This window comes from Pseudomonas sp. AG1028, from assembly GCF_007993955.1.
Classification (GTDB): Bacteria; Pseudomonadota; Gammaproteobacteria; order Pseudomonadales; family Pseudomonadaceae; genus Aquipseudomonas; species Aquipseudomonas straminea.
Window position 1 is genome coordinate 170,813 of sequence record NZ_VIVP01000007.1, and the last position, 55,970, is coordinate 226,782.

56 protein-coding genes (2 of these 56 running past the window's edge) are annotated in these 55,970 nt (G+C 62.4%); 28 read left to right on the top strand and 28 right to left on the bottom strand.

Features of this window, described 5'->3' with window-relative positions:
* A protein-coding gene (locus FB481_RS13415; RefSeq protein WP_027905963.1) for a PhoH family protein crosses the window boundary here: on the bottom strand, positions 1-41 show its 5' portion. Its footprint begins 1,351 nt before the window's first position; 41 of the gene's 1,392 nt are visible here — the first part of the coding sequence; its start codon is at positions 39-41; its stop codon lies beyond the left edge, outside the window.
* 386 nt (positions 42-427) lie between these two features.
* Between FB481_RS13415 and yaaA the strand changes: the two genes are divergently transcribed.
* The 7 genes from yaaA (at position 428) to FB481_RS13450 (ending at position 7,657) form a co-directional block, all read left to right on the top strand.
* Positions 428-1,207: a peroxide stress protein YaaA gene (yaaA, locus tag FB481_RS13420; RefSeq protein ID WP_093505836.1), complete on the top strand. Its 780-nt coding sequence runs from the start codon at positions 428-430 to the stop codon at positions 1,205-1,207.
* Positions 1,208-1,343: 136 nt separating this feature from the next.
* Positions 1,344-1,808 carry a multidrug transporter gene (locus FB481_RS13425; protein WP_093505834.1) on the top strand — a complete coding sequence of 155 codons (465 nt, stop codon included), beginning with the start codon at positions 1,344-1,346 and terminating at the stop codon, positions 1,806-1,808.
* 44 nt (positions 1,809-1,852) lie between these two features.
* Positions 1,853-2,683, top strand: a complete 831-nt coding sequence (locus FB481_RS13430) for an SDR family oxidoreductase (RefSeq protein ID WP_093505832.1) — start codon at positions 1,853-1,855, stop codon at positions 2,681-2,683.
* A gap of 57 nt (positions 2,684-2,740) precedes the next feature.
* Positions 2,741-3,127 carry an ABZJ_00895 family protein gene (locus tag FB481_RS13435; RefSeq protein WP_093505830.1) on the top strand — a complete coding sequence of 129 codons (387 nt, stop codon included), beginning with the start codon at positions 2,741-2,743 and terminating at the stop codon, positions 3,125-3,127.
* Between the two features lie 66 nt (positions 3,128-3,193).
* Positions 3,194-4,606, top strand: coding sequence for a diguanylate cyclase (locus FB481_RS13440; protein WP_093505828.1), 1,413 nt, complete (start codon positions 3,194-3,196; stop codon positions 4,604-4,606).
* Positions 4,607-4,669: 63 nt separating this feature from the next.
* Complete coding sequence (locus FB481_RS13445) at positions 4,670-4,915, top strand: hypothetical protein (RefSeq protein WP_147176728.1); 246 nt, start codon at positions 4,670-4,672, stop codon at positions 4,913-4,915.
* 108 nt (positions 4,916-5,023) lie between these two features.
* Complete coding sequence (locus FB481_RS13450; RefSeq protein ID WP_147176729.1) at positions 5,024-7,657, top strand: DEAD/DEAH box helicase; 2,634 nt, start codon at positions 5,024-5,026, stop codon at positions 7,655-7,657.
* 6 nt (positions 7,658-7,663) lie between these two features.
* Here FB481_RS13450 and FB481_RS13455 read toward each other — a convergent pair whose 3' ends face one another.
* Positions 7,664-8,137, bottom strand: a complete 474-nt coding sequence (locus FB481_RS13455) for a phosphate-starvation-inducible protein PsiE (RefSeq protein ID WP_093505822.1) — start codon at positions 8,135-8,137, stop codon at positions 7,664-7,666.
* Between the two features lie 252 nt (positions 8,138-8,389).
* Here FB481_RS13455 and FB481_RS13460 point away from each other — a divergent pair, with 252 nt between their 5' ends.
* From FB481_RS13460 to gcvT, 5 genes are all read left to right on the top strand, one after another.
* On the top strand, positions 8,390-8,653 hold the full coding sequence (locus FB481_RS13460) for a YebG family protein (RefSeq protein ID WP_093505820.1): 264 nt from the start codon (positions 8,390-8,392) through the stop codon (positions 8,651-8,653).
* A 94-nt stretch (positions 8,654-8,747) separates the two neighbouring features.
* Entirely contained in the window at positions 8,748-9,551 is an 804-nt protein-coding gene (locus FB481_RS13465; protein WP_093505818.1) for a SirB1 family protein, read from the top strand.
* 292 nt (positions 9,552-9,843) lie between these two features.
* Entirely contained in the window at positions 9,844-10,227 is a 384-nt protein-coding gene (gene gcvH, locus FB481_RS13470) for a glycine cleavage system protein GcvH (RefSeq protein WP_013790132.1), read from the top strand.
* Positions 10,228-10,236: 9 nt separating this feature from the next.
* Entirely contained in the window at positions 10,237-13,089 is a 2,853-nt protein-coding gene (gene gcvP / locus FB481_RS13475) for an aminomethyl-transferring glycine dehydrogenase (RefSeq protein WP_093505816.1), read from the top strand.
* 97 nt (positions 13,090-13,186) lie between these two features.
* Positions 13,187-14,308, top strand: a complete 1,122-nt coding sequence (gene gcvT / locus FB481_RS13480) for a glycine cleavage system aminomethyltransferase GcvT (RefSeq protein WP_147176730.1) — start codon at positions 13,187-13,189, stop codon at positions 14,306-14,308.
* A 32-nt stretch (positions 14,309-14,340) separates the two neighbouring features.
* Here gcvT and FB481_RS13485 read toward each other — a convergent pair whose 3' ends face one another.
* Positions 14,341-14,697 carry a 5-carboxymethyl-2-hydroxymuconate Delta-isomerase gene (locus FB481_RS13485; protein WP_093505812.1) on the bottom strand — a complete coding sequence of 119 codons (357 nt, stop codon included), beginning with the start codon at positions 14,695-14,697 and terminating at the stop codon, positions 14,341-14,343.
* Between the two features lie 533 nt (positions 14,698-15,230).
* Between FB481_RS13485 and FB481_RS13490 the strand changes: the two genes are divergently transcribed.
* Together FB481_RS13490 and FB481_RS13495 are read left to right on the top strand one after the other, a co-directional pair.
* Positions 15,231-16,499 carry an OprD family porin gene (locus tag FB481_RS13490; RefSeq protein ID WP_147176731.1) on the top strand — a complete coding sequence of 423 codons (1,269 nt, stop codon included), beginning with the start codon at positions 15,231-15,233 and terminating at the stop codon, positions 16,497-16,499.
* Positions 16,500-16,647: 148 nt separating this feature from the next.
* Complete coding sequence (locus FB481_RS13495) at positions 16,648-17,586, top strand: class I SAM-dependent methyltransferase (RefSeq protein ID WP_147176732.1); 939 nt, start codon at positions 16,648-16,650, stop codon at positions 17,584-17,586.
* Here FB481_RS13495 and FB481_RS13500 read toward each other — a convergent pair.
* From FB481_RS13500 to FB481_RS13535, 8 genes are all read right to left on the bottom strand, one after another.
* Positions 17,573-17,965, bottom strand: a complete 393-nt coding sequence (locus FB481_RS13500; protein WP_093505806.1) for a 3-phosphoshikimate 1-carboxyvinyltransferase — start codon at positions 17,963-17,965, stop codon at positions 17,573-17,575. The genes FB481_RS13495 and FB481_RS13500 overlap by 14 nt on opposite strands.
* A gap of 103 nt (positions 17,966-18,068) precedes the next feature.
* Entirely contained in the window at positions 18,069-19,013 is a 945-nt protein-coding gene (cyoE, locus tag FB481_RS13505) for a heme o synthase (protein ID WP_208604546.1), read from the bottom strand.
* 11 nt (positions 19,014-19,024) lie between these two features.
* A complete protein-coding gene (locus FB481_RS13510) occupies positions 19,025-19,357 on the bottom strand; it encodes a cytochrome o ubiquinol oxidase subunit IV (RefSeq protein ID WP_013790124.1) in 333 nt (110 codons plus the stop codon).
* Positions 19,357-19,980 (bottom strand): cytochrome o ubiquinol oxidase subunit III, encoded by a 624-nt coding sequence (cyoC, locus tag FB481_RS13515; protein ID WP_093505804.1) that lies wholly within the window; start codon positions 19,978-19,980, stop codon positions 19,357-19,359. The genes FB481_RS13510 and cyoC overlap by 1 nt, the downstream gene beginning before the upstream one ends.
* Positions 19,981-19,983: 3 nt before the next feature.
* Complete coding sequence (gene cyoB / locus FB481_RS13520) at positions 19,984-21,957, bottom strand: cytochrome o ubiquinol oxidase subunit I (RefSeq protein WP_093505802.1); 1,974 nt, start codon at positions 21,955-21,957, stop codon at positions 19,984-19,986.
* 3 nt (positions 21,958-21,960) lie between these two features.
* Complete coding sequence (cyoA, locus tag FB481_RS13525; protein ID WP_093505800.1) at positions 21,961-22,857, bottom strand: ubiquinol oxidase subunit II; 897 nt, start codon at positions 22,855-22,857, stop codon at positions 21,961-21,963.
* Between the two features lie 455 nt (positions 22,858-23,312).
* The gene (locus tag FB481_RS13530; RefSeq protein ID WP_093505798.1) at positions 23,313-23,924 is read right to left on the bottom strand and encodes a DUF6436 domain-containing protein; all 612 of its coding nucleotides are present in this window, start codon (positions 23,922-23,924) and stop codon (positions 23,313-23,315) included.
* Positions 23,921-24,226: a hypothetical protein gene (locus tag FB481_RS13535; RefSeq protein WP_147176733.1), complete on the bottom strand. Its 306-nt coding sequence runs from the start codon at positions 24,224-24,226 to the stop codon at positions 23,921-23,923. The genes FB481_RS13530 and FB481_RS13535 overlap by 4 nt, the downstream gene beginning before the upstream one ends.
* 431 nt (positions 24,227-24,657) lie before the next feature.
* Between FB481_RS13535 and FB481_RS13540 the strand changes: the two genes are divergently transcribed.
* A complete protein-coding gene (locus tag FB481_RS13540) occupies positions 24,658-25,269 on the top strand; it encodes a Yip1 family protein (RefSeq protein WP_178109882.1) in 612 nt (203 codons plus the stop codon).
* A gap of 57 nt (positions 25,270-25,326) precedes the next feature.
* Here the strand turns inward: FB481_RS13540 and FB481_RS13545 are convergent, their stop codons facing one another.
* Genes FB481_RS13545 through FB481_RS13555 form a run of 3 tightly spaced genes read right to left on the bottom strand, consistent with a single transcriptional unit; the run spans position 25,327 to position 28,549 of the window.
* Positions 25,327-26,667 (bottom strand): glutamine synthetase family protein, encoded by a 1,341-nt coding sequence (locus tag FB481_RS13545; RefSeq protein ID WP_093505794.1) that lies wholly within the window; start codon positions 26,665-26,667, stop codon positions 25,327-25,329.
* A gap of 20 nt (positions 26,668-26,687) precedes the next feature.
* Entirely contained in the window at positions 26,688-27,245 is a 558-nt protein-coding gene (locus tag FB481_RS13550) for a helix-turn-helix domain-containing protein (RefSeq protein ID WP_093505912.1), read from the bottom strand.
* A 14-nt stretch (positions 27,246-27,259) separates the two neighbouring features.
* Positions 27,260-28,549 (bottom strand): FAD-binding oxidoreductase, encoded by a 1,290-nt coding sequence (locus tag FB481_RS13555; RefSeq protein ID WP_093505792.1) that lies wholly within the window; start codon positions 28,547-28,549, stop codon positions 27,260-27,262.
* A gap of 179 nt (positions 28,550-28,728) precedes the next feature.
* Here FB481_RS13555 and FB481_RS13560 point away from each other — a divergent pair, with 179 nt between their 5' ends.
* Both FB481_RS13560 and FB481_RS13565 read left to right on the top strand, forming a co-directional pair.
* On the top strand, positions 28,729-29,286 hold the full coding sequence (locus FB481_RS13560) for a tetratricopeptide repeat protein (RefSeq protein ID WP_147176734.1): 558 nt from the start codon (positions 28,729-28,731) through the stop codon (positions 29,284-29,286).
* Between the two features lie 32 nt (positions 29,287-29,318).
* Positions 29,319-29,858 (top strand): RNA 2'-phosphotransferase, encoded by a 540-nt coding sequence (locus FB481_RS13565; protein ID WP_147176735.1) that lies wholly within the window; start codon positions 29,319-29,321, stop codon positions 29,856-29,858.
* A gap of 5 nt (positions 29,859-29,863) precedes the next feature.
* Here FB481_RS13565 and FB481_RS13570 read toward each other — a convergent pair whose 3' ends face one another.
* The 3 genes from FB481_RS13570 to FB481_RS13580 form a co-directional block, all read right to left on the bottom strand.
* The gene (locus FB481_RS13570) at positions 29,864-31,171 is read right to left on the bottom strand and encodes an aspartate aminotransferase family protein (protein ID WP_147176736.1); all 1,308 of its coding nucleotides are present in this window, start codon (positions 31,169-31,171) and stop codon (positions 29,864-29,866) included.
* The gene (locus FB481_RS13575) at positions 31,168-32,235 is read right to left on the bottom strand and encodes a phosphotransferase (protein ID WP_147176737.1); all 1,068 of its coding nucleotides are present in this window, start codon (positions 32,233-32,235) and stop codon (positions 31,168-31,170) included. Before FB481_RS13575 ends, FB481_RS13570 begins: the two co-directional genes overlap by 4 nt.
* 141 nt (positions 32,236-32,376) lie before the next feature.
* Positions 32,377-33,408, bottom strand: coding sequence for an ABC transporter substrate-binding protein (locus tag FB481_RS13580; protein WP_147176738.1), 1,032 nt, complete (start codon positions 33,406-33,408; stop codon positions 32,377-32,379).
* A 261-nt stretch (positions 33,409-33,669) separates the two neighbouring features.
* Here FB481_RS13580 and FB481_RS13585 point away from each other — a divergent pair, with 261 nt between their 5' ends.
* Both FB481_RS13585 and FB481_RS13590 read left to right on the top strand, forming a co-directional pair.
* Positions 33,670-34,404, top strand: a complete 735-nt coding sequence (locus FB481_RS13585) for an SDR family NAD(P)-dependent oxidoreductase (RefSeq protein WP_147176739.1) — start codon at positions 33,670-33,672, stop codon at positions 34,402-34,404.
* 48 nt (positions 34,405-34,452) lie between these two features.
* Positions 34,453-35,130: a GntR family transcriptional regulator gene (locus FB481_RS13590; protein ID WP_093505778.1), complete on the top strand. Its 678-nt coding sequence runs from the start codon at positions 34,453-34,455 to the stop codon at positions 35,128-35,130.
* Positions 35,131-35,241: 111 nt separating this feature from the next.
* Here FB481_RS13590 and FB481_RS13595 read toward each other — a convergent pair whose 3' ends face one another.
* The 6 genes from FB481_RS13595 to kdgD (FB481_RS13620) all read right to left on the bottom strand — a co-directional run bounded on the left by FB481_RS13595 (position 35,242) and on the right by kdgD (FB481_RS13620) (position 43,317).
* Positions 35,242-36,171 carry a 2-hydroxyacid dehydrogenase gene (locus tag FB481_RS13595; RefSeq protein ID WP_147176740.1) on the bottom strand — a complete coding sequence of 310 codons (930 nt, stop codon included), beginning with the start codon at positions 36,169-36,171 and terminating at the stop codon, positions 35,242-35,244.
* Between the two features lie 227 nt (positions 36,172-36,398).
* On the bottom strand, positions 36,399-37,955 hold the full coding sequence (garD, locus tag FB481_RS13600) for a galactarate dehydratase (RefSeq protein WP_147176741.1): 1,557 nt from the start codon (positions 37,953-37,955) through the stop codon (positions 36,399-36,401).
* A gap of 71 nt (positions 37,956-38,026) precedes the next feature.
* Positions 38,027-39,379: an MFS transporter gene (locus FB481_RS13605; RefSeq protein ID WP_147176742.1), complete on the bottom strand. Its 1,353-nt coding sequence runs from the start codon at positions 39,377-39,379 to the stop codon at positions 38,027-38,029.
* Positions 39,380-39,777: 398 nt separating this feature from the next.
* On the bottom strand, positions 39,778-40,818 hold the full coding sequence (locus tag FB481_RS13610) for a LacI family DNA-binding transcriptional regulator (protein ID WP_093505770.1): 1,041 nt from the start codon (positions 40,816-40,818) through the stop codon (positions 39,778-39,780).
* Positions 40,819-41,050: 232 nt separating this feature from the next.
* The gene (kdgD, locus tag FB481_RS13615; protein WP_093505768.1) at positions 41,051-41,962 is read right to left on the bottom strand and encodes a 5-dehydro-4-deoxyglucarate dehydratase; all 912 of its coding nucleotides are present in this window, start codon (positions 41,960-41,962) and stop codon (positions 41,051-41,053) included.
* Positions 41,963-42,405: 443 nt separating this feature from the next.
* Positions 42,406-43,317 carry a 5-dehydro-4-deoxyglucarate dehydratase gene (gene kdgD, locus FB481_RS13620; protein ID WP_093505766.1) on the bottom strand — a complete coding sequence of 304 codons (912 nt, stop codon included), beginning with the start codon at positions 43,315-43,317 and terminating at the stop codon, positions 42,406-42,408.
* Positions 43,318-43,687: 370 nt separating this feature from the next.
* On the opposite strand from kdgD (FB481_RS13620), the gene FB481_RS13625 reads away from it, so the two are divergent.
* The 6 genes from FB481_RS13625 (at position 43,688) to FB481_RS13650 (ending at position 49,404) form a co-directional block, all read left to right on the top strand.
* The gene (locus FB481_RS13625) at positions 43,688-44,515 is read left to right on the top strand and encodes an NAD(P)-dependent oxidoreductase (protein ID WP_027909119.1); all 828 of its coding nucleotides are present in this window, start codon (positions 43,688-43,690) and stop codon (positions 44,513-44,515) included.
* A gap of 47 nt (positions 44,516-44,562) precedes the next feature.
* Positions 44,563-45,450: an SMP-30/gluconolactonase/LRE family protein gene (locus tag FB481_RS13630; protein ID WP_147176809.1), complete on the top strand. Its 888-nt coding sequence runs from the start codon at positions 44,563-44,565 to the stop codon at positions 45,448-45,450.
* Between the two features lie 80 nt (positions 45,451-45,530).
* Complete coding sequence (locus FB481_RS13635; RefSeq protein ID WP_093505762.1) at positions 45,531-46,505, top strand: TRAP transporter substrate-binding protein; 975 nt, start codon at positions 45,531-45,533, stop codon at positions 46,503-46,505.
* Positions 46,506-46,566: 61 nt separating this feature from the next.
* Positions 46,567-47,094, top strand: a complete 528-nt coding sequence (locus FB481_RS13640) for a TRAP transporter small permease (protein ID WP_093505760.1) — start codon at positions 46,567-46,569, stop codon at positions 47,092-47,094.
* Positions 47,094-48,374 carry a TRAP transporter large permease gene (locus FB481_RS13645; protein ID WP_093505757.1) on the top strand — a complete coding sequence of 427 codons (1,281 nt, stop codon included), beginning with the start codon at positions 47,094-47,096 and terminating at the stop codon, positions 48,372-48,374. Before FB481_RS13640 ends, FB481_RS13645 begins: the two co-directional genes overlap by 1 nt.
* A 118-nt stretch (positions 48,375-48,492) precedes the next feature.
* Entirely contained in the window at positions 48,493-49,404 is a 912-nt protein-coding gene (locus FB481_RS13650; RefSeq protein WP_093505755.1) for a DMT family transporter, read from the top strand.
* Between the two features lie 110 nt (positions 49,405-49,514).
* Here FB481_RS13650 and FB481_RS13655 read toward each other — a convergent pair whose 3' ends face one another.
* Positions 49,515-50,270 carry a FadR/GntR family transcriptional regulator gene (locus tag FB481_RS13655; RefSeq protein WP_093505753.1) on the bottom strand — a complete coding sequence of 252 codons (756 nt, stop codon included), beginning with the start codon at positions 50,268-50,270 and terminating at the stop codon, positions 49,515-49,517.
* 115 nt (positions 50,271-50,385) lie between these two features.
* Between FB481_RS13655 and FB481_RS13660 the strand changes: the two genes are divergently transcribed.
* Together FB481_RS13660 and FB481_RS13665 are read left to right on the top strand one after the other, a co-directional pair.
* Positions 50,386-51,255, top strand: a complete 870-nt coding sequence (locus tag FB481_RS13660; RefSeq protein WP_147176743.1) for an aldose 1-epimerase — start codon at positions 50,386-50,388, stop codon at positions 51,253-51,255.
* 209 nt (positions 51,256-51,464) lie between these two features.
* Positions 51,465-51,683: a hypothetical protein gene (locus tag FB481_RS13665; RefSeq protein ID WP_027906000.1), complete on the top strand. Its 219-nt coding sequence runs from the start codon at positions 51,465-51,467 to the stop codon at positions 51,681-51,683.
* A 51-nt stretch (positions 51,684-51,734) separates the two neighbouring features.
* On the opposite strand, the gene FB481_RS13670 is transcribed toward FB481_RS13665, so the two are convergent.
* Entirely contained in the window at positions 51,735-53,216 is a 1,482-nt protein-coding gene (locus FB481_RS13670) for a helicase HerA-like domain-containing protein (RefSeq protein ID WP_147176744.1), read from the bottom strand.
* A gap of 151 nt (positions 53,217-53,367) precedes the next feature.
* Between FB481_RS13670 and FB481_RS13675 the strand changes: the two genes are divergently transcribed.
* Positions 53,368-55,263 (top strand): methyl-accepting chemotaxis protein, encoded by a 1,896-nt coding sequence (locus tag FB481_RS13675; RefSeq protein ID WP_147176745.1) that lies wholly within the window; start codon positions 53,368-53,370, stop codon positions 55,261-55,263.
* Positions 55,264-55,302: 39 nt separating this feature from the next.
* Here FB481_RS13675 and FB481_RS23205 read toward each other — a convergent pair whose 3' ends face one another.
* The 3 genes in view from FB481_RS23205 to purU are tightly spaced (at most 38 nt apart) and all read right to left on the bottom strand, a layout consistent with a single transcriptional unit that may run on beyond the window.
* Entirely contained in the window at positions 55,303-55,479 is a 177-nt protein-coding gene (locus FB481_RS23205; protein WP_167363164.1) for a hypothetical protein, read from the bottom strand.
* 5 nt (positions 55,480-55,484) lie between these two features.
* Positions 55,485-55,907, bottom strand: coding sequence for a CBS domain-containing protein (locus tag FB481_RS13680; RefSeq protein ID WP_093505745.1), 423 nt, complete (start codon positions 55,905-55,907; stop codon positions 55,485-55,487).
* Positions 55,908-55,945: 38 nt separating this feature from the next.
* Positions 55,946-55,970: the final stretch of a formyltetrahydrofolate deformylase gene (purU, locus tag FB481_RS13685; protein WP_013790083.1), read on the bottom strand. The gene runs 827 nt beyond the window's last position; only the last 25 of its 852 coding nucleotides appear in the window; its start codon lies beyond the right edge, outside the window; its stop codon occupies positions 55,946-55,948.

Below are 55,970 nucleotides of genomic sequence, written 5' to 3' on the forward strand. Positions count from 1 at the left end.
AAGGTTGGGGCGGTGGGCTTGATGCGTCCGTGGTCATCCATACTCGTCACCTCTTGTCGGATCCAGCGACGGAATGCCAGGACGGCGCTCCGCCACACAGGACCACCGACTCCCGATCAGGAGCGCCGCAAACGGATGAGGGCCGAGGGCCGCCACCTGTCTGCAGGGTTCGGCGGTCTTTCAAGGCGTGGTCTGCATGGGCCGGCCTTCATGCCCGGTTCGTCGCAAACCACAGTTCGTTGATACTCCAAAAAATGTGACAGGCAAATGATCTTTTCAGTTTTTTTATTTTTATTTGTCGGTTGGACGAATGACCTTGGCAGCGGCACTTATCGCCCACTAGAGTCATGAGTCCAGCCTGCTGCCTTGCTCCACGCGGGCCCTGCCGAATCGGCTAGAATCGCCGCTCCGCCGAAGGAGACGACTCATGCTGATGGTGATTTCCCCCGCCAAGACCCTGGACTACGAAAGCGCACCGGTCACTTCGCGCTTTACCCAGCCCGAATTTCTCGACCATTCTCAGGAACTGGTCACCCAGCTGCGCGACTTCACGCCGGCGCAGATCGCCGAGTTGATGCACCTCTCCGACAAACTGGCCGGCCTCAACGCAGCGCGCTTCGGCAGCTGGACGCCGGACTTCACGCCAGAGAACGCCAAGCAGGCGCTGCTGGCCTTCAAGGGCGACGTGTACACCGGGCTGGACGCGGAAAGCTTCAGCGAGGCCGACTTCGATTTCGCCCAGCAGCACTTGCGCATGCTCTCCGGCCTGTACGGGCTGCTGCGCCCGCTGGACCTGATGATGCCCTACCGCCTGGAAATGGGTACCAAGCTGGCCAACGCCCGCGGCAAGGACCTCTACGCGTTTTGGGGCGAGCCCATCAGCGAATGGCTGAATCAGGCGCTGGCCGCCCAGGGCGACGACGTGCTGCTCAACCTGGCATCCAATGAATACTTCGGGGCGGTCAAGCGCAAGGTGCTGAAAGCGCGAATCCTCGACACCGAATTCAAGGACCTGAAGAACGGTCAGTACAAGATCATCAGCTTCTACGCCAAGAAAGCCCGCGGTCTGATGGCCCGCCACGTGATCAAGGAACGCGTGACCGATCCAAAGCACCTCAAGGATTTCAACGACCAGGGCTACCGCTTCTCGGCAAAGGATTCGAGCGCCGACAAGCTGGTGTTCCTGCGCGACCACGCGCCGGAGTGAAGGCCCAGGCGCTTCAGCATGAGTTGCATGGCGGCGAGAAACAGCCCCTGGCGAAACATCCACCAACCCCTGGGCGGGTGCCGAGCCCATCGGCCTTGTGTAGGATTGGCAGACACTCGACATTCAAGGTCCAGCCATGATTTTCGGCGCGATTCTGGTTCTCAGCTGGTTCATTCTGCTGATCCGCTACCCGGCCAAGGCCCTGCCTATTTCACTGGCGGCGCTGGCCGGGCTGGGCATGGTGGCGAGCTGGGTGCTGTGGCAGGAAAACCGTGAGAATCGCAACCTGGCTCACCTGGAATTGCGCCTGAGCTACGCCCCCGAACGCTGCCCCGCTGACCGCCCACTGGAGCTGTACCTGCACAACGGCAGCGACGCCGCACTGCAGGAACTGCATTGGCAGGTCAGCGCCTACCGGCCAGGTGACAGTGTCAACCTGGCGCAGCGCCTGTACGAGACGCCGCGCTACAGCGGCCCCGGCGAGCTGCTACCCGGTGCCGACTGGCAAAGCTGCCTGCCGCTGCCTACGCTGCGCAGCGGCTACCGCGCCAGTACCCTGGAATTCCGCGCCGAGCAGTTGCAGGGCACCTTCAGTCGTTAGCCGCCCTTTCACGATCCACACAACAACAATCACAAGGATTACCCATGAGTCACCCTAGGGTTCTGATCACTGGCTGCTCCAGCGGCATTGGCCGGGCACTGGCCGACACCTTCGCGCAACAGGGGTATGAGGTCTGGGCAAGCGCCCGCAAGCGCGAAGACGTGGCGCGCCTGAGCGAAGCAGGGTTCAACGCCGTGCAGCTGGACGTCAACGATGCAGCCGCGGTCGAGCAGCTGGCCGCCACGCTCAAGGAACGCATCGGCGGGCTCGACGTGCTGATCAACAATGCCGGCTACGGCGCCATGGGCCCACTGCTCGACGGCGGCGCTGCCGCCATGCGCGCGCAGTTCGAAACCAACGTGTTCTCCCTGGTCAACGTGACCCGCGCGCTGTTTCCGCTACTGCGCCAGAACAAGGGTTTGGTGATCAATATCGGCAGTGTTTCCGCCGTACTGGTGACACCGTTCGCCGGCGCTTATTGCGCCTCAAAGGCTGCGGTGCATGCTTTGAGCGACGCACTGCGGCTGGAGCTGGCGCCATTTGGCGTCGGTGTGATGGAAGTGCAGCCGGGTGCGATCGAATCCAGCTTCGGCACCCACGCCAGTCGCCAGGCCGAACAACTGATCGGCGAGCAGTCGCCATGGTGGCCGATGCGTGACGGCATTCGCGCCCGCGCCATCGCCTCGCAAGACAATCCGACACCGGCCAGCCACGTGGCGCGCAACGTATACGCTGCCGTGGCCAGTGCCAAGCGTCCAAGGGTATTGCGCCTGGGCAATGGCAGCCGCGCCCTGCCGCTGCTCTCGGCGCTGCTGCCAGGCGCCCTGCTCGACCGCGTGCTGAGCCGCCGCTTCGGCCTGGATCGCCGCTTGTAGAACCTGAATTCACAGGCGAGACTCCAAGCATCATCGCCACCGCCGAGCCCTGTCGCCATGCCGCCTTCCCAACAGCCCGTCGCCATGCTGCGTTACGCCCTCATCGGTGTGGCGGCGGCCGTGGTGCTCAATGTGCTGCTGCGCAGCTTCGTCAAACTTGGTGGCGTGCTGGCGACCCTGGTGATCGCCGCCAGCATCGCAGCACTGATGGCACTTGTATTCGCCTGGCGCCAACGCCGCCCGCCAACCCGCGGGGAACGGCGGCGCCTGGTGTGGCTGTACGGTGGCATCCTCGCCCTGCTGTATGCCTTACTGCTGACCATGATGAGCCTACAGGACGAGCCCAGCCCCATGGGCGTACTGCTCTTCATCCTGCATTACCTGGCCTATCCGTTGCTCGCGCAAATGTTGTTCTCGGAGCGCATCTTCAAACGGACTTCCTGACCAGCTGACTCCTGTCGGCCAATCGCTGCTCTACACTCGATAACAACCATAGGGAATGGAACGTCGATGAGAAGCAGCCGGCACATCAAGACTCAGGAACGACGCATCATCGTGGTACTGCTCGTGGCGTTGCTGAGCGTGCAGGTGGTCATCTACCTGGTGAGCGCTCGCACCAACCGCAGCATCGTCGAAGAAACCATCAGCAAAAGCCTGCAGACCACCACCCAGGTGGTCGACGAGTTATTGGAACTGCGCCAGCGCCAACTGACTCAGGGCGCTGCTGTGCTGGCCGCTGACTATGGCCTCAAGGAAGCCATCGCCACCGCTGAGCGCTCGACCATCGAATCCATGCTGAGCAACCACAGCAAGCGCCTGAAGGCCGACATCGCTCTGCTCAATACGCTCGACCGCCAGCTGATTGCCAGTGTGCCCAAGGAACTGCAACAGGCCGACATTGCCCCGCTACTCAAGGCCGCTGCACAGGCGGGCAGCCCGGGCGCGCAACCGGTGAGCCTGCTGCGCAGTCAAAGCGGTGTGCTTTACCAGCTGATCCACCGCGTGGTGAACATGCCTACGCCCCAGGCTGAACTGACTCTGGGTTTCGCCATTAACACCGAGTTGGCTGAAGCGCTCAAGCAGACCACCGATACCGAGTTCGTATTCCTGTCACGCGGCCAGGACGGCGCCTGGCAACTGCACGGCAATACCCTTGAAAGCAGCTTCGAGCGCTTGCTGAGCAACCCCGCGGCGCTGGTCGACGGGGCCGAGTGGACACTGCAGGACGAGAACGACGAGTACCTGATGCGCTCGGTGGCGCTGCACAATTTCAATGCCCAGAAGGCCAGCGAAGTACTGCTGATCGCAGGCAAATCACTGAACCAGCACATGGCTGCCTACGAGCGTATCGAACGTTTCCAGCGCTATCTGCTGCTAGCCAGCCTGGCGCTGTCTGCCCTGGTAGTGGCGCTGATCGGCCGGCACCTGCTGCGGCCGCTTGACACCCTGGCCCATCAGGACCCGCTAACCGAGTTGCCGAATCGCCGGGTATTCGACCTGAGCGTCACCAATGCGTTGACCAAGGGGCGCTCGGCGTCCTTCGCGCTGATGATGATCGACCTGGATCACTTCAAGCAGATCAACGACCGCTTTGGCCACGCTGCGGGCGACGAGGTACTCAAAGTCAGCGCCCGCCGGTTACGCGGCCTGCTACGCAGCATCGACGTACCGGCACGTCTTGGCGGTGACGAGTTCGCCGTGCTGCTGCCCGGTCTGGATAGGGCAGCAGCCATTCGCCTGGGCCAGCGCATAGAAGAAGAACTGAGCGATCCCATCGTATTCAATGGCCAAAATCTACAGGTGGGTGTCAGCCTCGGTATCGCCATCGCACCGACGGACGGCACTACGGCCAGCGAACTGCTGCGCATGGCCGACGCCGAAATGTACGCTGACAAGGCACAGCGCGAGAGCAATCCGATCTGAAAGGTCGAACGTCCGCGTCCGGGCAAGGGTCGCTACTGAGTACTCTCAGTTTGCGGATGCCTTATGGAATACCTCGACTGGCTGCAATGGCCGGCCATGCTGATCACCGTCATCGCTGCCTGGCTGGTCGCCTCCAAGCAGCGCCACCGCCGTAATCTGGGCTTCTGGGTGTTCATGGCCAGCAACCTCTTGTGGATCATCTGGGGGCTCTACAGCCACGCCTACGCATTGATTGTGCTGCAGTTGTGCCTGGGCGCGATGAACATTCGTGGCGCTCTCAAGACCGAGACGCCTGCCGAACACGCCTGAGCCAGCTAGGGTCTGCCATTGCCCGACAAGCTGTGAGACCATCGGCGGCTTGCCATCGTTTTCACAGTCCCATGCCGAACCTAGTCTTGTTCCCAGAGAGCTCGTCCGATGCCTGACATCCTGCACCTGCAGCAGGCCGACTGGCGCGGCGACTTCGATGAGGGCGCGCTGCGCCGTGCCCAGGATTACGCCACACGCGGCCTGAGTCGTCTGCTCAGCCTCAAGGATCACAGCCTGCTCGCCAGCTGCCTGGGCAGCGGCGAGCGCCCCTACCAGCAGCGCATCACCCTGCACGCCTACGGCAAGGGCTGGGGTGTGACCGGCCATTGCAGCTGCCCGGTGGGCTTCAACTGCAAGCACGTGGCGGCTGCTCTGCTCACCCTGGAAGCACGGCAGCGCTCAGGCGATGATCTCGGCACCCTGATCGTCACCGAAAAGCCGGTGGATGAAACCGTGCTGGACCACGTGCAGCCGCAGCCGGTCCTGACCCTGGGTAGCCACGTGCGCGTGCATTTCGATGCGCGCAAGGGCCGCATGCTGGAGCAGACCCAGCACCGCGCCGCCCTGGCCTTCGACTACCAGGGCAACAGCGCGGTCGGTAAAACGGCCAAGGATCTGCTGGTACGCCTGGGGCCCAATCGCCAGTTGCGCATCACTCGCGACACGGCTCGGGAAACCGAGCTACGGCGCCGCCTGGAGGCTGCCGGTCTGCGTATCGCCCTGCGGCAGAGCGAAGCCCTGGCCCAGCACCCAGGCGAGCATTTCGAATTGCAGGGTGACGCCGCCTGGCTGACCTTCATGCAGCAGCAGGTACCGGCGCTACGCGCCGAAGGCTGGCGCGTCGAGATCCAGCCCGACTTCCAGTACAACCTGGCCGAGATCGACGATTGGTACGCCGATGTCGACGAGCTGCCCGAACAGGGCTGGTTCGACCTGGAGCTGGGCATCGAGGTGGAAGGCCAACGCATCAGCCTGCTGCCCGTATTGCTGCAGGCCATCCGCCGCTCGCCCTGGCTGCTTTCCGGTGACGCCCTGGCGCAGCGCCCGGACGAGGAATTACTGCTGGTCAGTCTGCCCCACAGCCAGCGCCGCGTGGCCCTGCCCTACGCGCGACTGAAACCCTTGCTGGCGGCGCTGGGTGAGCTGTTCATTGGCGACGCCGACGAAATCGGTACCCGCGTACGCCTGGCGCGGGCCGATGCCGCGCGCCTGAATACCCTGCAACAGGGGCCGGCGCTGAACTGGCAGGGGGGCATCGAACTGCGCGAGTTCGCGAGGCGCCTGCAACAAACGTCCCAACAGGACGTGAGCGCTCCCGACGACCTGGCTGCGCAGCTACGCCCCTATCAGTTGCAGGGCCTCGGCTGGATGCAGGCGCTGGGTGAGCTGGAAGTCGGTGGCGTGCTGGCCGACGACATGGGCCTGGGCAAAACCCTGCAGACCCTGGCGCACATTCTCCTGGAGAAGCAGAACGGTCGCCTCAAGCAGCCGGCGCTGATCGTCATGCCCACCAGCCTGATCCCCAACTGGCAGGACGAGGCCGCGCGTTTCGCGCCGACCCTTAAGGTGCTGGCCCTGCACGGTGCCAAGCGGCGTAGCCAGTTCAAGCTGATCGGCGAGCACGATGTGGTGCTCACTACCTATGCCCTGCTGCCCCGCGATCTCAAGACGTTGTCCGCACAGCGCTTCCACCTGCTGATTCTCGACGAAGCCCAGAGCATCAAGAACCCGCGCAGCAAGGCCGCCCTCGCTGCCGGGCAGATCAACGCCCGCCAGCGCCTGTGCCTGAGCGGCACGCCGCTGGAAAACAACCTGGGCGAGCTGTGGTCGCTGTTCAACTTCCTGATGCCGGGCTGGCTGGGTGACGCCAAGCGCTTTACCCGCGATTACCGCACGCCCATCGAAAAGCACGGCAGCGAGCAGCGTCTGGCGCACCTGCGTGGGCGGATCAAACCGTTCGTGCTACGCCGCAAGAAGGAACAGGTCGCCCGCGAACTGCCACCTAAAACCGAAATCACCCAGTGGGTGGAGCTGACGCCGGCCCAGCGTGACCGCTACGAGATCCTGCGCCTGGCCATGGACCGCAAGGTACGCGAGGAGATCACCCGCCAGGGCCTGGCGCGCAGCCAGATCGTCATACTCGAAGCGCTGTTGCGTCTGCGCCAGGTCTGTTGCGACCTGCGCCTGCTCGACGAGGCGCCAGCCGAACTGACCAGCAGCGACTCCGGCAAGCTCAGCAGCCTGCTGGACATGCTCGAAGCACTGATCGGCGAAGGCCGCCGCGTGCTGCTGTTCTCCCAGTTCACCTCGATGCTGGCGCTGATCGAAAGCGAGCTGCAGGCGCGCAACATCGGCTATGCCAAACTGACCGGCAGCACCCGGGACCGGCGCACACCCGTAGAGCAGTTCCAGGCTGGGCAATTCCCGGTCTTCCTGATCAGCCTCAAGGCCGGCGGCGCAGGCCTGAACCTGACTGCTGCCGACACCGTGATCCACTTCGATCCCTGGTGGAACCCGGCGGCCGAAGCCCAGGCCAGCGACCGCGCCTACCGCATCGGCCAGGACAAACCGGTGTTCGTCTACAAGCTGATCGCCCGCGGCAGCGTGGAAGAAAAGATCCAGCAGTTACAGCAGGCCAAGGCGAGCCTGGCCCACGGCCTGCTTGAAGAAGGCGGCAGCCAGAGCAGCTGGCAGCTCAATGAAGACGACTTGCAGGCGCTGTTCGCGCCCCTGGCCGACTGAGCGCCATCAGCGCTCGGAGTAGTTGTCGCCCACCACTTCGCCGGTCGAGTCGATGGCCTTGCTGGACGGAAACTTGTAGGACGCGAAACGCACCGCCAGCACCGACAGTGCCAGGAAGAAGATGCCGCCGCACAGGTACAGCAGGCCAATGTCCGGCGCCTTGTGATGGGATACGTCGCCGATCAGGTAACGGGTCAGCGCGGTGATGGCGATGTACAGCAGAAAGCGGATCGGCAAATGGTTGGTCTTGAAATAGATGCCGACCATCGCCCCCAGCTCCAGATAGATGAACAGCAGCAGGATGTCGTCCACGCTGGCACTGCCCTTTTCCACCATGCCTAGAAATGCGCCGACCGAGGCCCAGGCGGTCGCCGCTCCGATGGCGAACAGCCCCAGGTAATGAAAGCCCTCGACGAATAGATTACCGATCGAATTCGCGCCCTTGTGCATCCGCTTGCGGCTATCGTCGACCCACTTCATGGCATTCCCCTTTCAGATTGATACAGCCTGGCGCCGATGATGGCGCGCCCGCGTGACATTCCCATGCAGGAACAAGACCAGCGAGGCGGCTGCGCTGGCAAACAGAAGCGCCAGAACATGGGAAAGGCACATGGGATGGCGAATCTCGCGGCCAGGTTTACGCTGTTCAAACGCAGCGCAGTCGAGTAAGCTCGCCACAACTGTATGCATGAACAGTATTTTTAATTATCAGCGAAGGCGTAGAGGTGATGAATGGCCGTCGAAGTGGTGTACCGCAGCAGTCGCGACCCGGAGCGTTTGTTTATGGATAAGGCCGAAGCAGATCGTCACGACAAGATGCTGGAGCTGGCCGAGCTGCTCAGCGATGTACTGCAGAAGGCGGTGCCGTCGCTCAGCGAAGACCAAGGCGAGGAGCTGGGGATCTACATGGCCAGAAATCGCGACGTGTTCGCCAAGGCGTTCAAGAATCAGCCCGATGCCCTCGGCGAACTGGGCAGCCTGCCGGAAACAGAGTGACCGCCAGGCTGCGCCGTTAACATCTCTTCGCTTTTCCGGGCTGGACGGCCGGCGCGCGCACAGCTAAAACAGGCACATCCCCCGGGAGGTGTCCATGAGCGCGCGCGATCACTGCCTTGCCTGTCTGAACGCCGAACAGCCGGCGTTTTTCGAAGCCGCACTCTGGGTCGCTGCCGAGCACGATCCGGCGGTGGAGCCCCAGCAGCTCCTGCGCGAGCTCGAGCACCTCAAGCATCAGGTCGACTCCGGCCTGCCCAACTTCCCGCCCCAGGAACTGGCGCAGCCCTTGTTGCGCCGCCTCAGTGACCTGCATTTCTATGACGATGACGACAGCCCGGTACGCCCACAAGCCGCCTTGCTGCACAAGGTGCTGCAACGACGCCGCGGCCAGCCGCTGAGCATCGCGCTGATCGCCCTGGAACTGGCGCGTCGGCTGAATATCCCGCTGCAGGGCGTCGGGTTTCCCGGCTACTTTCTGCTGCGTGTGCCTGGCGCCGACCACCTGCTCGACCCCTGCGGCGGGCGACGACTGTACACCCGCGACTGCCGCGAGTTACTGCTGCGCTACCTCGGCCCCCATGCCCAGCTGAGCGCCGAACATATGGCGAGCTGCGACGCCCGCGGCATGATCCTGCGCCTGTCGCGCAACTTGCGCCATTTGCACGCCCAGGCAGAGGACTACATCAGTGCTTTGAAGGATGCCGAGCGGGTGCTGCAACTGGCCGCGCCAAACGTTAACGACCACCTGGCCAGGGCCGAGCTTTATCGCCACCTAGATTGCTCCCAAGCTGAACGCTTCGATGTGCAGCGGGCCCTGCTGCTGTGCGAAGACCCCGCCCAACGGCTGAAACTCGGGGATCGGCTGCGCCAATCCAGTGCGCAACCCGCGCTGCACTGAGCCCGACACATCACCGAGAGCGGCCATCGGCCAACAAGTGTATTGATTTAAATACACCGTATTCAATACGACACAGGCATAACCAACCACGACATTCCCAAGCCCGTAGCGGGCTTAAGGATATGGCGTGGCGCTTCTGTATTGAATTCAATACAAATTACCTGATCAGACAATGCAAAAATATATAAGTAATTGATTTGTAACGATTATTTTATATGGCACCGACCTTGCTAATCAGCTTCCAATCACCGCGCCCACGCAGATGGGCACAGAGTCCAACAAGGGAGTCCCCATGAGCGAATTGCGTTTCACCGTCGAGCACGAATGGCTGCGTCAGGAGGCCGATGGCCTGGTCACAGTAGGGATCACCGCCTACGCTCAAGACGCACTGGGCGACGTGGTATTCGTGCAGTTGCCCGAGCTGCAGGCCTATGCCGCCGGCGACGAGGTGGCGGTGCTGGAGTCCGTGAAGGCTGCCAGCAACATCGGCATGCCGCTGGACGGCGAAGTGGTCGAAGTGAACCCGGATCTCGAGGCCAGCCCCGAACTGGTCAATGCCGAGCCTTTGGGCCAGGGCTGGTTCTTCCGCTTCCGCCCAGCTGATGCCGGCGCCCTGGCCGGCCTGCTCGATCAGGATGCCTACGAGCGCCTGCTCAACGCCAAAGCCGACGCGTGAGATAAAGCCATGACTGATTTGACCACCCGCAACGAATTCATCGCCCGCCACATCGGTCCGCGCGATCAAGACACCGCCGCCATGCTGGAAACCCTGGGTTACAGCGACCTGGAAGCGCTGACCGCCAGCGTCATCCCGGGCAGCATCAAGGGCACCAGCGTGCTGCCGGCCGGCGACGGCCAGAGCGAAGCCGATGCCCTGGCCGCCATCAAGGCCATCGCTAGCAAGAACAAGCTGTTTCGCAACTATATCGGCCAGGGTTACTACGGCACCCATACGCCGTCGCCCATCCTGCGCAACCTGCTGGAAAACCCGGCTTGGTACACCGCCTACACCCCCTACCAGCCAGAAATTTCCCAGGGCCGCCTGGAGTCGCTGCTGAACTTCCAGACCCTGATCAGCGACCTCACCGGCCTGGCGATCGCCAACGCCTCGCTGCTTGACGAGGGCACCGCTGCCGCCGAGGCCATGACCTTCTGCAAGCGCCTGTCGAAGAACAAGGCCGCCAACGCCTTCTTCGCCTCCCGGCATTGCCACCCGCAGACCCTCGACGTGCTGCGCACCCGCGCCGAACCCCTGGGCATCGAAGTGGTGGTGGGTGACGAAGCCGCCATCAGTGACGCCAGTGCCTTCTTCGGCGCCCTGCTGCAATACCCGGCGAGCAATGGCGACATCTTCGACTACCGCGAAGTGGTCGAGCGCTTCCACGCTGCCAATGCCCTGGTCGCCGTTGCCGCCGACCTGCTGGCCCTGACCCTGCTGCAGGCGCCTGGCGAATTCGGCGCCGACGTTGCCCTGGGCAGTGCTCAACGCTTCGGCGTGCCACTGGGCTTCGGCGGCCCGCACGCGGCTTACTTCGCCACCCGTGACGCGTTCAAGCGCGACATGCCGGGGCGCCTGGTTGGCATGTCGGTAGACCGCTTCGGTAACCCGGCCCTGCGCCTGGCCATGCAGACCCGCGAACAGCACATCCGCCGCGAGAAGGCCACCAGCAACATCTGCACCGCCCAGGTGCTGCTCGCCAACATCGCCGCCATGTACGCCGTGTACCACGGCCCACAGGGGCTGACGCGAATTGCCCAGCGCGTCCACCAGTTGACCGTGATTTTCGCCCGCGGCGTGCAGAGCCTTGGCCTTGCTGTCGAGCAGCAGGCGTTCTTCGATACCGTCACTCTGCGTACCGGCGCGCAGACCGCAGCACTGCACAGCAAAGCTCGCGCCGCCAGCATCAACCTGCGTGAAGTGGATGCCGAGCGTCTCGGCCTGTCGTTCGATGAAACCACTACCCAGGCGGATATCGAGCAACTCTGGTCGCTGCTGGCAGACGGCAAGCCAACGCCGGATTTCGCTGCGCTGGCCACCCAGGGCGACAGCAGCCTGCCCGCCGGACAATTGCGCCAATCGGCGATTCTCGAACACCCGGTGTTCAATCGCTACCACTCGGAAACCGAGCTGATGCGCTACCTGCGCAAGCTCGCCGACAAGGACTTGGCGCTGGATCGCAGCATGATCCCGCTGGGCTCCTGCACCATGAAGCTCAACGCGGCCAGCGAGATGATCCCCGTCACTTGGGCCGAGTTCGGCAACCTGCATCCTTTCGCGCCTGCCGAACAGAGCGCCGGTTACCAGCAACTGACCGACGAACTGGAAGCCATGCTCTGCGCCGCCACCGGTTACGACGCCGTGTCGCTGCAACCCAACGCCGGCTCCCAGGGTGAATACGCCGGCCTGCTGGCGATTCGCGCTTATCACCACAGCCGCGGCGACGACAAACGCGACATCTGCCTGATCCCGCAATCGGCCCACGGCACCAACCCGGCCACCGCACACATGGCCGGCATGCGCGTGGTGGTGACCGCCTGCGACGCCCGCGGCAACGTCGACATCGATGACCTGCGCGCCAAGGCCGAGCAGCATCGTGACCAGCTAGCCGCAATCATGATCACCTACCCGTCGACCCACGGCGTGTTCGAGGAAGGCATTCGCGAGATCTGCGCCATCGTCCATGACAACGGCGGCCAGGTGTATATCGACGGCGCCAACATGAACGCCATGGTTGGCCTCTGCGCCCCGGGCAAGTTCGGCGGCGACGTCTCGCACCTGAACCTGCACAAGACCTTCTGCATTCCCCACGGCGGCGGCGGCCCGGGCGTCGGCCCGATTGGCGTGAAGGCCCACCTGGCGCCGTTCCTGCCCGGCCATGGCCACATGGCCCGCAAGGAAGGTGCCGTCAGTGCCGCGCCGTTCGGCAGCGCCAGCATACTGCCGATCACCTGGATGTACATCCGCATGATGGGTGGCACCGGCCTGCGCCTGGCGTCGCAGATGGCGATCCTCAACGCCAACTACATCGCCCGCCGTCTTGAGGAGCACTACCCGGTGCTGTACAGCGGTGAAGGCGGCCTGGTGGCCCACGAATGCATCCTCGACCTGCGCCCGCTGAAAGACAGCAGCGGTATTAGCGTCGACGACGTGGCCAAGCGCCTGATCGACTTCGGCTTCCACGCCCCGACCATGTCCTTCCCGGTGGCCGGCACGCTGATGATCGAGCCGACCGAGAGCGAGTCCAAAGAAGAGCTGGATCGTTTCTGCGACGCCATGATCGCCATTCGCGAAGAAATTCGCGCAGTCGAGCGCGGCCAGTTGAATGCCGACGACAACCCGCTGAAAAACGCCCCACACACCGCCGCCGAACTGGTGGGTGAATGGACGCACCCGTACAGCCGCGAACAGGCGGTCTACCCGACCCGCAGCCTGGTCGACGGCAAGTACTGGCCGCCCGTGGGCCGCGTCGACAACGTGTTCGGCGACCGCAACCTGGTCTGCGCCTGCCCGCCCATCGAGGCCTATCAGGACGCCTGATCCCGCCCCGGCTGCCGACTCGCTCGGCAGCCGCCTCCTCTTCCACGATGCCCGCGCGCTGTCGCGGGCCGCTCACAGCCTCTTACAGGAGAGCGCCATGACCACTGAAATCCTGGCGAAAACCCCACTCCATGCTCTGCACCTGGAACTCGGCGCACGCATGGTGCCGTTCGCCGGCTATGACATGCCGGTGCAGTACCCGCTCGGCGTGATGAAGGAACACCTGCATACCCGTGAAGCCGCCGGCCTGTTCGACGTTTCGCACATGGGGCAGATCATCCTGCGTGGCGCCGGTGCAGCCAAAGCGCTGGAGAGCCTGGTGCCGGTGGATATCATCGACCTGCCGGTCGGCATGCAACGCTATGCCATGTTCACGGATGAAAACGGCGGCATCCTCGACGACCTGATGGTCGCCAACCTGGGCGATGACACCTTGTTCCTGGTGGTCAACGCCGCCTGCAAGCATCAGGATCTGATGCACCTGCAACAGCGCATCGCCAACCAGTGCCAGGTCGAGTCGCGCTTCGAGCGTGCCCTGCTCGCCCTGCAAGGCCCCAAGGCAGTCGAGGTGCTGACCCGCCTGGCGCCGGAAGTCGCCAAAATGACCTTCATGCAGTTCAAGCCCGTGCGCCTGCTCGGCGTCGATTGCTATGTGAGCCGCTCCGGCTACACCGGCGAGGATGGTTTCGAGATTTCCGTACCTGCCAGTCACGCCGAAGCACTGGCGCGCAGCCTGCTGGCCGAGCCGGAGGTGCTGCCCATCGGCCTTGGCGCTCGAGACTCCCTGCGCCTGGAAGCCGGCCTGTGCCTCTACGGCCACGACATGAGCGCCGACACCACGCCCATCGAAGCCAGCCTGCTGTGGGCGATATCCAAGGCACGCCGTACCGACGGCGCGCGCCCCGGCGGCTTTCCGGGCGCGGAGCGGATCTTCGCCCAGCAGCGCGATGGCGTCGCTCGCGAGCGCGTCGGCCTGCTACCCCAGGAGCGTACGCCAGTACGCGAAGGTGCCGAGCTGGTGAATGCCGAGGGCGAAGTCATCGGCCAGGTATGCAGTGGCGGCTTCGGCCCGAGCCTGGGCGCTCCACTGGCCATGGGTTACGTGCCGAGCAGCCATGTCGCCGTGGATAGCGAGGTATGGGCACTGGTGCGCGGCAAGCGCGTCGCCATGAAGGTCGCCAAAACGCCGTTCGTGGTCCAGCGTTACTACCGCGGTTAAGGCTTCGAGGGCGGCGCGCTGCCGCCCTTTTCTCAGTCGGCCTCCAGGCAACTGCGTCGATTGCTGAACACCTCGCGGCGTATATCACGCACATCCACCGACAGGCTCTGAACATCCGGCAGACACTCCAGCAGCGCACGCACGATGGCCATCGACAGCGCTTTCTTCTGCTCGTCCGTACGACCGGCGAGCAGATAGAAGATCACGTGCAGGAAATCCTCCTCGCTGCCGCCGACCGTGAAGTGATCGTAAAGGCTTAGCCGCACCTTCACCTCGCCTTCCTTGAACAAACCGCTGCCCATGGCGGCCGCGTGAACCCTCGTTACCAGTTCTATACCGTCCACGGCTTGCAGCAGGGAGCGGGAACCTTCGATCAGGCAATGTGGCATGGCATTTCTCTTGTTTTGATATTGTCATCCGTTATCGCACAACACAGACGAGCTGGCGAGGCCACGCCCCCACTGCTCCTAAAACATTGCGAACGGGCCTTGCAGAGTACCCTGCCATAACCTGAAAGCCTCTATTCACTAGGCATTGGCTATAGGTGCAGGGTAACGAAACAGCGCACGCGGAAATATCAGGTGATCTTTTCATCAGCTTGCGTTGACAAGCAGATTGGGAGCTGTCGATAATCGCCGCCAATGTTGTATGACAACAAGCCTTATAAAAACAAAAAAGGTCGCACCATGAAGCCAGTCTTCACGTCACCTGCATACCCTCTTCCGGGCAACCGCGCCCGACCCGTCGCGTTCATCTCGTTACCTGCGCGCCACCTATTCGCCGATGGCTAGGGCCTGAGGCAGAGTCCTGCGTGATCGCGCAGGTCTGCGCCCTGTAAAGGGCATTTCCATACCGGCCTCACGGCATGCCGATCATCGATTGGCAGAGGGCGGGCAGTTTAAAAACCGGGAGCACAACAACAATGACCGCACGCAAACTCATCTCGCTGGGCCTGATCGGGGCCGGAACCATGGCCCTGGCCGTGCCGTTCGCCGCCCATGCCGAAGGCTTCGTAGACGATGCCAAGGTATCGCTGAACCTGCGCAACTACTACTTCAACCGTAACTACCTCAACGGTACCGACCCGGTCATCAATGGCGAGCGCCAAGGTCAGGCAGAGGGCTGGACGCAGAGCTTCATTCTCGATGCTCGCTCCGGCTACACCGCTGGCACCGTAGGCTTCGGCATCGATGTACTGGGCCTCTACTCGGTCAAGCTGGACGGCAATGCCAACACCAGCAACAGCGGCCTTCTGCCAGAGCACGGTCCGGCGTCCAATCGCAACGTTCCAGACGACTTCGGGCGTACCGCGGTAGCCGCAAAGGCCAAGATATCCAAAACCGAACTCAAGGTCGGAGAGTGGTTCGCAGTGCTGCCGATCCTGCGCGCCGACGATGGCCGTTCGCTGCCGCAAACCTTCCAGGGCGCGCAGATCACGTCCGCTGAAATCGACGGCCTGACCCTCTTCGGTGGCCAATTCTGGAGAAACAGCCAACGTTTCGATGCCAGCCGCGAAGACATGTCTTATAGCGGTATTTCCGGCGGCAACTTCAACTTTGGCGGCGGCGAGTTCAAGTTCAACGGTAACAATACGCTGGTCGGTCTGTGGCACGCCCGCCTGGAAGACATCTATCAGCAAAGCTACCTGCAACTGACTCACAGCCAGCCTGTTGGAGATTGGGTTCTGGGTGCCAACCTCGGCTACGTAACTGGAAAGGATGAAGGCTCGGCTAAAGCCGGCGACCTGGATAACAAGGTCTATCAGGGCGCCCTGTCGGCCAAGCGCGGCAACAACACCTTCCTCATGGGTTATCAGCGCCTCAGCGGTGACACCAAGTTCATGCGTGTAGACGGCGCCAGCGGCGGTACGCTGGTCAACGACGGCTTCACCACCAGCTTCGACAGCCCTGAAGAGCGCTCCTGGCAGGTTCGTCACGATTACAACTTCGCTGGTCTGGGCATCCCTGGCCTGGTGCTGATGAACCGTTACATGAGTGGCTCGAACATTCACACGTCTGGTCGCAGCGATGCTGAAGAGTGGGCACGCGAATCCGAACTGGCTTACACCGTGCAGGATGGCACCTTCAAGAACCTGAGCATCCGCTGGCGTAACTCCAGCGTCCGCCGCGATGTCGGCCAGGACGCCAGTGAGAACCGCCTGATCTTCAACTACCCGTTGTCGATCCTGTAACACGCATATCGCATCGCTGAACTCCAGTGGCATATCTTGCCCGTCCTAGTGACGGGTTTTTTTATGCCCCGCGAAACGCCCTTGCTCATAAGCTGCAGACGTCTTTGGTTTACACTGCCGCGCCGCGCCTGCCGATAGCTCCACGCCCATGAATGCCACCCAAATCACTCTGCTACGCCAACACCTGACTAACACTCTGATCACCCCACCAAGTGAAACACGCCGCCTGTTTCACGGTCGTGGCCGTTGCTGGGAGGGGCTCGAACACATCACGGTCGACTGGCTGCAAGGCATCGTGCTGGTGTGCCTGTTTCGCGAGCCGCCGGATGATCAGCTAAAAGCCCTGCAGGCCATGCTGCAGCAACTGATCGAGTCGGATGAGTGGCAAGGCAGCGGCGCCCACAGCCTCTTCCTGCAACAGCGCTACCTGCCCGACAGCCCGATGCAGTGTCTGGTTGGCGAGCTGCCCGAAGAGTGGATTATCGAAGAAGACGGCCTGCGCTACCTGCTCGACCTGGGCCGCAAGCAGAACACTGGCCTGTTTCTCGATATGCGCCTGGGACGGCGTTGGGTGCGGGATAACGCTAAGGACCAACGGGTGCTCAACCTGTTCGCCTACACCTGCGGCTTTTCGATCGCTGCGCTGGCTGGCGGTGCCGAGCATGTGGTCAACCTGGACATGGCCAAGGCGGCCCTGGCCCGCGGCCGTGAAAACCACCGCCTCAACGAGCATGACCTGAGCAAGGTGAGCTTTCTCGGCCACGAGCTGTTCAAGTCGTGGGGCAAGGTGAAGCGCCATGGCCCGTACGACCTGATCATCATCGACCCGCCCTCCTTCCAGAAAGGCAGCTTCGCCCTGACCCGCGACTACCAGAAGATCCTGCGCCGGCTGCCCGAACTGCTCAGCCCTGAAGGCTCGGTACTGGCCTGCGTCAACGACCCGGATATCGACAGCGACTTCCTGATCAAGGGCATGGCCAGCGAAGCGCCTGAGTTGCACTTCGAGCGCCGCCTGGACAACCCGCCGGAATTTCCCGACGTGAGCCCTGAAGGCGGGCTCAAGGTGTTGCTGTTCAGGCGCGGTTGAACCAGTCCCAAAGCCCCAGGGAGAAGTTGGAAAACAGGTTGATGCCTAGTGCGGACTTGATCAGGTAGAGGAACAGCAGGCCAATCGCCAGGGAGACCATCAGGAACAGGCTCATGCCCAGCGCCTTGGCGGTCAGCGATAGCTCCTGCTGAGCGCGCGTCAGGTCACGGCGGTTGCGACCGGCCAGAAACACGAAGTAGTAGCGCCAGCGCCATATCCTCAATGTCCCGCGCAGGTCGACGGGGTGGCTGCCCCACTGCCGTGCACCGAAGGCCACTTTGAGCGCGGCGAGCTGCTCAGCGCTGAAGGAGTCGCGCAGGTCTTCAGGCAAGCGCTCCTTGAGGCCGATGATGAAAGCGTCTTTATCATTCACGGTCATGTTTTCCACTCTCAGAATTCGGCGTACACAGATTATCAGCGCCTAACGAAAACGGGCCCCGTCACCAGTGATGACGGGGCCCGCCTGATTCGCTCGTCAAGGCTCAGCGCGAGGCAAATGCCGCACAGAAACCACTGACGTTGTCGACGCCGCAGATGTGATTGACCGAGGTCATCAGCATCTGGCTCGGCGTGGCCTGGAAGTCCACCGACATCATCACGCTCAGAGCGGTGATGGTGACGATGGAGAACACGAACAGCTTGCGTGCCCAGACCTTGTCATCGACGGCCTTGTAACCCGACACCCCCATCCACAACCAGTAGGCACCGCTGACTGCCGCTACCACGAAGTAGCTGTAGCCGGCATAACCACTGATGGTCAGCATCAGGGTGGCGACCAGGAACGCGGCGATGTACAGGACGATGCTGCGCTTGGCAGCAGGAACGCCCTTGATCACGGGCAACACCGGAATGTTGGCGGCCTGGTAGTCGTTGAAACGAAAGATGGCGATAGCGTACGAGTGGGGCATCTGCCAGAGGCTGAAGATCAGCAGCAGAATCGCTGCCCCCATGTCGAACTCGTTGCTTACAGCGCAATAGCCCACAACAGGCGGAGCGGCGCCCGACAGACTGCCAACCAGGGTTCCATAAACCGAATTGCGCTTGAGGTACAGGCTGTACAGCCCGACGTACACGACGAAGCCCATGAGGACCAAGGCGACCGCAAGCAGATTCGTGGCTTTATAGAGCAAGGCAACGCCTGCAATCCCGAGGATGCAGGCGTAAACGATGGCATGAGTCGGCGGAACCAGGCCTTTTACCAGCACCCTGTTCTTGGTCCGCTCCATCTTTTCATCGATGTCCATATCGATGTAGTTGTTGAACACGCAACCGGAAGCAATCACCAGAGCGACGCCGAATGCTGTTGCCAGGAACAGCATCAGGTCGATATCCCCCTTCGAAGCCAGGAAGAAACCACCGGCCACGGAAATCATGTTCCCGAAGACGATGCCCGGCTTGGTCAGGAGCAGGTATTGCTTGAACATCAGGCTGCTCTCTTTTAATTGGCCATCATGTAGTAGTGCATGCTCCAGATGATCCAGATGGAGAGCGCTACGACGATGATGGTGATCAGGATGGTGAACACGAAAGCAACCGTGTTCCAACGCTGAGCGGACGAAGTGTTCATGTGCAGGAAGTACACCAAGTGCACATAGATCTGCACGACCGCGAACGCGACGATGGTGAACAGCGTGGCCGCTTTCGACATGACGGGGTTCATCACGATCGCGAACGGGATCACGGTGAGGATCACCGACAGCACGAAGCCGACGACGTAATCCTTGGTGCTGCCATGGCTTGCGCCAGCGGCAGAGTGGTGATCATGAGCCATTACAGAGCCCCCATCAGGTAAACAACGGTAAACACGCAGATCCAGACCACATCGAGGAAGTGCCAGAACAGGCTCAGGCAGCTCAGGCGCGTCTGGGTGACCGGAGTCAGGCCACGGCTGGCGACCTGGTGCATCATCACGGCCATCCACAACAGGCCGGCACTGACGTGCAGACCATGGGTGCCGACCAGCGTGAAGAATGCCGACCAGTAGGCGCTGACCTGTGGCGCGGCGCCTTCATGGATCAGGTGGTGGAACTCGTACAGCTCGATCGAGATGAACACCAGGCCGAACAGGAAGGTCGCGGCGAGCCAGGACAACACTTTGCCCTTGTCGCCACGGTACATGGCCAGCATGGCCATGCCGTAGGTGATACTGGAGAACAGCAGGGCGAAGGTTTCGACCAGAACCAGCTTCAGGTCGATCAGATCCTTCGGAGTAGGCCCGCCGGCGTACGCGGTGCTGAGCACCGCGAAGCCTGCAAAGATACTCGCGAACAGGATGCAGTCGGTCATCAGGTAAATCCAGAACCCGAAGACCTTCATTTCACCCGCGTCGTGGTGATGCTCGTGCTCATGATCATCGTCATGAGCGGCGTGGTTGCTCAAAACTTCACTGGACATGGTTTACGCCTGCTTAGCCTTTGCTTGAATGTGTGCATTCTCGATGCGCTCGATCTCATCGGGCTGCACGTAGTAATCGACGTCTGTGTTGTAGCTGTTGCGAATCAGAACGGCGAAAGTACCTACGAAGCTCAATGCAGCCAGCCACCAGATATGCCAGATCAGGGCGAAGCCGAAGGCCAGCGCGCCAATGGACATGATCAAGCCAACGCCGGTGTTCTTCGGCATGTGGATCGGAGAGTACTTGCTAGGCGCAGGCTTGAGGCCGTCACGCTTCTGCTCGTGGAACTCGTCGATACGGTCAGCATGCGGAGTAACGGCGAAGTTGTAGAACGGAGGTGGCGAGGAAGTCGACCACTCCAGGGTACGGGCGTCCCACGGGTCGCCAGTCACGTCGGCCAGTTCCTTGCGCTTGATGATCGACACAGCGAACTGGATCAGGGTGCACAGGATACCGATACCGATCAGCACGGCGCCGAAAACGGCCACGTACAGCCACGGTTCCCACTCAGGGTTGGTGGTGCTGTTCAGGCGACGGGTCATGCCCATGAAGCCCAGTACGTACAGCGGCATGAAGGCGAAGTAGAAGCCGACGATCCAGAACCAGAAGGACGCCTTGCCCCAGCCTTCGTGCAGTTTGAAGCCGAACGCTTTCGGGAACCAGAAGGTGATACCGGCCATATAGCCGAATACCGCACCGCCGATGATCACGTTGTGGAAGTGGGCGATCAGGAACAGGCTGTTGTGCAGCAGGAAGTCAGCACCCGGAACGGCCAGCAGTACGCCGGTCATACCACCGATGGAGAAGGTGATGATGAAGCCCAGGGTCCAGAGGATCGGCGAAGTGAACTCCAGACGACCGCGGTACATGGTGAACAGCCAGGTGAAGATCTTCACACCGGTCGGAATGGCGATAATCATCGTCGCGATACCGAAGAAGGCGTTGACGCTGGCGCCAGAACCCATGGTGAAGAAGTGGTGCAGCCATACCACGAACGACAGTACGGTGATCGCCACGGTAGCCCAGACCATCGAGGCGTAACCGAACAGACGCTTGCGTGCGAACACTGCAGTGACTTCGGAGAACACACCGAAAGCCGGCAGGATCAGGATGTACACCTCAGGGTGGCCCCAGGCCCACAGGAGGTTGACGTACATCATCGGGTTGCCACCTGCTTCGTTGGTGAAGAAGTGGAAATCCAGGTAACGGTCCAGAGTCAGCATGCCGAGTACGGCTGTCAGGATCGGGAACGCGCCGCAGATGATCACGCTGGTGCACAGGATGGTCCAGGTGAAGATCGGCATTTTCATCAGGGTCATGCCAGGGGCACGCATCTTGATGATGGTCACGAAGAAGTTGACACCGGTGAGCAGCGTACCGATACCAGATATCTGCAGCGCCCATATGTAGTAGTCGACCCCGACCCCCGGACTGTACTCGATCCCCGACAATGGCGGATATGCGACCCAGCCGGTCATGGCGAACTCACCCACGAACAAGGAGATGTTGGTCAGCAGCACGCCAACCACGAACAGCCAGAAGCTCAGCGAGTTCAGGAACGGGAAGGCAACGTCGCGCGCACCGATCTGCAGCGGCGTGACGATGTTCATCAGACCGACCACCAGTGGCATGGCCACGAAGAAGATCATGATCGTACCGTGAGCGGTGAAGATCTGATCATAGTGGTGCGGTGGCAGATAGCCTTCGGAGCCACCCGTGGCGATCGCCAGCTGGGTACGCATCATGATTGCGTCAGCGAAGCCACGCAGCAGCATGACCAGGGCGACGAGAATGTACATCACGCCGATTTTCTTGTGGTCGACCGAGGTCAGCCACTCGTGCCACAGGTAGCCCCACTTCTTGAAGTAGGTCAGGGCACCGACCAGCCCGAGACCACCCAGAACCACCGCAATCATGGTGACTACAAGGATGGGCTCGTGCAGGGGTATTGCATCTAGTGTCAGCTTTCCGAACATCGTTTATTCCTCCGCACCTGAAGCGTGCGCGGCTTCGCTCACAGGGTTGCTCTTGTAATCGATGTACTGGCCGAGGATCTGCCGGAACAGACCTGGCTGAGCATTGAAGTACTCGACTGGGTTGTTTTCACTCGGTTTGGCGAGCATCTGATAGCTGCCGTTGAAGTCCAGAGTGTTGGGCGACTGCTTGGCCTTGGCGACCCACTGGTCGAACTCTTCCTGGCTGGTCGCATGGGTCTGGAACTTCATGCCGGAGAAACCGTGACCGCTGTAGTTACCGGACAGGCCGAAGAACTCACCCTCTTCGTTGGCGATCAGGTGCAGTTGGGTGCGCATACCGCCCATGGCGTAGACCATGCCGCCGAGCTGCGGGATGAAGAAGGTGTTCATCACGGTCTGCGAAGTGATCTGGAAGCTGATCGGCGTGTTGGCCGGGATGTACAGCTCATTGACCGAAGCGACACCTTGCTCCGGGTAGATGAATAGCCATTTCCAGTCCAGCGAAACCACTTCAACGGTCAGCGGCTTGTTCTCGTGCTCAAGGGGCTTGTAGGGGTCGAGCGAGTGGGTGGTCTTCCAGGTGATCACCGCCAGCACGATGATGATCACGCAAGGGACGCCCCAGACGATGGCCTCGATCTTGTGCGAGTGAGCCCACTCAGGCGCGTAGGTCGCGTCCTTGTTCGAGGAGCGATAGCGCCAGGCGAACAGAATGGTCATGAAAATGACGGGTACCACCACGATCAGCATCAGCAGAGTGGCGGTAATGATCAGGTTGCGCTGCTCAATGCCGATTTGGCCTTTCGAATCGAAAAGAACCCAGTCGCAGCCACTCAGGGAGACGGCCACGACAATCGTCAGAAGCGTGCGGAACAAGCGGTGGTACTTCTCTTCTCTCATTTCACGACCTTCAGCAAAGTGATATCCCACATAGCGTTCTGTTCAGCCTGACGACGCCCAATACAGCAGGGCATGCCAGGAAAACGATGCGCCGAGGCACCGAAATCGTTTCAGCTTCGAAACTACTAAACGGAGGGGGCGACATTTTCGGTTACGCGGCCGAAAAAACCAACCGCATAACGACGATGGGCCTACAAATAGTCGGGGTGTACTAGCCGCCCCGCCCTGCCCCGACCCTGCCAAACCAGCCGCAATCCAGCAGCTGGCAACAGCTCGCTCAACTCGCAAAGCCCCACATGATCACCGCTACAGCCAGAGAGCGAGAGATCGCCTAGAGGCCGAGCGCGAATTACCGGAAGCGTTGCGATATATAATAGTGGCTCATATCGGCGCATTTGCGCGTCAATATGTCGCACAGCAGTAACCCCAAAAAAACTATGGATTACTGCGATGAATCAAGAATCCTCTTTCGCCTGCCAGTCGCAGTAGCACCCCACCGCCATGGTGTTGGCCGCCGAGACGCTGCGGTTGGCCGACAGCGCGTCGAGAATCGGCTCGACGAAACTGTTCGATGAGTTGCACACCAGCCCCTCGCTGTACGGGCCGGCATAGGCCAGGTTGCCCTTCTGATCCCAGATGGCGATGGCCGGGCTGGCCGGAATCGATTCCATGCCTTCGATGGATTCCAGAGGCGTCAGCTTGCCGCGCAGAAACGGCAGCATCTCGCCTTTGCTGCCCGGCTTCTGCACGCTGTAGAACTCGACGCCGGAAAACCGGTACAGGCCGATCAGGTAATTGAGGTGAGCGTCGGTTTCCTTGTGGCAGGGGCATTGCGGGTCCCAGAAGTGCACCACACGAATCTTGCCCGGCCCAGCCAGCTCAGCGGGCAGCTTGAGGCCGCCGCCCTGGAAGAACACCGCCTGCTGCTCCTGATCACCAAAAGGCCGCAGGTACGATACCCCGAAGCGGCTCCACGCCCAGGCCGCCATGGCTACGACGATGACCAGCGCCACCAGACACAGGCTCAACAAGAAGCGCTTGGACGGTGCGGCCTGCTCCTGACTCATCGCTCGGAATCCTGCCCGTACTTGATGCGGAACTGCTTTTCCATTTCCTTGCAGCTGTCGGTGGCAAAAGCACGGGAGGTGGGCGTGGCCGACGGGTCGTTGGCCTTGACCCAGCAGGCCTGAATGGCGCGCTGTTCGTTGGCCTGCACGTCAGCCGTCTGCTCACGGGTGATGGCATAGATGATGATGCCGAACACCAGCACGATAAAACCCAGGCCCAGCAGGGTCAGCCACAGACAACCACCGCGCTTGCCGCTGTCAAACTGCTCGGGGGATCGATTAAGTGCCTTGTCGTCGCTCATGTTCTAGCCCTGCCTGAGAGGGTGCGCAACATAGCATTTTTGCCCATCCCGAGGCAGAGGCCAAAAAGCACATATAAAAAATACGGGAATAGCCCTCCCCTGCCTTTTCAGCCCGCCAGACCGGCGGATGCAGGTTTTCTGGCGCTAGTGGCAGGCCGGCTTTAGTCGAGTCTCGACATACCCCGTTACGAGGCGTTGCCGCTTGTCCGTGAGCACCGCTGTGCGCCTCCAGCCGGGGCATGGGACCGCAACATGGCGTTCCATGAACAGGCGGCATACATGGAGGCGGCGAATTTCTGGTCAAACCTATTGCGGTGATCTTCACTCATACCTGTGAGGGCTGAATTGAATGGCAATTGCCGCACAATCCAGGCTGATCAGCTCTCGGATATCTCATGCCGGCGCGATGCTGGAGCCAGAGGAGAAGAGTCATGATCAATCACATTTGGGGGTTGCTGTCCAATCCGGGCCGCGAGTGGCGCAACATCGACCGGGAAAGGGAAAGCATCACCAACCTTTATGCACGACACGTTCTGCTGATGGCACTCATCCCCGTCGTCAGCGCTTTCATCGGTACCACCCAGATCGGCTGGCAACTGGGCGGTGATGCGTACCAGGTGGCGGTACCGACCGCGGCAGTGCTGGGCATCGTGTTCTACATCCTGATGCTGATCGGCGTGGCGATCATGGGTAACGTCATCCACTGGATGTCCGACTCCTTCGCCAGCCGCCCGAGCCGCAGCCGCTGCATCATCTTCGCCGGCTATGTGGCCACGCCACTGTTCATCGCCGGCATCGCGCTGCTCTATCCGAAAGCCTGGCTACTGCTGATTGTTGGCATCATCGCCCTGGCGTACAGCGCACGCCTGCTCTACGTGGGCATGCCGGCGTTCCTGCGCATCCCGGTCAACGAGGGGCTGACCATCTCCGGCGGCACCCTGGCCATCGGCGTGCTGGTACTGGAACTGTTGCTGGCCCTGACCGTGGCGCTGTGGGGCCTGGGCTTCAATGACTATGCGGTGAGCTGGTCACTGTTCCGCTAACCCACTGCTCCATAGAAAAACCCGCCATTGGCGGGTTTTTCTATTTATGCACGTACATCATAGGAACCAGCGGTACTCGCGGGCATTGATATGCTCCATGAACGCCAGATGATCCTGGCGCTTGTTCTCGCAGTAGACCATCACGAACTCCTCGCCCAGCCCGGCATTTACTGCTGGGTGATGACGCATCTGCGCCACCGCGCCAAGCATGTCCATGGGAAAGTCGATACCGCTCTGACGATTCTTGTTCAGCGGCTCGATGGGCTCGGCGCGCTGTTCCAGGCCATGCTCCATGGCCGAAAGGATGGCCGCCAGCACCAGGTATGGGTTGGCATCGGCTCCGGCCAGGCGATGCTCGATGCGCAGGTTGCGGGCGTCGGAGTCGGGAATTCGCACGCAGGCATCGCGATCCTCGTAACCCCAGCTGGCACGGCTGGCGGCGTTCACCCGCGAGCCGTAGCGGCGATAGGCGTTGTGGTGCGGCGCGAAAATCGGCATGCAGTGCGGCAGCCAGTCCAGGCAACCGGCCACGGCGTGGCGCAGCGGCTGGCCATCATCCGGCGCCAGCAGGTTATCGCCTTGCCCGTCATATAGACTCACGTGCACGTGCATGCCGCTACCCGGCGCATCCAGGTAAGGCTTACTCATGAAGCTCGCCCGATGACCATGCTTGAGCGCCACGCCGCGGGTCAGACGGGTGAACAATGCCGCCCAGTCGGCCGCCTGCAGGCCATCCTCGCAATGGCCGAAATTGATCTCGAACTGCCCGGGGCCGATCTCTGCGGTGATTACGTTGGCGTCGATGCCCTGCTCATTGGCCACCTCGACGATCTCGTGCAGCACCGGGGAGAACCGCGACAGACGCTCGATATGCAGGTTGGGCTGGTCGTCCTCGTCGCCGCACAACGGGTCGCGGGGGAATTGCGGCAAACCGTCCTTCAGCGCCCGGTCGAACAGATAGAACTCCAGCTCGAAAGCCACCACCGGATGAATGCCCTTGGCCGCCAGGCGCGCCAGCACGCGGGCCAGCACTTCCCGGGGCTCGAACTCGATGGGCGATTCGGTGCCGTCCGAGCTGATCAGCATCTGCCCCAGAGGCTGCTGCTCCCACCGCACGGGTTTCAGCGTGCCGGGAATCAGCCGCCGCGTGGCATCCGGGTCACCGTCATTGAAGCAATAGTCGCCGATCTCGTGCAGGCCGCCCTGGGCACCCAGCAGTACGCAGTTCTGCGGCAGCTTGAGCAGGCTGCCAGCGGCGACCTTCTCGAGCATGTCGATGGGGTAGCGCTTGCCGTAGAAATGCCCGGGGATGTCCAGACAGATCAGATCGACATAACGCACGTCGGGGTATGCGGCGCGAAAGGCGCGGACTTCGTCGGACAGGCTGGTGAAGGTCATGTGTGATTTCCCGTGTCCGCCTAGCGGAACACCCAGAGTACCCGTGCGGGCTGGTCGGTAAGGTTGGCGTAGCGAAACTGGCTGTGCGGCGGTAGCTGAAAGCTATCATTGGGGCCGAGGGTCACCGGCTCAGGCTGATCGTCCAGCCAGATGCTCAGCTGGCCTTCGAGCACGAAGCCGCCCTGCTCCGAGCTGTCGGTCAGGTGACCCTCGCCGCTGGTGGCGCCAGGCGCCAGGTGGCTTTCCAGCATGGAGAAGCCGGCTGACATGTTTGGCGAGGCCAGCACGTCGGTGATGCCGCCGGCGTAATAAAGGGTGCGACGCTCGCCCGGGCGGGTAACCCAGGGCAACTCACGCGGTTTTTCCAGGCTGTAGAAATAGGTGGTCGACACGCCCAGGGTTTCGCTGATGGCGGTCAGGTCCGCCACGGTCGGCTTGGACAGGCCGCGCTCGACCTGGGACAGGAAGCCCACCGAGCGCCCGATGCGCGCGGCCAGCTCGCCGAGCGTGAGGTTCTTGTGCTTGCGCAGGTCGCGGATCAGGATCGCGAGGCCTTCGATTTCTTCCTGCATGTCCATGCCGGTCGAGCCCTTCATAAAAAGTCACGCAGCCGATACCAGGCCTTGCCTGCGGCCTCCAGCGGCGCCGCCAGCCAGGTGCCGCCGGGAAAACGCGGGTTGCCGATGCGCTGGTAGAGCGCCAGCAACTGGTCATCGCCGGCAATCGAATCGGTCACCGCCCGTGCCGCAGCCAGGGTCGGCAGCACGCCGTGGCCGGAGAACCCCTGCAGCCAGTAGCGCTGGCCGCTGCGCCCGACATCCGGGGTGCGCTTCATGGTGACGTCGATATGCCCGCCCCAGCCGTATTCGATGGCCACGCCCTTGAGCTGGGGAAATACGCGCTCCAGATACGGGCGGGTCGCCGCGGGCACGTCTTTCGGCAAGCCGCCGAGATAGGTGCAGCCACCGCCGAACAACAGGCGGTTGTCCGGGGTCAGGCGCAAGTAATCGGGAACGAACTGGTTGTCGATCACGCAGCTGTTCTGCGGCAGCAGCGAACGCGCCAATTGTGGGTCGAGCGCTTGGGTGGCCACCTGATAGGAGCCGACCGGCAGCACGCGCCGGGATAGCGACTCGTCCAGCGTGTCGAGGTAGGCATTGCAGGCCAGAACCAATACATCAGCGCGCACCTCGCCATGCGCGGTGCGCACGCGGTAGCCTCCCGGCAGCGATTCGTAGGCCAGGGCTCTGGTCTGCTCGTAGATACGGCTGCCGGCCTTCTCGATAGCCGCCGCCAACCCCTGGGCCAGCTTGAGCGGGTCGAGGTGGGCGCCCCTGGCGTCATGCAGCGCCGCCACGTAACGCGGGCTGTCGATCCATTCGCGCAGCTCCGCGCCTTCGATCAGCCGCAGGTCGTGGTAGCCCCATTTGTGCAGCGCCTCATGCTGCGCCTCACGAAGCTGCCCGACCCGGCGCGGCAGTACCGCCGTCCACAGGCTGCCAACACGGTAATCCACCTCGAAACCATGGCGCGCTGGCAACTCGCGAAGCTCATCGGCGGCCCAGCACATGCTGTCCCACAGCTGGCGGGCAGCGTCGAGGCCAAGGGCCTTTTCCAACGGCGGCATATCGCACGACCAACCCAGCAGCGCCTGCCCACCGTTGCGCCCCGAGGCCGCCCAGGCGACGCGGCTGGCCTCCAGCACGATCACCCGTTTGCCGGCCTCCGCCAGGCGCAGGGCACAATGCAAACCGCTGAAGCCGCCTCCGACGACCACCACGTCGCAGTCCAGGTCCTCTTCGAGGCGAGCACGCTCGGGGATAGGGCCGGGATAACAGCCTGCATAGTAGGTGGCGAGATGGCGAGGGGACTGCCGGAACATGGAGTGAAATTATCGAGCGATTATTTCATGAAAAAATACACGATTAATTTCACACAACCAAGCAGCATCGTTCACCGGCAGGCGAACGGTTTGCCGACCAGCAGGTCGAACCTCGACAATAATCGCAGCACCGACGGCTCTCGACATGAGACGCAAGCCGTCCTTCCCGGAGCCCAAGCATGACCCGACTGTCCGTATTCACCACGCCGTTGCTGCTCGCCAGCGTTCTCGCCCTGCTCGCCGGTTGCGTCAACCGCCACCAGCCCCAGGCGCCTGCGCACCAGAACCCAACAGGCGCGGCGTCCCCCGAGCAGCAGGCCGCCGATGGTGACTTCCAGCGCCTGACCGCCCTGGCACAACGTGGCGACCTGGACAGCCAGTTCAAACTGGGCAGTTTCTATTTCGTCGGCAAGCCGCAGAAGGATCTCAAGCAGGCCGAGTACTGGTGGAAACAGGCAGCCGACCGCGGCCACGCCGAGGCCGCCGTCAGCCTGGCTTACCTCTACACTGGCCGGGACAACCCGGAATTTCGCAACCCGCCCGCCATGCTCAAGTACCTGAACCAGTCCGCCAGCAGCGGCAACCCCATGGCGCAGCATATTCTCGGCAACCTTTACATGCGTGGCATCGACGGCGTTCAGCGCGACCCAGATCAGGCCCGCCGCCTGTTCCAGAGCGCCTGCAAACAGAACTATGCGGCCAGCTGCAAGGCGCTGGACAGCAAACCGGGCGCCTGAGCCCCGTTACATGACATGGATGTGATTGAAAGATGAGCCGCGACGAAACCAGCAAATTCCTCAGCTACGTACTGCGCCATGAACCGCAGGCCATTGGCCTGCAGTTGGACAGCGACGGCTGGGCCAATCTCGACGCGCTGATCGAGGGTGCCGCCCGCAGCGGTCGCCAACTCGACCTCGCAACCATCCATGACGTGGTCGCCAGCAGTGACAAGAAGCGTTTCAGCCTATCGGCCGATGGCCGCAGGATCCGCGCTGCGCAAGGTCACTCGACCGCTCAGGTGCAGCTCCAGCACGTGCGGAAACAGCCACCCGAGCGTCTCTACCACGGCACCGCCAGCCGCTTCCTGGAATCCATCGAACGCCAGGGCCTGATCGCCGGAGCGCGCCATCATGTGCACCTGTCTCGGGATATGGAAACTGCCTTGCAGGTCGGTCAGCGTTACGGCAGCCCGGTGATCCTCGAGATCGATGCGCTACGCATGCACCAGCAGGGCTTCGCGTTCTTCGAGGCCGACAACGGCGTCTGGCTGACCGAGGCGGTGCCCGCCGAATTCCTTCGGCGGGTCTGAGCGGCTCACACCAAGGCCTCATCCAATGCATCGATCAACAGATCCGCATGCGCCTGCTCGAACGCCAGCAAGGGCCGAATCTTCAGGATGTTCTCCAGCGGCCCGGCTGCGCTGATCAGCACGCCGCGCTCGCGCATGCCGTTGACCACCCGCTTGGCCTGCTCGGCCGCCGGCGCCTTACTGGCCCGATCACTGACCAGCTCGACGCCGATGAACATCCCCGCCCCGCGCACATCGCCAATCAGTTCGTGGCGCCCGGCCAGGCGGCGTATACCGGTCAGCAGGTAGTCGCCGATCCGTGCCGAGCGCTGCAGCAGGCCCTCGTCATGGATCACGTCGAGCACGGCCTGGCCGGCGGCGCAGGACACCGGGTTGCCGCCGAAGGTATTGAAGTAGCGCATGCTGCGACCAAAGGGTTCGAGCACCTCGGGGCGCACGACCACGCCGGCGATGGGCTGGCCGTTGCCCATGGGTTTGCCGAGGCTGACCAGATCCGGCTGCACGCCATGGCGCTGGAAACCCCACATGTGCGAACCGGTGCGAGCGAAGCCGCACTGCACTTCATCGGCGATGTACAGCAGCCCTTCGGCCCGGGCGACCGCGACCGCTTCGGCGATACAGCCTTCGGGCCCTGCGAAGATGCCATCGCTGGCGAAGATGCCGTCGATCAGCAGCGCAGCCGGCTTGATGCCGTGGGCGCGCAGATCGGCGATGGCGGCACGCACGTCTTCCGCGAACAGCCTGCCCGCCTCGGGCCCGAGGCGATAGACATCCGGGGCGCGCACGGTACGGGCATGGGCAGGAAGCTGGATACTGGCGCCGAGCGATGGCGACAGCGCGGAAATATCGCCGGTCACCCCGTGGTAGGCGAAACGGGTGATGATCACTCCGGTGCCGCCGGTGTAATGGCGGGCGATGCGCAACGCCAGGTCATTGGCCTCGCTGCCGGTGCAGGTGAACATCACCTGCTCGAGCCCGACCGGGAAGGTCGCCAGCAGTCGCTCGGCATAATCGAGAATGCCTTCCTGCAGGTATCGGGTGTGGGTATTGAGCACCGCCGCCTGCTCGGCAATCGCCTGCACCACGCGCGGGTGGCAATGGCCGATGGATGCCACGTTGTTGTAGGCATCCAGGTAACGCCGCCCCGCGGCATCGTAAAGCCATACGCCCTCGCCGCGCACGGTATGCAGCGGGCGCTCGTAGAACAGCCGGTAGGCCGGACCGAGCAGCCGTTCGCGGCGCTCGATGAGGCTGCGCTCCCGTTCACTCAGCCGTTCGGCATCCGCCGCGCTGAACCCGTTGATCATGCTCATGGCTGCAAGGCTCCCCGGCAGGCTTGATGGATTCGTTGGCGCACCCGCGCCGGCTCGATGGCCGCCAGACCGCGCAGGCTGGCGCTGGCCTGGGGCACGTTGCGCAGGATGTAGTCGCGATTTTCCGGGTGCAGGCTGGCGCGCCAGGCGGTGATGGCAATGGTCATCACCAGCCGCGTGGCGATCAGCTCGCCGAGAATATCCAGTTCCTCGTCATGCAACGGGTTGCGGCGATGATAGGCAGCCACGAAATCCAGGGCCGGCGCCAGCACGTCGCCCCCGTGGCCCAGCTGGTAGGCCGCCGCGACGCCGACCTCGTTGATCAGCGGCGCCTCGACCATATCGCCGAAATCGAGGATGTTCAGCACGCACTCGGGCCGCTCGGGGTCGACGATGACGTTATGCGGGTTGAGATCGTTGTGGATCACCTGACGACGCAGGGTCGGGTAACGTGGCAGCGCCTGCGCCTCGAAGGCGTCCAGCGCCTCGCCCACCAGCGCGCGCAATGGCTGGTCATCGATATGCGCCAGCAGTGGCCGCAGCCGGGCGGCTTGCTGCATGTCCCAGAGCAGCTCGTGCCCCGCTGCCGGATGTCGGAAGTCGGCCAGCGCCCTGTCGAGCCGCGCCATGGCGTCGCCCAGGTTCTGGCGCAACCCGGCGCTGCGCACGCTGACCTGATGCAAAGGCAGGCCTTCGACGAACGACAGCAGACGCGCCAGCATGGTCTGGCCATCGATATCGACGGCGGCCTGATAGCGACCGTCACGCGCGGCATACACACGCTGCACCGGCAGCTCGGGATCGGCGCGCTGGATCTGCAGCAGCGCCTGGTTCTGGAAATCCACCACCTGCGGATTTTCCAGCGGATGGGAAATCTTCAGCAGATAGGACGTACCGTCCGCACAGGCGAGCTGGAAATTCAGGTCGCGTTCACCGGCCAACGGGCGAACGCTGCCCAGCACGCCGAAGCTTTCGCTGGCGATGATACCGGCGCGCACCGCGCTGACCTGCGCCGGCTGCGCCTGCAGTAAGGGGTCATGCACAACCTGGGTATTCAGCGACACATCGATACACTCCGCCAGGATCTGGCCATCGTTAAATTCATGTACTGCCTGTTGTCACAAGGGCAGCCCCAGGGAGCGATCCGGCCATGCCCTTAATCAGCGGCCATGGCCCGCTGTCACTCCTGGGGCCTGTTACCTTTTTTATTTGCTGGCCCATGCGTTGAAACGCTGCTCCAGGTCTTCGCCATGGTCGATCCAGAACTCGATATCCATGGCGCGGGCGTTCTTGAGATTCTGCGGCGCCGTCGGCAGGCTGCCCTGTATGGCCGGGTCGATCAGCGCCATGGTGTGGGTGTTGGTCGGACCGTAGGGAATACCTTCGGCATAGACCTTCTGCAACTGCGGCGTACTGGCCATGGCGATGAATTTCTCGGCCAGCTCTTTGTTCTTGCTGCCCTTGACGATGGCCCAGTGATCGAGGTCGTAAAGGCTGCCATTCCATTGCATGACGAAGTCGCGGCCTTCCTTCTGCGCGGTGGTCACGCGGCCGTTGTAGGCCGAGGTCATCACCACGTCACCGGCGGCCAGCCATTGCAGCGGCTGCGCGCCGGCTTCCCACCACTGGATGTTGGGCTTGAGCTGATCGAGCTTGCGGAACGCCCGCTCGACGCCTTCTTCGGTGCCCAGCACCTTGTAAAGATCGGCTTGCGCCACGCCGTCGGCAAGCAGGGCGAACTCCAGGGTGAACTTGGCGCCGCGGCGCAGGCCGCGCTTGCCCGGGAATTTCTGCACATCCCAGAAATCCGCCCAGCCCGCCGGGGCGCCCTGGAGCTTGCTGCTGTCGTAGGTCAGTACCGTCGACCAGATGAAGATACCGGCGCCGCAATCGCTCACCGCTTCGGGAATGAAATCCTCACGCTTGCCGATCTTCGCCCAGTCCAGCGGCTCGAACAGCCCTTCACTGCAACCGCGGATCAGTTCCGGGGTCTCCACTTCAACGACGTCCCAGGAAACCTGCCCGGTGTCGGCCATGACCTTGATCTTGGCCATCTCGCCGTTGTACGCGGACGCTTCGATGCGCACCTTCTCGCGCGCCTCGAAGGGTTTGTAGAACGCGGTTTCCTGAACCACCTTGTTGTCACCGCCAAAGGAAACCACGGCGAGTTTTTCAGCCGCTTGCAACGTGGCGGCGCTGCAGGTGAAGGCGATCAGTAGTGCGGTTTTCTTGAACATTGAGGGTTGCTCCTGGCAGAGCCGGGGCTCTGGTTGGGTAAGGGCAGCTTCAAGGAAGAAACACCGGTGCTTTACCGACAAGAACCACTGGCACGGCGCTGAGGAGCTGAGCAGGTCCACCAGGCCATCTATTTGTTGTTATTGGCGTGCACGGCAGCGTCATTAAAGCACCCAGAAATTTATGATGCATCATATTTTTCATTGAGCGATGATCTGCCCAGCTACAGTGCTTGCGCAAGTCCAATCCTGCGGAGATATGCCATGAGCGATCAGAAAACCCTGCTGCTGACCGGCGCCAGCCGCGGCATCGGCCATGCGACGGTCAAACACTTCAACGCGGCGGGCTGGCGCATCTTCACCGCTTCGCGTCATGACTGGGTCAGCGAATGCCCCTGGGCCGAGGGCAAGCTCAACCATATTCACCTGGACCTCGAGGACATCGAGCACTTGCAGGAGAGCCTGCCGCTGATCCGCGAGAAGCTCGGCGGGCGGCTGGATGCACTGGTCAACAACGCCGGCGTGTCGCCCAAAGGCAGCGAGGGCGAGCGCCTGGGCGTGCTGGGCAGTGACTACGCCATCTGGACCCAGGTTTTCAACGTCAACCTGTTCTCCACCGCCCTGCTCGCCCGCGGGCTGTTCGAGGAACTGAAGGCGGCCCAGGGCAGCATCATCAACGTCACCTCCATCGCCGGGTCACGGGTGCATCCTTTCGCCGGTTCCGCCTACGCCGCCTCCAAGGCGGGGCTGGCGGCACTGACCCGCGAGATGGCCCACGAATTCGGCTGCCACGGGGTGCGCGTCAACGCCATCGCGCCGGGCGAAATCGATACCTCGATCCTTTCGTCAGGTACCGAGCAGATCGTCGAGCGCGACATTCCCATGCATCGCCTGGGCAAACCCGAGGAAGTCGCCTCGCTGGTGTATTTTCTCTGCACGTCCGGGGCGACTTACGTCAATGGCGCAGAAATTCACGTCAACGGTGGCCAGCACGTGTGAGGCGCCGCACGGTAGAATCACCTGGCCTGCGCCCTGGAAGTCACCACCATGAAATACCCCATCGACGGTCTCAGCCACACCTACCTGGGTAGTGGCGTTTATGCCTTGCTGCGCGAGGCCTTGATCACCGGCCGTTTCCAGCCGGACGACCGCCTACGCATCCGCGACCTGGCCGAGCAGTTGGGTACCAGCGTCACGCCGGTACGCGATGCGATCCTGCAACTGGCAAAGGAAAAGGCGCTGATCCTGAAGACCCCGCGCGACATCCGCGTGCCGGTACTGAGCCAGGCGCAATACGCAGAAATCCGCAACATCCGCCTGGCGCTCGAAGGCCTGGCCGCCGAAACCGCAGCCGCCAAGGTGAGCGCTGAACAGTTGCAGATGCTCGAGCGCAATATCCGCGACAACCTGAAAGCCGTGCACGACGGCGACCTGATCGCGGCACTGAAGCTCAATCAGGCGTTCCACTTCGCCCTGGCCGAAATCGCCGATATGCCACTGCTGCGCGATGTGCTCGACAGCCTGTGGATGCGCACCGGCCCGTTGATCGCCCTGGCCTATGGCGACTTCAACGAACGCATGGCGATCGAGCATCACTGGGAGGTTTTCCATGCCCTGCAGAAGGGTGATGGCGAGGCGGCACGCCAGGCTATCTGCACCGACATTCTCGATGGCAATCAGCTGATGACGGCGTTCATTGCAAAGCGTGAGGCCACGGTGGCTTAGAGAACCGGTGCGCTTGTGGCGCACCGGGTGTTGCTCGAGGGTGGAAACCGCGTTCGGGCTTGTGGCCCGGCGCGTATAAGCGAAAGTCGCCTGCGCGGCTCGCCTATTCGGTCAGAGCGGGGTGATTAGCTCACCGCGCTCAATAAAGGCATCGAGATTATCGAATACCAGGTTCTCCATGGCCAGACGGGTTTCCTCGGTGGCGCTGCCCACGTGGGGCAACAGCACCACATTAGGCATGGCGAACAGCGCCTCGGGCACCCGCGGCTCGTCCTCGAAGACGTCCAGCCCTGCGCCGCCGAGCGTGCCGGCCTGCAGTGCGGCGACCAGCGCCTGCTCGTCCACCACACTACCGCGGGAGATGTTGACCAGAATGCCTTCAGCACCCAGGGCGGCGAGCACCTCGGCGTCGATCAGGTGATGGGTGGACGCACCGCCCGGGCAGGCCAGCACCAGAAAGTCGGCCCAGCTTGCCAGTGCCTTGAGGTCGGCCTCGTAACCGTAATCGGTGCTCGGGTCAGGCCGGCGGTTGTGGTAGCGGATGTCCAGGTCGAACCCCGCGGCGCGCTTGGCGATTTCCTTGCCGATCCGCCCGAAGCCGACGATGCCCAGCTTCTTGCCACTGACCTTGCGGGTCAGCGGGTACTGGCCCTTGAGCCATTTACCCTGGCGCACGTGCTGGTCGGAGGCGGCGAACTGCCGAGCGGTGTCGATCACCAGGCCAATGGCCGTGTCGGCGACGCATTCGTTTAGCACGTCCGGAGTGGTGCTGATGACGATGCCACGGGCCTTGGCCTCATCAACGGCAATCGAATCATGGCCAACGCCGAAACTGCAGATGGCCTTGAGGTTGGGCATCTGCGCCAGTTGCTCGGCCGAGCAGCCGTAGCGCGCCGAGGTCACGACGATATCGATCTCGGCGCCGCGTTCGGCGATGAAATCCTTCTGCTCCCACAGGCGGATCAGTTGATAGTCGCGCTGCAGGCGCTCGTTGAAACGTGGCGGAAAACGACCGACCTGAAGCACGGTGGGACGACTCATGCAGCTCTCCTGTCGTGGATATCGAAATGCGGATGATACCTGCCGCGGCACGGGCGAAAGCGACGCGGCTCGGGATCTCCTCAGAAAAGAACCCGCTTCAAGTCTTGCGAGCTAGAGCCCTGCAAGGCAAAAACAGGCGAGGAAGCGGAGTGTACTGGTGTACATGAGCATTCCGAGCCTGTTTTTAACGCCGCAGGGCCGACGCGCAGCTGACTTGGGGCGGGTTCTCAGGTGACTGGGGCGGGATTGAACAGCACCAAGTCATTATGCAGGCGATGCTTCTCGGCCCAGGTCTGCTGCTTGCCGCTGGCGATGTCCAGGTAGAGCTGGAAGATGTGCCAGCCCATTTCCTCGAGGCTCATGCGCCCCGAGGTGATCTGCCCGGCGTCGACGTCGATCAGGTCCGGCCAGCGTTCGGCCAGCTGGGTGCGGGTAGCCACCTTGATCACCGGCACCATGGACAAGCCGTAGGGCGTGCCGCGGCCGGTGGTGAAGATATGCAGGTTCATGCCGGCGGCCAGTTGCAGGGTGCCGCAGATGAAATCGCTGGCCGGGGTGGCGCAGAACCAAAGGCCCTTGCCGCGAATCCGCTCGCCGGGCGAGACCACGCCGACGATCGGGCTGTTGCCGGACTTGGCGATTGAGCCCATGGCCTTCTCGACGATGTTGTTGAGGCCGCCCTTCTTGTTGCCCGGCGTGGTGTTGGCGCTGCGATCGGCCATGCCACGCTCCAGATAACGGTCGTACCAGTCCATCTCGCGGATCAGCGCATCGGCGACTTCGACGCTGGCGGCGCGCGGGGTCAGCAGATGAATGCCGTCACGCACCTCGGTGTTCTCGGAGAACATCACGGTGGCGCCGGCCCGTACCAGCAGGTCGGCCGCCACGCCCAGCGCCGGGTTGGCGGTAATGCCGGAGAAGGCGTCGCTGCCACCGCACTGCATGCCGACCACCAGCTCGGACGCCGGCACGGTTTCACGGCGACGCTGGTCGAGCACTTTCAAGCGGTCCTCGATCATGCCCATGATCTGTTCGATCATGCCGGCGAAACCGGTGCCCGAATCCTGCAGACGGAACAGCCATTCTTCCTCGTCCTGACCACAGGTCAGGGCGTCGCCGTCCATCAACTGGTTAGCTTGCAGCTTCTCGCAACCGAGGCTGATCACCAGCGCCTGGCCACCCAGGTTGGGGTTGCGGCTGATGTTGTAGAGGGTGCGGATCGGCACCACGGCGTCCGGTGCGTTGATCGCCACGCCGCAGCCGTAGCTGTGCGACAGCGGCACCACGTCGTCGACGTTCGGGTACTTGGGCAGGATTTCCTTGCGCACGCGCTCGACGCAATGGTCGAGCACACCGACCACGCACTGCACCGTGGTGGTCACGCCAAGGATGTTGCGCGTGCCGACGGTGCCGTCGGCATTGCGGAAACCTTCGAAGGTGTAGCCCTCTAGCGGCTCAGGCGCTGGTGCCTTGATGGTCGCCTTGGGCAGGTTGTCCAGCACCGGTGGCTCGGGCATGCGCAGCACCTGCTCGGTCACCCAGCTACCAGCGTCGATGGGCTTGAGCGCATAGCCGATCACCTCGCCATAACGCATCACGGTACCGCCTTCGGGGATCGCCACCAGCGATACCTTATGGCTCTGCGGAATGCCTTCCAGCGCCTGCAGGCCATCGGCAAACTGACCGCCCGCGGCGACGCCCTGCTCGTTGACTACCACCCCGACGTTGTCGTCGGGGTGCAGGCGGATATAACGCGGAGAGTTCTGATGTTGAATGAGGTCCATGGAGGCTAATCCTTTTTATAGTTCTCTAGCTGATGCAGCCGGCCTGCCGGGCAGGCACGGCTGCACCAGATTCAGGTGGCCGCGACCGGCGCAGGTTGCTCACCAATCGCCTGACCGTGTTCGTCCTTGAGCACCACGCGCTGGATGCGCCCGACGATGAACACGTAACTGAACACCGCGACCAGGGCGTTGGCGCCAACGTAAACCAGTGCCCACTTGAACGAGCCGGTGGCGCTGATGATGTAGCCGATGACGATGGGCGTGGTGATCGAGGCGATGTTGCCGAAGGTGTTGAACAGGCCGCCGGACAGGCCCGCGATCTGCTTGGGCGAGGTGTCCGAGACAACCGCCCAGCCGAGGGCGCCAAGACCTTTGCCGAAGAAGGCCAGGGTCATGAAACCGACCACCATCCATTCGGCCGATACGTAGTTGCACAGCACCATGCTGGTCGACAGCATCAGGCCGCAGACGATGGGCAGCTTGCGCGCCAGAGTCAGGCTATTGCCACGGCGCAGCAGCCAGTCGGAGATCACCCCGCCGAGCACACCGCCGACGAAACCCATGATCGCCGGCAAGGAGGCGATGAAGCCGGCCTTGAGGATGGTCATGCCACGCTCCTGCACCAGGTAAACCGGGAACCAGGTGAGGAAGAAGTAGGTGATGGCGTTGATGCAGTACTGGCCCAGGTACACGCCGACCATCATGCGGTTGGTGAGCAATTGGGTGATGTAGTGCCACTTCGGCCCGCCGCTGCCCTTGGTCTGATCCATGTCGACCAGGCCGCCATTGCTGGCGATGTGTTCGACCTCTGCAGCGCTGATGCGCGGGTGTTCCTTGGGGTTGTAGATGGTCTTCATCCAGATACCGGCAAAGACAATGCCCAGCACGCCCATGACCACGAACACGTGCTCCCAGCCGAACGAATAGACGATCCAGCCCATCAGCGGCGCGAACAGCGCGGTGGCGAAGTACTGCGCCGAGTTGAAGATCGCCGATGCGGTACCGCGCTCGGCCGTCGGGAACCAGGCCGCGACGATACGGGCGTTACCCGGGAACGACGGCGCTTCGGCGAAGCCGACCATGAAACGCAGCACGAACAGGGTCACCACTGCCCAGGCCACCGGCATCATGCCGACGAAGCCCTGCAGCAGGGTGAACAGCGACCAGATGAAGATGCCAGCGGCATATACGCGCTTGGAGCCGAAGCGGTCGAGCAGCCAGCCACCCGGAATCTGCCCGATCACGTAGGCCCAACCGAAGGCGGAGAAGATGTAACCGAGGGTCACCGCATCGATACCCAGATCCTTCTGCATGCTGGAGCCGGCGATAGAAATGGTGGCGCGGTCGGCGTAGTTGATGGTGGTGACCAGAAACAGCATCAGCAGTATCAGGTAACGGACGTGGGTTTTCTTTGTGTCTCCCATGGAGATCTCACCTCAATGTTATTTTTATTGCTGACAGGCGCGTGCGAACACGCCAGCCGCCCAAGGGCGGGGTCATGAAGTTTGAAAACGGAGTTGTATCTGGCCGGCTAGCCCGTGGCAGGAGCCGTCGCGACACCTGGGTAAGGTCTCGGGACATTGGTTGCGGGCAAGGACAGGCTGCCCTGGTAAGGGCATGGAAGGGACGTGCGGATACTGTTGTTCACGCTTTATTATCCTTATCGCTGAAGGTGCCCTACCCGCCGGACCGCAATCGATGATTGCGCAATCAATCCAGCAAAGAGCGAGGCACGAACCAGTTCGCTACAAGCGATGACTTTACTATGATTGCGCAATCATTCAAGCCATTTTACGACCAGTCGTCAGTTGTCCGATAAGAATCAGGTGGTTTGCCGCTCGACCAGGGTGAAACCCGTATCCAGACGCACAGGTGTCGATTCACCTTCGTCACGAAACCGCTGTAGCAGGGCCTTGGCCACTTCCTTGCCCATGCGCCCACCATCGACGCTGACGGTCGACAGAGCCGGGTGGAGATGCGCCGCGCTGGACAGATCCCCGAACCCCATCACTGCCAGTTGCCCTGGCACCTCGATACCGCGACTCGCCGCCTCGGCGAGGATGCCTTGAGCCACGGTGTCGGAACTGCAGACGATCACCTGCGGCGCATGCCCCTCGGCGAGCAACTGGCTCAGCCCTTGACGGCCGCTGTGCAAGGTGGCCGGTGCGGCAAGCACCGCCATGGGCACCTCGTAGATGCCCAGGGATTTGAGCTGATCGACCACGCTGGCGCTGCGCTTGAGCGCCCGGGAATCGTCGACCGAAACGATGGCGAAACGGCGGTAGCCCTTGCCGTGCAGGTGATCGGCAATCGCCTGGCCGACCTGGGTGTGAGAAAAGCCCACCTGCATGTCGATGGGCGATGCGCCCAGGTCCCACGCCTCGACCACCGGAATGCCCGCTGCCTGCAGACGCAGCCGGCTCTCTTCGGTGTGCAGGGTGCCGGTCAGCACGATACCGTCCGGTCGCCGGCCGAGCACGGCACCGAGCAGGCGCTCCTCCTGCTCGGCGGAATAGCCGGTGAGGCCGATCATGGTCTGGTAGCCGGCGGCTGTCAGATGATCCATCAGCGACTGCACCGTTTCGGCGAAGATCGAGTGGGCGATGGTCGGCACGAAGATCGCCACCAGCCGGCTCTTGTTCGAGGCCAGGCCGCCGGCCAGCATGTTCGGCACGTAACCGGTGACCCGCACAGCTTCGAGGACTTTCTTGCGGGCATCCTCGCTGACCACCTCGGGGCGGTTCAGCGCACGCGACACGGTGATCGGCGACACGCCGGCCACCTTGGCTACGTCGACCAGCGTCACGCTCGAACCCTTGCTCAGTGGCGTGGAAGATGAAACGCGAGAGGATTTCTTTGCCATGACGGGCCGCAGCTGCGTGGATGATCCCCCATCTTAACCAGCCGCTCAGACGGCAACCAGAGAGCGGCGGTAATAGGGTGTGTAGGGTGCGTCCCATCAGCCCATCGCGGGTATGGCCCGCTCCCACAAGCGCTCAGCTTTTCGCCCCGGGTGATAAACCAGAGTCCGCCCTACCCCACAATGCAAAAAGGCCACCGTAAACAGTGGCCTTTTGGGCAACGAGCGCCGGAGCTTACTGAGCGCCCTGGGCGTCGATCAGTGCCGCCAGTTTCTCGTACTCCTCCGGCAGCAGCTCGGTCAGCGGTGCGCGAACCGGGCCGGCGTCGTAACCGGCGATCTTGGCGCCGGCCTTGACGATGCTCACCGCGTAACCGGATTTGCGGTTACGGATGTCCAAGTACGGCAGGAAGAAGTCGTCGATGATCTTGCCGACGGTGGCGTGATCTTCGCGGGCGATGGCATGGTAGAAGTCCATCGCGGTTTTCGGGATGAAGTTGAACACCGCCGAGGAATAAACCGGCACGCCCAGGGCCTTGTAAGCCGCAGCGTAGACTTCGGCGGTCGGCAGGCCGCCCAGGTAGGTCAGACGCTCGCCCAGACGGCGACGGATGGAAACCATCAGCTCGATATCGCCCAGGCCGTCCTTGTAGCCAATCAGGTTCGGGCAACGCTCGGCCAGTTGCTCGAGCAGATCGGCGTTCAAACGGCAGACGTTACGGTTGTAGACCACCACACCGATCTTCACCGATTTGCATACCTGCTCGACGTGAGCCGCGACGCCTTCCTGGGACGCTTCGGTCAGATAGTGCGGCAGCAGCAGCAGCCCCTTGGCGCCCAGGCGCTCGGCTTCCTGAGCGTACTGGATGGCCTGGCGGGTCGAGCCACCAACGCCGGCGAGGATAGGCACACTCTTGGCGCAGGTGTCGACGGCAGTCTTGATGACGGACGAATACTCATCAGCCGCCAAGGAGAAGAACTCACCAGTACCGCCGGCAGCGAACAGCGCGGAAGCACCATAGGGCGCCAGCCACTCCAGACGACGGACATAGCCGGCCGGATTGAATTCGCCGGCGGCGTCGAAGTCGGTCAGCGGGAACGACAGCAGGCCGGAGGAGAGGACGGTTTTTAGTTCTTGTGGAGTCATTCTTCTTACACCCTTGGAGAAAACGTTGGGGGTCGTTAGCGACCAGATGAAGTCATACGTTATCGTACAACTATAAAAAAGCCAAGACTATCGATACCGGTTTTTACAATTGCACGGATTATTGGAATGCGCTGAAGGATTGGTAGGCCGCAGAATTCCAAGTTCTTATGGGAGCGCGTCGTGCGCGCTCGCTCTCAAGCAAACCTGCTGCTGCCAATCATGGAAATCAAGTTGTGCCAAGGAATGTAACCACCCATCGAATCGCGTCGCAGGCATGACCAACTCCCACAACTGTGAACAGCCTATCGGTTGGTAGGTGGGGCGAGTCGTGGAATGAGGCGTCTCGTCTTTTATGAGCTGGCTGTCCCATTCGCAGCTCCCCTACCCCACAATGCAAAAAGGCCGCTGTAAAAGCGGCCTTTTCGAGAGACTGGGTCAGACGCTTATTGCGCGCCTTGCTTCTTGATCAGTGCAGCCAGCTTCTCGTACTCGTCCGGCAGCAGGTCGGTCAGCGGGGCACGAACCGGGCCGGCGTCGTAACCGGAGATTTTGGCGCCGGCCTTGACGATGCTCACTGCATAGCCAGCCTTGCGATTACGGATGTCCAGGTACGGCAGGAAGAAGTCATCGATGATTTTGGCGACGGTGGCGTGATCGTCCTTGGCGATGGCGTGGTAGAAATCCATCGCGGTTTTCGGGATGAAGTTGAACACCGCCGACGAATACACCGGCACGCCCAGGGCCTTGTAGGCCGCAGCGTAGACTTCAGCGGTCGGCAGGCCGCCCAGGTAGCTGAAGCGGTCGCCCAGGCGACGACGAATCGACACCATCAGCTCGATATCGCCCAGACCATCCTTGTAACCGATCAGGTTCGGGCAACGCTCGGCCAACTGCTCGAGCAGAGTGGCGTTGAGGCGGCAGACGTTGCGGTTGTAGACAACCACACCGATCTTTACCGACTTACAGACTTGCTCGACGTGAGCGGCAACACCTTCCTGGGACGCCTCGGTCAGGTAGTGCGGCAGCAGCAGCAGGCCCTTGGCGCCCAGGCGCTCGGCTTCCTGCGCATACTGGATAGCCTGGCGGGTCGAACCGCCGACGCCGGCGAGGATTGGTACGCTGGTCGCGCAGGTATCGACGGCCGTCTTGATGATCGACGAGTACTCGTCAGCGGCCAGGGAGAAGAACTCGCCAGTGCCGCCAGCAGCAAAAAGCGCGGTGGCGCCGTACGGAGCCAGCCACTCAAGGCGGCGCACGTAGCCTTGCGGATTGAATTCGCCTTGGGCATCGAAATCGGTCAGTGGGAAAGACAGCAGACCGGAGGAGAGGACGGATTTTAATTCTTGTGGGGTCATTTCTTCGAATACCTGTAGCGCATGGAGAAAAAGAGGCAGCCGCTGGCTGTGGAGATACGTTATCGTACGACAAATACTAAAACCATCCCCTTTTTGATCTTTTGCGCGTGGTTGTCGCCTGAATGAAAGCAACTGGCAACAGAGGTGCGGCCTCAATGCAGCATGACCCGGCAGTCAAAAACTGGCTACAGCCTGCTCGGCAAACCAATCACAACCGCGCAACAGATGGCGCCTTTGCACTGCCGGACGGATTGCAGAGGTTTTTTGAGGTGTCGCGTTGACAGCACAATCGGAGGCTGTTGATAATCCTCTCACGTCATACGACAACCGATAACAAGCTCTCCATAAAAACAAACTCGAGACCGCTTTGATGACTACCACCTCCAACGCGCAACCGCCCTTCCATCGCCTGCTGCTCACCGGTGCAGCAGGCGGACTGGGCAAGGTACTGCGCGAGCGCCTGCAGCCCCTGACTAAGATTTTGCGCCTTTCCGACATCGCCGAAATGGCGCCGGCAGAAGGCCCGCACATCGAAGTACAGGTCTGCGACCTGGCCGACAAGCAGGCCGTCCACCAGTTGGTCGAAGGCGTTGACGCCATCCTGCACTTCGGTGGCGTATCGGTAGAGCGTCCGTTCGAGGAAATTCTCGGCCCGAACATCGCCGGCGTATTCCATATCTACGAAGCTGCGCGTCGCCACGGCGTCAAACGCGTCATCTTCGCCAGTTCCAACCATGTCATCGGCTTCCACAAGCAGACCGAGACCTTGGACGCCAACTGCCCTCGCCGCCCGGATGGCTACTACGGCCTATCCAAGTCCTACGGCGAAGACATGGCCAGCTTCTACTTCGATCGCTACGGCATCGAGACTGTCAGCATCCGCATCGGCTCCTCGTTCACCGAGCCGCTGAACCGCCGCATGATGAGTACCTGGCTCAGCTACGACGACCTGGTCCAGCTGATCGAGCGTAGCCTCATCACCCCGAACGTCGGCCATACCGTGGTCTACGGCGCCTCCGCGAACAAGAATGTGTGGTGGGACAACCGCTATGCCGCACACCTGGGTTTCGAGCCCAAGGACACTTCCGAAGTGTTTCGCGACAAGGTCGAGGCCCAGCCGCCGATGGCCGCCAATGATCCGAACGCCATTTACCAAGGTGGTGCCTTCACCGCAGCAGGCCCATTCGGCGACGACTAAGCCAAAAGGCTTACGTCGATAACAATAACAAGAGGTCGGACATGCCCATGCAAGCCGAACTGATTCTCGATGCACGCAACTCCGTGGGCGAAAGCCCGGTATGGAGTGTGCGTGACCAGGCCCTTTACTGGGCCGACATCCCCAACAAACGCCTGTATCGCTGGAATCTGGCAGACGCCGCCACGCAAAGCTGGGAAGCCGACGAGATGCTCGCCTGCATCGCCCAGCGCGCCGATGGCAAGTGGGTGGCCGGAATGGAAAGCGGCATCTTCCAGCTCAGCGCCGATGACGACGGCCGCCTGCGTGGCGAACGCCTGATCGGTGTCGGCCATGCCCGCGACAACATGCGCTTCAACGACGGTCGCTGCGACCGCCAGGGGCGCTTCTGGACCGGCACCATGTTGATGGATATGGCTGCAGGCGCCCGCGTCGGCGCCCTGTATCGCTACGACGGCGCCGGGCAAAGCACCCTGCCCGTACTGCTCGACGACCTGATCGTGCCCAACGGGCTGGGCTTCAGCCCGGACGGGCGCACCATGTACCTCTCCGACTCGCACCCTTCAGTGCAGACTATCTGGGCCTTCGATTACGACATCGACAGCGGCACGCCACATAACCGCCGCCTGTTCGTCGACATGAACGACTACCCCGGCCGCCCCGACGGCGCCGCGGTGGATGCCGATGGCTGCTACTGGATCTGCGGCAACGATGCCGGCCTGATTCACCGCTTCACCCCGGCCGGTCGCCTCGACCGTTCGCTGGAAGTACCGGTGAAGAAGCCGACCATGTGCGCCTTTGGCGGCGCCAACCTGGATACCCTGTTCGTCACCTCGATCCGCCCCGGCGGCGACTTGGACGATCAGCCACTGGCCGGCGGCGTATTCGCCCTGCAACCCGGCGTACGCGGCCTGGCGGAGACCCCATTCGGCAACTGAATACCCCGCGCTCGTGTCACTGACGTGCGCGCAAACGCGACACAACGCTGCACACCAACAACAACAACACGGAGCTTCACATGAACTTCAAGCGCAAGTTACTGATCGCCGCACTCCCTCTGGCCATGGGTCTGTCCACCCTGGTTCAGGCCGACATGACCCTGAAGATCGCCGAAATCCACCCAGCCGGTTACCCGACCGTGGTGGCCATGGAAAACCTCGGCAAGAAACTCGATACCGCCACCAATGGCGAGATCAAGTCGCGCATGTTCGCCGGCGGCGTACTGGGTTCCGAGAAGGAAGTGATCGAACAGACCCAGATCGGCGCCGTACAGCTGACCCGCGTCAGCCTGGGCTCGGTCGGCTCGGTGGTTCCGGCCACCAACGTCTTCAACATGCCGTTCGTGTTCCGCGACATCGACCACATGCGCAAAGTCGTGGACGGTGAAATCGGCCAGGAAATCCTCGACTCCATCACCAACTCCGACTTCAACATGGTCGGCCTGGCGTGGATGGAAGCCGGCAGCCGCAGCCTCTACACCAAGAAGCCGGTGCGCAAGATCGAAGACCTCAAGGGCATGAAGATCCGTGTGATCGGCAACCCGCTGTTCATCGACACCCTCAACGCCATGGGCGGCAACGGCATCGCCATGGACACCGGTGAAATCTTCAGCGCCCTGCAGAGCGGTGTGATCGACGGCGCCGAGAACAACTCGCCGACCCTGCTCGAGCACAACCACTTCCGCGTGGCCAAGTACTACACCCAGACCCACCACCTGATCCTGCCTGAGCCGCTGCTGATGTCCAAGACCACCTGGGAAAAGCTGACCCCCGAGCAGCAGACCTTGGTCAAGAAACTGGCCAAGGAAGCCCAGCTGGAAGAGCGTGATCTGTGGGTCGCCAAGGAAAACGCCTCCAACGAGAAGCTCAAGGCCGAAGGCGTCGAGTTCATCGAAGTCGACACCAAGCCTTTCTACGACGCGACCGCTCCGGTACGTGAGAAGTACGGTGCTCAGTTCGCCGACCTGATCAAGCGCATCGAAGCCGTCAAGTAATCCCTCGCGCACGCGTAAGGAGTCGACGTTCTGCCGGCTCCACACCTTCCGGTGAAGTCACATGAAAAATCTGGTTCTGGGCGTCAATGACGCCATTTATCGTGCCTGCATCATCGTCACCAGCCTGGCGATCGTGATCATGGCCACGATCATCCCCTGGGGCGTCTTCAGCCGTTACGTGCTGGGGCAAGGATTGGGCTGGCCCGAGCCCATCTCCGTCATGCTGATGGTGGTGTTCACTTTTATCGGTGCCGCTGCCAGCTACCGCGCCGGGGCTCACATGGCTGTGACCTCACTGACCGATCGCCTGCCGACCCTCGTGCAGCCGCTGATCACTCTTTTCGTGCGCCTGGCCATGGGGGCCATCGCACTGTTCATGCTGATCTGGGGCTACAAGCTGTGCATGGCCACCTGGAACCAATTCCTCAGCACCCTGCCTTCGGTGCGCGTCGGCATCAGCTACATGCCGATTCCCGTAGGCGGTTTCATCACCCTGCTGTTCGTGATCGAGCAGTTGCTCTATGGCGACCAGCACAAACGCCGCGTCGTCAACTTCGAAGCCGCTGAAGAAGCCAAGGAGGCCGTGTAATGGACGCCGCCATTCTCGTAGGCAGTTTCCTTGCCCTGATCCTTTTGCGCGTTCCGGTCGCCTATGCGCTCGGCATGTCCGCCCTGATCGGTGCCTGGTACATCGACATCCCGCTCCAGGCGATCATGATCCAGATCGCTGGTGGGGTGAACAAGTTCTCCCTGCTGGCCATTCCGTTCTTCGTGCTGGCCGGTGCGATCATGGCCGAAGGCGGCATGGCGCGTCGCCTGGTGGCGTTCGCTGGCGTGCTGGTCGGTTTCGTGCGCGGCGGCCTGTCGCTGGTGAACATCACCGCTTCGACCTTCTTCGGCGCCATTTCCGGCTCCTCCCTGGCCGACACCGCCTCGGTAGGTTCGGTGCTGATCCCGGAAATGGAAAAGAAAGGCTACCCGCGTGAATTCGCCACCGCCGTGACCGTTTCCGGTTCGGTGCAGGCGCTGCTCACCCCGCCCAGCCACAACTCGGTGATCTACTCCCTGGCCGCTGGCGGCACGGTGTCCATCGCCGCGCTGTTCATGGCCGGTATAGGCCCGGGCCTGCTGATGAGCGCCACCATGGCCGCCCTGTGCCTGTGGTTCGCCAAGAAGCGTAACTACCCGAAAGGCGAAGTGATCCCGCTGCGTCAGGCGATCAAGATCTGCGTCGAAGCCCTGTGGGGCATGATGACCATGTTCATCATCCTGGGCGGCATCCTCTCCGGCGTGTTTACTGCCACCGAATCGGCTGCCGTGGCGGTGATCTGGGCATTCTTCGTGACCATGTTCATCTACCGCGACTACAAGTGGCGTGAACTGCCGAAGATGCTGCACCGCACCGTACGCACGCTGTCGATCGTGATGATCCTCATCTCCTTCGCGGCCGCGTTCGGCTACATCATGACCCTGATGCAGATCCCGACCAAGATCACCACCGCGTTCCTGACCCTGTCGGATAACCGCTACGTGATCCTGATGTGCGTGAACATCATGCTGCTGGCCCTGGGCACGCTGATGGACATGGCGCCGCTGATCCTGATCCTGACCCCGATCCTGCTGCCGGTGGTCACCTCCTTCGGCGTCGATCCGGTGCACTTCGGCATGATCATGCTGGTCAACCTGGGTATCGGCCTGATCACCCCGCCGGTTGGCGCGGTGCTGTTCGTCGGCGCGGCCATTGGCAAGGTGACCATCGAGAACACCGTGAAGGCGTTGCTGCCATTCTACCTGGCCCTGTTCATGGTGCTGATGGCAGTGACCTACGTGCCGGCCATCTCGCTGTGGCTGCCTAGCGTCGTACTCTGATACCGCTCCACCCGCGGCGGGTCGCGTGCACAACGCGATCCGCCGTTTTTTTTAGCGCAGCGAGAACGGTACAAACCGTCAGGCGCTCAAGGCTTAACTGGATACGGAAATTGTATTTATGACTGCCCCTGCCCTGTTTCCCCGCCACATCGCCGTGATGATCCTGGCGTTGCTGGCCTGCTCCTTCGCCGGCAACCACATTGCCGCGCGTATCGCCTTCGACAACCAGACCGGCCTGCTGTTGGCGATTCTCTGCCGCTCCGGCGTGACCATGCTGGTGCTGCTCGGCATCGTGCTGTGGCAACGCCAGGCCCTGCAGATGCCGCCTGGTGCCTGGCGCTGGCAGCTGCTGCTGGGCCTGTTGATCGCCACCCAGAGTATCTGCCTGTATACCGCCGTGGCACGTATTCCGGTGGCCCTGGCGCTGCTGATCGGCAACACCTTCCCGATCCTGCTCGCCCTGCTCACCTGGGCACTGGGCGGCTCGGCGCCCACCCGCCGCACGGTGATGCTGATGGGACTGATCCTCACCGGTCTGGTCTTCGCCCTGGACCTACCGGCGCGCCTGAACGCCAGCGAGCAGGCAGGCCCAGAGTGGCTCCTCGGCGTGAGCGCTTCGTTCCTGGCCGCCTGCGTGTTCGCCTGCGCGCTGTGGATCACCGATCACAAGCTCTCCAGCCTGCGCGGCTCGGTGCGCAGCATGCTCACCCTGATGATCGTATTCAGCAGCATGGTGGTGGCCGGCAGCGCCGATCTGATCCCCGGCGGCATGAACCTGCCCACCAACGGCACCGGCTGGACTGCCCTCGGCGCCCTGGTGCTGCTTTACGGCATCGCCTTCTGCATGCTGTTCGTCACCGTGCCGCGCCTGAACATGGCCAAGAACGCCCCGGTGATGAACATGGAGCCGATCGCCACGCTGCTGTTCGGCTGGCTGCTGCTGGATCAGGTATTGAGCGGTATGCAGATGATCGGCGGCGCAATCGTGCTGACGGGCATCGTGCTGCTGACTTATCGCAAGGATGCTTAAGCAGTCTCTCACGACAGGCTGCGCGTCGATCCTGCAGAAATGAAAAAGGGCCTGGGTGCTGCTCTACGGAAGTAGACTCAGCGCCCAGGCCCTTTGCCGGCCTCGCGGTTTCAGGCCTGCTTCGCGGCCACTTCGGCCGACTCGTGGGCCTGACGCAGGCGCTCTCGGCTGTTGGTCAGGTGCAGGCGCATGGCTGCACGGGCGGCATCGGAATCCTGGCGGGCGATGGCTTCGAAGATCTGCTCGTGCTCACGCTCCAGGCGCGCCATGTAGTGGGCATGGTCGTCGTGGGCGATACCGGCGGAATTGAGGCGCGTGCGCGGAATGATGCTGGTGCCCAGGTGGCTCATGATATCGGTGAAGTAGCGATTGCCCGTGGCATGGGCGATCTGCAGGTGAAACTGGAAATCCGAAGACACCGCATCGCTTTCATGGGCCGCGCCCTCGTTCAGCGCATCCAGCGCCTGGCGCATGGCGGCCAGTTGCTCGGGAGTACGGCGTTGTGCAGCCAGGCCCGCCGACTCGACTTCCAGGCTGATACGTAGTTCGAGCACGGCCAGCACTTCGCGCAGGGTGACGATGGTCGCCGGATCGATGCGGAAAACGCCGGGGCTGGGCGTGTCCAGCACGAAGGTGCCGATACCGTGGCGGGTTTCCACCAGGCCGGACGCCTGCAGACGCGACAGCGCTTCACGCACCACGGTGCGGCTCACGCCCTGCTCTTCCATGATCGCCGACTCGGTCGGCAACTTTTCACCACGCTTGATCACCCCGTCGCGAATGCGCTGGGACAGCTCTGCGACCAGCTCCTGTGCCAGGCTTCGATGCTTGCGCCGCGCACGTGGCTGCGTGTTCTGAGTTTCCATAAGGATGTCGTTATCGTCTGGGTGGCCAGAGCGCATCATATATCAGAGAGTTGTATGATGACACGTTCTTCGTTTATCTCCGCCTAACGGCGCGTTAACTGCACAGGTACTGCCCATGTCGCTCGACACTCTGCACCTGCAAGACGGTATCACCCAGCTGACCCTGACGCCTAGCATCGGTGGCGCAATTGCCAACTGGTCGGTCATCGCCACCGCCCAGCCGCTGCTGCGCCACGCCGACGAACAGGCGCTCGCCGCCGGCACTCCACGTCTGCTCGGCTGCTACCCGCTCGCGCCCTGGTCCAACCGCATCACCGAAGGCGGTTTCGACAACCCCGAAGGCTGGCTGGCCCTCGCTGCCAATGCCGACAACTCGCCCCTGCCGATCCATGGCAGCGCCTGGCAGCAGCCCTGGCAAGTCATCGAGCACAGTGAGCGTGCAGCGCTGCTGCGCCTGGACAGCCAGACTCCATTTGCCTTTACCGCCGAGCAGCGCTTCGAGCTCAACGATGGTCGTCTGACGATTCACCTGCAGGTTACCCATCGCGGCGAAGCACCAATCTGGCACGGTCTGGGCCTGCACCCGTACTTCCCGCGTACGCCCCACACGCGCCTGCAGGCCGCGACCGCGCAAGTCTGGCACTGCGACGCCAACAGTCTGCCCACAGGTCTGGACGATCTGCCGCATCACTGGGATTTCACCGCGGAGCGCGAATTGCCGGCCGTGCATACCGACAATGCCTTTATCGGCTGGAACGGCCAGGCGCGGATCATCGAACCGCAAGCCGGCTACAGCCTGGAGATCGGCAGCGATCAGGGCATCTATCTGCTTTTCTGCCCGGAAGGTAAACCCTTTTTCTGCTTCGAACCGGTCAGCCACCCTGTCAACGCCCATCACCTGCCCGGCAAACCGGGCCTGGTGCTGCTGAACCAGAATCAGCGCATTGGCCTGACCTTTACCTTGCAGTACCGGCCCCTGAACTGAGCCGGGCAGTTCACGTCGTTGGGCCGCCGTGCTGGACTTTCCGCGCGGGTTGATGATAATCACCCACCTGCCCTGGGTTCGGTCGCATCTGCGAATAACCTGAACTATCGAAAGGGTATAGGCTTCATAAAGATGTGGCGACCGTACCAGTGAGACCGCTCGGTCTTACGTTGTTGCCCATCTCTCTATTGGAAACCATGGGTACTATCGTGACGAAAGACGAACTGCGCGCCGAACTCGAGCGCCAGGCGCAGCGTTACAAGGATGTATACGGCGGTGAAGTGATCACCTACGCCGCCCAACCGGATCCGGAACGCAAGCCGTGGCGCAAGAAGGCCAGCCTGCTCGACCAGGCCTTCGACAAAGAAATCGAAAAGATCGAAAAAGATCTGTCCAGCAAAGCCGAGGCCAGAGCCGAAAGCGCCTGAGACTGAAGAGCGCCGGCGACTGTGCACAAGCGCACGCCGGCGTGGCACTTTCTAACGCCGCTTGGACTTGCCGCCAAGCAATGACCCCATCAAGCCCCTGACCAGTTGCCGCCCGAGCTGAGTGGCTGCCTGACGCATGGCGCTCTTCAACGCCTGGCTCGCCAGACCGCCCAGGTATTCGCCAGCGCTGCCGACCGTGGATGAATCCTGTTTGGCCGGCGGTGCAGCGCTCTGGCTGGCCTGGGCTGCACGCGTGGTCAGAATCTCGTAGGCCGACTCCCGATCAAAAGGTTTGTCATAACGCCCGGCCAATGGCGATTGGCGAATCAACGCAGCGCGTTCACCTTCGGACAGCGGGCCGATACGTGACTGCGGCGGCGCGATGGCCACACGCTGCACCATGGCTGGCGTGCCCTTGTCTTCCAGGGTACCCACCAGCGCTTCGCCGATACCCAGCTCGGTGAGCACAGACAGGCAATCGAACGCCGGGTTGGCTCGGAAACCATCGGCCACGGCGCGCAGCGCCTTCTGCTCACGGGTGGTGAACGCCCGCAGCCCATGCTGGATGCGCAGACCGAGCTGCGCCAGCACATCGTCGGGCAGATCGCCCGGCGACTGGGTGACGAAGTACACGCCCACGCCTTTAGAGCGAATCAGCCGCACCACCTGCTCCAGCCGTGACTGCAGCGCCTTCGGGGTATCGGCGAACAGCAGATGCGCCTCATCGAAGAACAGCGCCAGCACCGGCTTGTCGGCATCGCCCCGCTCGGGCAGTTGCTCGAATAATTCGGCCAGCAACCAGAGCAGGAAAGTCGCGTAGACCTTGGGCGCCTCGTGCACCAGGCGACTGGCGTCGAGCAGATGGATGCGCCCGCGACCCTCACGATCCGGCTGCAGAATGTCTTCGAGCTGCAGGGCCGGCTCACCGAACAGCGCCTCGCCGCCCTGCTGCTCAAGGCTGGCCAGGCGGCGCAACAGCGCCTGGGCCGAGCCGCTGGTGAACAACGCGCTGTCGGCGCCCAGCACCTCGGGCTGCTCCTTGAGATGATTGAGCAGCGCCTTTAGATCCTTCAGGTCGAGTAGCAGCAGGCCTTCGCGATCCGCCACCTTGAACGCCGCATACAGCGCCGCCTGCTGGCTGTCGGTCAGTTCCAGCAATGCGCCAAGCAGCAGCGGCCCCATTTCGCTCAGGGTGGTGCGCAGCGGGTGACCGCTCTGCCCGTGCACATCCCAGAGGCTGACCGGATAGGCCGTCGGGCTGTGCGCCAGCCACGGCATGCTGGCGATGCGTTCGGTCACCTTACCCTGGGGCGCACCGGCGGCGCCCAGGCCACACAGATCACCTTTCACGTCTGCCGCGAACACCGCCACGCCGGCATCGCTGAAATTCTCGATCAACCGTTGCAGAGTCACGGTCTTGCCGGTGCCCGTGGCGCCGGCGATCAAGCCGTGCCGGTTGGTCAGGCGCAGTGACTGGCCTACCGCTTCGCAATCAATGCCCGCGCCCAGAACGAATTGCTGATTCAAAGCCATACCACCGTCCTCTGGATTAAAGCTTTAGCGACCTGCTGCCGACATAACCGCCAGGCCATGACCGATTCAGCCCAACTTCGGCCGCCTGCCCACTCGCCACTTGGCGACGCCCTACCAGACTGGTTCCAGTGATCACCGGACGCAAGATGCCATGACGAGAAACCTGCAGTTCAGCCACAAGATCCTGCTGGCCGCCACCCTGGTGGTCACGGTCGCCTTCGCTCTGTTCAGCCTCTATAACGACAGCCGCCAGCGTAGCAGCATCCAGGCCTCGCTCCAGAGCAACCTCAGCCAGGCCAGTAACGCCGCGGCCGGCAATATCGAAAGCTGGCTGTCCGGGCGCATCCTTTTGGTCGAGAGCCTGGCCCAGAATCTGGAGCTGGCCATCGCCGCGGGCAACCTGCAGGAGGTGATTTCCCGCCCGGTCTACAAGGAGGCTTTCCTGTCCACTTATGTCGGTGTGCAGAGCGACGGCCGCTTCCTGTCCAGCCCACCGACCGAGATGCCGGCCGGCTACGATCCACGCACCCGCCCCTGGTACAAGGACACCGCTCAGGCCAACCGCACCCTGCTCACCGCGCCCTATGTCGACCAGATCACCAACACCCTGGTGATCTCACCCATCGCCCCGGTACATGGTGCGGACGGCAAGCCATTCGGCATGGCCGGCGGCGACGTCAGCCTGGATACCCTGGTGAAGATCATCAACTCCATTGACCTGGGCGACCTGGGTTATGCGTTTCTGGTCAGCAAGGATGGCACCGTGCTGGTTCACCCTCAGGGCGACCTGGTGATGAAGAACCTGCGCGACCTCTACCCCAACGCCACCATCGGCCTGGACAGCAAGCTCACCGAAGTCACCCAGGACGGCCAACAGCGCCTGCTGACCTTCTCGCCGGTAAAAGGCCTGCCGGACGTGCAGTGGTACGTGGGCCTGTCCATCGACAAGAACCTGGCCTACGCGGCGCTGGATGAATTCCGCCTGTCGGCCGCCATCGCCACGCTGATCGCCGTGGCGCTGATCATCGCCTTGCTCGGTGTGCTGATCCGCGTGCTGATGCAACCGCTGACCACCATGGGCAAGGCCATGGAAGATATCGCCCGCGGTGAAGGCGACCTGACCAAGCGCCTGGCCATCCAGTCCCACGACGAATTCGGCGCGCTGGCCAGCTCGTTCAACCGCTTTGTCGAGCGCATCCACGCCTCGATCCGCGAAGTGTCCTCGGCCACCGCCCAGGTCAACGAAGTCGCCAAGCTGGTGGTCAACGCTTCCAACTCCTCGATCGCCAACTCCGACGAACAGGCCAGCCGTACCAACAGCGTGGCCGCGGCGATCAACGAACTGGGCGCCGCCGCCCAGGAAATCGCCCGTAACGCCGCAGACGCTTCCAATCAGGCCTCCGACGCCCGCCATCAGGCCGAAGACGGTGGCAAGGTTGTGCAGCAGGCGATCAATGCCATGACCGACCTTTCCGCCAAGGTGGTCGATGCGCGCAGCAAGATCGAGATGCTCGCTGGCAAGACCACGGACATCGGGCAGATTCTCGAGGTGATCAAGAGCATCTCCCAGCAGACCAACCTGCTGGCCCTCAACGCCGCCATCGAAGCCGCCCGCGCTGGCGAGGCGGGCCGCGGTTTCGCGGTGGTCGCCGATGAAGTGCGCAACCTGGCTCATCGCACCCAGGAATCGGCCCAGGAAATCGATAAGATGATCGAGGAGCTGCAGGTCGGCTCCCGCGAGTCGGTCACCACCATGACCGAGAGCCAGCACTACAGCGAGCAGAGCGTGGAGGTTGCCAACCAGGCCGGCGAGCGCCTGGGCAGCGTGACCCTGCGCATCGGCGAGATCGACGGCATGAACCAGTCCGTGGCCACAGCCACCGAGGAGCAGACCTCGGTGATCGAGGCACTGAACATGGACATTACCGAGATCAACACCCTCAATCAGGAAGGTGTGGAAAACCTGCAGGCCACCCTGCGAGCCTGCGCCGACCTGGAGCAGCAGGCCGCGCGCCTGAAGCATCTGGTCGACAGCTTCCGGATTTGAAGCCGGAGCAATGAAAAAGGGCGCCAGTGGCGCCCTTTTTTATTTATCGCAGCTCTGCTGCTCGCGCTGCATGCGTTGCCACAAGGCTTCGGCCCCTTCGAACTCGGTGCCGTCCTCATCGCTCAGCGCCTCGGGGTCGAAGCGCTGCACGCAGCCCTGGCCGACTACCGGTGGCGGCGTCGCTGTGCCCGGCACATCGGGTTTGTCGTCAGCCATGGCGATCAGCCCCTCGCACGGCCTTGTTCATGCTGGGCGAACTCCTTTACCGCCAGTAGCACGTCGTGACGGCTGATCTGGCCGACCAGTTTGCCGCCCTCGACCACCGGAAAGCGGCGGCGGCGACCTTTGAGAAAGCGCTCGGCCACCTCGATGATGTCCGCCTCAGGCGAGGTGGTTTCCACAGTGCTGGTCATGTACGAGGCGATGGTGCCGCCGGTGGCCTCGTAATAGGCGCCCTGCAGAATACCCCGCAGGCAATCGCCCTCGGACAGCAGACCCATCAGACGCCCCTGGCCGTCGACCACGGGCGCACCGGAAATACGATGCTCGAGCAAGCGGTTGATGGCGGTGAACAGATCGGTATCGGCATGAAAGGTCACCAGGTGACGAGTCATGTAATCACGCACTTTGACGGACTTGAGCATGAACGCGAACTCCTTGTTCGAGCATCGGGCCAGACGGCTTAGTCGAATACCACCGTCTTGTTG

What these genes read in the sequence shown, in the direction of transcription:
- cyoB (WP_093505802.1), bottom strand. Translation starts at nt 21,957, where the DNA reads ATGTTCGGAAAGCTGACACTAGATGCAATACCCCTGCACGAGCCCATC.
- FB481_RS13645 (WP_093505757.1), top strand. Translation starts at nt 47,094, where the DNA reads ATGGACGCCGCCATTCTCGTAGGCAGTTTCCTTGCCCTGATCCTTTTG.
- FB481_RS13635 (WP_093505762.1), top strand. Translation starts at nt 45,531, where the DNA reads ATGAACTTCAAGCGCAAGTTACTGATCGCCGCACTCCCTCTGGCCATG.
- FB481_RS13565 (WP_147176735.1), top strand. Translation starts at nt 29,319, where the DNA reads ATGAGCCGCGACGAAACCAGCAAATTCCTCAGCTACGTACTGCGCCAT.
- FB481_RS13510 (WP_013790124.1), bottom strand. Translation starts at nt 19,357, where the DNA reads ATGGCTCATGATCACCACTCTGCCGCTGGCGCAAGCCATGGCAGCACC.
- FB481_RS13545 (WP_093505794.1), bottom strand. Translation starts at nt 26,667, where the DNA reads ATGACCTTCACCAGCCTGTCCGACGAAGTCCGCGCCTTTCGCGCCGCA.
- FB481_RS13530 (WP_093505798.1), bottom strand. Translation starts at nt 23,924, where the DNA reads ATGAGTCAGGAGCAGGCCGCACCGTCCAAGCGCTTCTTGTTGAGCCTG.
- FB481_RS13655 (WP_093505753.1), bottom strand. Translation starts at nt 50,270, where the DNA reads ATGGAAACTCAGAACACGCAGCCACGTGCGCGGCGCAAGCATCGAAGC.
- garD (WP_147176741.1), bottom strand. Translation starts at nt 37,955, where the DNA reads ATGGACCTCATTCAACATCAGAACTCTCCGCGTTATATCCGCCTGCAC.
- FB481_RS13460 (WP_093505820.1), top strand. Translation starts at nt 8,390, where the DNA reads ATGGCCGTCGAAGTGGTGTACCGCAGCAGTCGCGACCCGGAGCGTTTG.
- FB481_RS13455 (WP_093505822.1), bottom strand. Translation starts at nt 8,137, where the DNA reads ATGAAGTGGGTCGACGATAGCCGCAAGCGGATGCACAAGGGCGCGAAT.
- yaaA (WP_093505836.1), top strand. Translation starts at nt 428, where the DNA reads ATGCTGATGGTGATTTCCCCCGCCAAGACCCTGGACTACGAAAGCGCA.
- gcvP (WP_093505816.1), top strand. Translation starts at nt 10,237, where the DNA reads ATGACTGATTTGACCACCCGCAACGAATTCATCGCCCGCCACATCGGT.
- cyoA (WP_093505800.1), bottom strand. Translation starts at nt 22,857, where the DNA reads ATGAGAGAAGAGAAGTACCACCGCTTGTTCCGCACGCTTCTGACGATT.
- FB481_RS13580 (WP_147176738.1), bottom strand. Translation starts at nt 33,408, where the DNA reads ATGTTCAAGAAAACCGCACTACTGATCGCCTTCACCTGCAGCGCCGCC.
- FB481_RS13570 (WP_147176736.1), bottom strand. Translation starts at nt 31,171, where the DNA reads ATGAGCATGATCAACGGGTTCAGCGCGGCGGATGCCGAACGGCTGAGT.
- FB481_RS13675 (WP_147176745.1), top strand. Translation starts at nt 53,368, where the DNA reads ATGACGAGAAACCTGCAGTTCAGCCACAAGATCCTGCTGGCCGCCACC.
- FB481_RS13595 (WP_147176740.1), bottom strand. Translation starts at nt 36,171, where the DNA reads ATGAGTCGTCCCACCGTGCTTCAGGTCGGTCGTTTTCCGCCACGTTTC.
- FB481_RS13440 (WP_093505828.1), top strand. Translation starts at nt 3,194, where the DNA reads ATGAGAAGCAGCCGGCACATCAAGACTCAGGAACGACGCATCATCGTG.
- FB481_RS13640 (WP_093505760.1), top strand. Translation starts at nt 46,567, where the DNA reads ATGAAAAATCTGGTTCTGGGCGTCAATGACGCCATTTATCGTGCCTGC.
- kdgD (WP_093505766.1), bottom strand. Translation starts at nt 43,317, where the DNA reads ATGACCCCACAAGAATTAAAATCCGTCCTCTCCTCCGGTCTGCTGTCT.
- FB481_RS13485 (WP_093505812.1), bottom strand. Translation starts at nt 14,697, where the DNA reads ATGCCACATTGCCTGATCGAAGGTTCCCGCTCCCTGCTGCAAGCCGTG.
- FB481_RS13680 (WP_093505745.1), bottom strand. Translation starts at nt 55,907, where the DNA reads ATGCTCAAGTCCGTCAAAGTGCGTGATTACATGACTCGTCACCTGGTG.
- FB481_RS13450 (WP_147176729.1), top strand. Translation starts at nt 5,024, where the DNA reads ATGCCTGACATCCTGCACCTGCAGCAGGCCGACTGGCGCGGCGACTTC.
- FB481_RS13430 (WP_093505832.1), top strand. Translation starts at nt 1,853, where the DNA reads ATGAGTCACCCTAGGGTTCTGATCACTGGCTGCTCCAGCGGCATTGGC.
- FB481_RS13490 (WP_147176731.1), top strand. Translation starts at nt 15,231, where the DNA reads ATGACCGCACGCAAACTCATCTCGCTGGGCCTGATCGGGGCCGGAACC.
- FB481_RS13560 (WP_147176734.1), top strand. Translation starts at nt 28,729, where the DNA reads ATGACCCGACTGTCCGTATTCACCACGCCGTTGCTGCTCGCCAGCGTT.
- FB481_RS13650 (WP_093505755.1), top strand. Translation starts at nt 48,493, where the DNA reads ATGACTGCCCCTGCCCTGTTTCCCCGCCACATCGCCGTGATGATCCTG.
- FB481_RS13630 (WP_147176809.1), top strand. Translation starts at nt 44,563, where the DNA reads ATGCAAGCCGAACTGATTCTCGATGCACGCAACTCCGTGGGCGAAAGC.
- cyoC (WP_093505804.1), bottom strand. Translation starts at nt 19,980, where the DNA reads ATGTCCAGTGAAGTTTTGAGCAACCACGCCGCTCATGACGATGATCAT.
- FB481_RS23205 (WP_167363164.1), bottom strand. Translation starts at nt 55,479, where the DNA reads ATGGCTGACGACAAACCCGATGTGCCGGGCACAGCGACGCCGCCACCG.
- FB481_RS13670 (WP_147176744.1), bottom strand. Translation starts at nt 53,216, where the DNA reads ATGGCTTTGAATCAGCAATTCGTTCTGGGCGCGGGCATTGATTGCGAA.
- FB481_RS13610 (WP_093505770.1), bottom strand. Translation starts at nt 40,818, where the DNA reads ATGGCAAAGAAATCCTCTCGCGTTTCATCTTCCACGCCACTGAGCAAG.
- FB481_RS13605 (WP_147176742.1), bottom strand. Translation starts at nt 39,379, where the DNA reads ATGGGAGACACAAAGAAAACCCACGTCCGTTACCTGATACTGCTGATG.
- gcvH (WP_013790132.1), top strand. Translation starts at nt 9,844, where the DNA reads ATGAGCGAATTGCGTTTCACCGTCGAGCACGAATGGCTGCGTCAGGAG.
- FB481_RS13435 (WP_093505830.1), top strand. Translation starts at nt 2,741, where the DNA reads ATGCCGCCTTCCCAACAGCCCGTCGCCATGCTGCGTTACGCCCTCATC.
- FB481_RS13550 (WP_093505912.1), bottom strand. Translation starts at nt 27,245, where the DNA reads ATGGACATGCAGGAAGAAATCGAAGGCCTCGCGATCCTGATCCGCGAC.
- FB481_RS13555 (WP_093505792.1), bottom strand. Translation starts at nt 28,549, where the DNA reads ATGTTCCGGCAGTCCCCTCGCCATCTCGCCACCTACTATGCAGGCTGT.
- FB481_RS13540 (WP_178109882.1), top strand. Translation starts at nt 24,658, where the DNA reads ATGATCAATCACATTTGGGGGTTGCTGTCCAATCCGGGCCGCGAGTGG.
- FB481_RS13465 (WP_093505818.1), top strand. Translation starts at nt 8,748, where the DNA reads ATGAGCGCGCGCGATCACTGCCTTGCCTGTCTGAACGCCGAACAGCCG.
- FB481_RS13585 (WP_147176739.1), top strand. Translation starts at nt 33,670, where the DNA reads ATGAGCGATCAGAAAACCCTGCTGCTGACCGGCGCCAGCCGCGGCATC.
- FB481_RS13425 (WP_093505834.1), top strand. Translation starts at nt 1,344, where the DNA reads ATGATTTTCGGCGCGATTCTGGTTCTCAGCTGGTTCATTCTGCTGATC.
- FB481_RS13535 (WP_147176733.1), bottom strand. Translation starts at nt 24,226, where the DNA reads ATGAGCGACGACAAGGCACTTAATCGATCCCCCGAGCAGTTTGACAGC.
- FB481_RS13660 (WP_147176743.1), top strand. Translation starts at nt 50,386, where the DNA reads ATGTCGCTCGACACTCTGCACCTGCAAGACGGTATCACCCAGCTGACC.
- FB481_RS13500 (WP_093505806.1), bottom strand. Translation starts at nt 17,965, where the DNA reads ATGACCGTGAATGATAAAGACGCTTTCATCATCGGCCTCAAGGAGCGC.
- gcvT (WP_147176730.1), top strand. Translation starts at nt 13,187, where the DNA reads ATGACCACTGAAATCCTGGCGAAAACCCCACTCCATGCTCTGCACCTG.
- kdgD (WP_093505768.1), bottom strand. Translation starts at nt 41,962, where the DNA reads ATGACTCCACAAGAACTAAAAACCGTCCTCTCCTCCGGCCTGCTGTCG.
- FB481_RS13590 (WP_093505778.1), top strand. Translation starts at nt 34,453, where the DNA reads ATGAAATACCCCATCGACGGTCTCAGCCACACCTACCTGGGTAGTGGC.
- FB481_RS13625 (WP_027909119.1), top strand. Translation starts at nt 43,688, where the DNA reads ATGACTACCACCTCCAACGCGCAACCGCCCTTCCATCGCCTGCTGCTC.
- FB481_RS13495 (WP_147176732.1), top strand. Translation starts at nt 16,648, where the DNA reads ATGAATGCCACCCAAATCACTCTGCTACGCCAACACCTGACTAACACT.
- FB481_RS13445 (WP_147176728.1), top strand. Translation starts at nt 4,670, where the DNA reads ATGGAATACCTCGACTGGCTGCAATGGCCGGCCATGCTGATCACCGTC.